General features: G+C 55.3%; 60 protein-coding genes and 1 pseudogene. 51 read left to right on the top strand and 10 right to left on the bottom strand.

What is annotated here, in order from left to right:
- The 4 genes and pseudogenes from istB to MF6396_RS25590 all read left to right on the top strand — a co-directional run.
- Positions 1–208, top strand: a pseudogene (gene istB / locus MF6396_RS25605) (IS21-like element ISPst3 family helper ATPase IstB); the annotation flags it as partial.
- 1419 nt (positions 209–1627) lie between these two features.
- Positions 1628–2002: a hypothetical protein gene (locus MF6396_RS28545; RefSeq protein WP_153046122.1), complete on the top strand. Its 375-nt coding sequence runs from the start codon at positions 1628–1630 to the stop codon at positions 2000–2002.
- A 98-nt stretch (positions 2003–2100) separates the two neighbouring features.
- Positions 2101–2565 carry a hypothetical protein gene (locus MF6396_RS28540; RefSeq protein WP_153046121.1) on the top strand — a complete coding sequence of 155 codons (465 nt, stop codon included), beginning with the start codon at positions 2101–2103 and terminating at the stop codon, positions 2563–2565.
- A gap of 82 nt (positions 2566–2647) precedes the next feature.
- Entirely contained in the window at positions 2648–3160 is a 513-nt protein-coding gene (locus MF6396_RS25590) for a hypothetical protein (protein ID WP_064493350.1), read from the top strand.
- Between the two features lie 251 nt (positions 3161–3411).
- Here MF6396_RS25590 and MF6396_RS28715 read toward each other — a convergent pair whose 3' ends face one another.
- Positions 3412–3594 carry a hypothetical protein gene (locus tag MF6396_RS28715; RefSeq protein WP_064493349.1) on the bottom strand — a complete coding sequence of 61 codons (183 nt, stop codon included), beginning with the start codon at positions 3592–3594 and terminating at the stop codon, positions 3412–3414.
- 205 nt (positions 3595–3799) lie between these two features.
- On the opposite strand from MF6396_RS28715, the gene dnaB (MF6396_RS25580) reads away from it, so the two are divergent.
- From dnaB (MF6396_RS25580) to MF6396_RS25545, 7 genes are all read left to right on the top strand, one after another.
- Positions 3800–5329 (top strand): replicative DNA helicase, encoded by a 1530-nt coding sequence (gene dnaB, locus MF6396_RS25580; protein ID WP_064493348.1) that lies wholly within the window; start codon positions 3800–3802, stop codon positions 5327–5329.
- A gap of 57 nt (positions 5330–5386) precedes the next feature.
- Positions 5387–6784, top strand: a complete 1398-nt coding sequence (gene dnaB, locus MF6396_RS25575; protein WP_064493347.1) for a replicative DNA helicase — start codon at positions 5387–5389, stop codon at positions 6782–6784.
- Between the two features lie 170 nt (positions 6785–6954).
- Complete coding sequence (locus MF6396_RS25570; protein ID WP_064493346.1) at positions 6955–7206, top strand: hypothetical protein; 252 nt, start codon at positions 6955–6957, stop codon at positions 7204–7206.
- Between the two features lie 62 nt (positions 7207–7268).
- Positions 7269–7577 (top strand): hypothetical protein, encoded by a 309-nt coding sequence (locus MF6396_RS25565; RefSeq protein WP_064492252.1) that lies wholly within the window; start codon positions 7269–7271, stop codon positions 7575–7577.
- Between the two features lie 150 nt (positions 7578–7727).
- A complete protein-coding gene (locus MF6396_RS25560; RefSeq protein ID WP_153046120.1) occupies positions 7728–7973 on the top strand; it encodes a hypothetical protein in 246 nt (81 codons plus the stop codon).
- Positions 7974–8064: 91 nt separating this feature from the next.
- Complete coding sequence (locus MF6396_RS25555) at positions 8065–8355, top strand: hypothetical protein (RefSeq protein ID WP_064492250.1); 291 nt, start codon at positions 8065–8067, stop codon at positions 8353–8355.
- Between the two features lie 699 nt (positions 8356–9054).
- Positions 9055–9327 carry a hypothetical protein gene (locus MF6396_RS25545; protein WP_078481810.1) on the top strand — a complete coding sequence of 91 codons (273 nt, stop codon included), beginning with the start codon at positions 9055–9057 and terminating at the stop codon, positions 9325–9327.
- Between the two features lie 69 nt (positions 9328–9396).
- Here the strand turns inward: MF6396_RS25545 and MF6396_RS25540 are convergent, their stop codons facing one another.
- The 4 genes from MF6396_RS25540 to MF6396_RS25525 all read right to left on the bottom strand — a co-directional run bounded on the left by MF6396_RS25540 (position 9397) and on the right by MF6396_RS25525 (position 11328).
- The gene (locus MF6396_RS25540; protein ID WP_064492247.1) at positions 9397–9939 is read right to left on the bottom strand and encodes a serine acetyltransferase; all 543 of its coding nucleotides are present in this window, start codon (positions 9937–9939) and stop codon (positions 9397–9399) included.
- 193 nt (positions 9940–10132) lie between these two features.
- On the bottom strand, positions 10133–10315 hold the full coding sequence (locus tag MF6396_RS25535) for a hypothetical protein (RefSeq protein ID WP_064492246.1): 183 nt from the start codon (positions 10313–10315) through the stop codon (positions 10133–10135).
- A 44-nt stretch (positions 10316–10359) separates the two neighbouring features.
- Positions 10360–10596 carry a hypothetical protein gene (locus MF6396_RS25530; protein ID WP_177346350.1) on the bottom strand — a complete coding sequence of 79 codons (237 nt, stop codon included), beginning with the start codon at positions 10594–10596 and terminating at the stop codon, positions 10360–10362.
- Positions 10597–10677: 81 nt separating this feature from the next.
- Positions 10678–11328 carry a hypothetical protein gene (locus MF6396_RS25525; RefSeq protein WP_064492245.1) on the bottom strand — a complete coding sequence of 217 codons (651 nt, stop codon included), beginning with the start codon at positions 11326–11328 and terminating at the stop codon, positions 10678–10680.
- A gap of 151 nt (positions 11329–11479) precedes the next feature.
- On the opposite strand from MF6396_RS25525, the gene MF6396_RS25520 reads away from it, so the two are divergent.
- The 26 genes from MF6396_RS25520 (at position 11480) to MF6396_RS25400 (ending at position 27972) form a co-directional block, all read left to right on the top strand.
- On the top strand, positions 11480–11752 hold the full coding sequence (locus MF6396_RS25520) for a hypothetical protein (protein WP_064492243.1): 273 nt from the start codon (positions 11480–11482) through the stop codon (positions 11750–11752).
- A 44-nt stretch (positions 11753–11796) separates the two neighbouring features.
- Entirely contained in the window at positions 11797–12072 is a 276-nt protein-coding gene (locus tag MF6396_RS25515) for a hypothetical protein (protein ID WP_064492242.1), read from the top strand.
- A gap of 247 nt (positions 12073–12319) precedes the next feature.
- On the top strand, positions 12320–12619 hold the full coding sequence (locus tag MF6396_RS25510) for a hypothetical protein (RefSeq protein WP_064492241.1): 300 nt from the start codon (positions 12320–12322) through the stop codon (positions 12617–12619).
- Between the two features lie 197 nt (positions 12620–12816).
- Positions 12817–13170 carry a hypothetical protein gene (locus tag MF6396_RS25505; protein WP_023383699.1) on the top strand — a complete coding sequence of 118 codons (354 nt, stop codon included), beginning with the start codon at positions 12817–12819 and terminating at the stop codon, positions 13168–13170.
- Between the two features lie 133 nt (positions 13171–13303).
- Complete coding sequence (locus MF6396_RS29100; RefSeq protein ID WP_223843661.1) at positions 13304–13441, top strand: hypothetical protein; 138 nt, start codon at positions 13304–13306, stop codon at positions 13439–13441.
- A gap of 928 nt (positions 13442–14369) precedes the next feature.
- Positions 14370–14921, top strand: coding sequence for a hypothetical protein (locus MF6396_RS25490; RefSeq protein ID WP_177346349.1), 552 nt, complete (start codon positions 14370–14372; stop codon positions 14919–14921).
- Positions 14922–14931: 10 nt separating this feature from the next.
- A complete protein-coding gene (locus tag MF6396_RS25485) occupies positions 14932–15477 on the top strand; it encodes a hypothetical protein (RefSeq protein ID WP_177346348.1) in 546 nt (181 codons plus the stop codon).
- Between the two features lie 112 nt (positions 15478–15589).
- Positions 15590–16096 (top strand): hypothetical protein, encoded by a 507-nt coding sequence (locus tag MF6396_RS25480; protein ID WP_064492240.1) that lies wholly within the window; start codon positions 15590–15592, stop codon positions 16094–16096.
- A 250-nt stretch (positions 16097–16346) separates the two neighbouring features.
- Positions 16347–16751, top strand: a complete 405-nt coding sequence (locus tag MF6396_RS25475; protein WP_064492239.1) for a TraR/DksA family transcriptional regulator — start codon at positions 16347–16349, stop codon at positions 16749–16751.
- Positions 16752–16801: 50 nt separating this feature from the next.
- Positions 16802–17122 carry an Arc family DNA-binding protein gene (locus MF6396_RS29645; RefSeq protein WP_078481808.1) on the top strand — a complete coding sequence of 107 codons (321 nt, stop codon included), beginning with the start codon at positions 16802–16804 and terminating at the stop codon, positions 17120–17122.
- Between the two features lie 149 nt (positions 17123–17271).
- Positions 17272–17922: a hypothetical protein gene (locus tag MF6396_RS25465; protein ID WP_177346347.1), complete on the top strand. Its 651-nt coding sequence runs from the start codon at positions 17272–17274 to the stop codon at positions 17920–17922.
- A gap of 111 nt (positions 17923–18033) precedes the next feature.
- Positions 18034–18954, top strand: coding sequence for a recombination-associated protein RdgC (gene rdgC, locus MF6396_RS25460; RefSeq protein ID WP_064492237.1), 921 nt, complete (start codon positions 18034–18036; stop codon positions 18952–18954).
- A gap of 166 nt (positions 18955–19120) precedes the next feature.
- Entirely contained in the window at positions 19121–20596 is a 1476-nt protein-coding gene (locus MF6396_RS25455) for a DNA cytosine methyltransferase (RefSeq protein WP_064492236.1), read from the top strand.
- Between the two features lie 154 nt (positions 20597–20750).
- The gene (locus MF6396_RS28710; RefSeq protein ID WP_155741810.1) at positions 20751–20909 is read left to right on the top strand and encodes a hypothetical protein; all 159 of its coding nucleotides are present in this window, start codon (positions 20751–20753) and stop codon (positions 20907–20909) included.
- A 102-nt stretch (positions 20910–21011) separates the two neighbouring features.
- Positions 21012–21335 (top strand): hypothetical protein, encoded by a 324-nt coding sequence (locus MF6396_RS25450; protein WP_064492293.1) that lies wholly within the window; start codon positions 21012–21014, stop codon positions 21333–21335.
- A 150-nt stretch (positions 21336–21485) separates the two neighbouring features.
- Positions 21486–21758 carry a hypothetical protein gene (locus tag MF6396_RS25445; protein WP_064492235.1) on the top strand — a complete coding sequence of 91 codons (273 nt, stop codon included), beginning with the start codon at positions 21486–21488 and terminating at the stop codon, positions 21756–21758.
- Complete coding sequence (locus tag MF6396_RS28845) at positions 21755–21913, top strand: hypothetical protein (RefSeq protein ID WP_170978770.1); 159 nt, start codon at positions 21755–21757, stop codon at positions 21911–21913. Before MF6396_RS25445 ends, MF6396_RS28845 begins: the two co-directional genes overlap by 4 nt.
- A gap of 228 nt (positions 21914–22141) precedes the next feature.
- On the top strand, positions 22142–22618 hold the full coding sequence (locus MF6396_RS25440; RefSeq protein WP_064492234.1) for a hypothetical protein: 477 nt from the start codon (positions 22142–22144) through the stop codon (positions 22616–22618).
- Positions 22619–22937: 319 nt separating this feature from the next.
- Complete coding sequence (locus tag MF6396_RS25435; protein WP_064492233.1) at positions 22938–23186, top strand: hypothetical protein; 249 nt, start codon at positions 22938–22940, stop codon at positions 23184–23186.
- Between the two features lie 149 nt (positions 23187–23335).
- Positions 23336–23575 carry a hypothetical protein gene (locus MF6396_RS25430; RefSeq protein ID WP_064492232.1) on the top strand — a complete coding sequence of 80 codons (240 nt, stop codon included), beginning with the start codon at positions 23336–23338 and terminating at the stop codon, positions 23573–23575.
- Between the two features lie 8 nt (positions 23576–23583).
- Positions 23584–24324: a hypothetical protein gene (locus MF6396_RS25425; protein ID WP_177346346.1), complete on the top strand. Its 741-nt coding sequence runs from the start codon at positions 23584–23586 to the stop codon at positions 24322–24324.
- A 2-nt stretch (positions 24325–24326) separates the two neighbouring features.
- Positions 24327–24587, top strand: a complete 261-nt coding sequence (locus MF6396_RS25420; protein WP_064492231.1) for a hypothetical protein — start codon at positions 24327–24329, stop codon at positions 24585–24587.
- Complete coding sequence (lepB, locus tag MF6396_RS25415; RefSeq protein WP_078481807.1) at positions 24584–25525, top strand: signal peptidase I; 942 nt, start codon at positions 24584–24586, stop codon at positions 25523–25525. Before MF6396_RS25420 ends, lepB begins: the two co-directional genes overlap by 4 nt.
- Positions 25526–25641: 116 nt before the next feature.
- Positions 25642–26172 (top strand): hypothetical protein, encoded by a 531-nt coding sequence (locus MF6396_RS25410; RefSeq protein WP_078481806.1) that lies wholly within the window; start codon positions 25642–25644, stop codon positions 26170–26172.
- Positions 26173–26533: 361 nt separating this feature from the next.
- Positions 26534–27328 carry a hypothetical protein gene (locus tag MF6396_RS25405; RefSeq protein ID WP_078481805.1) on the top strand — a complete coding sequence of 265 codons (795 nt, stop codon included), beginning with the start codon at positions 26534–26536 and terminating at the stop codon, positions 27326–27328.
- Positions 27329–27333: 5 nt separating this feature from the next.
- A complete protein-coding gene (locus MF6396_RS25400; protein WP_078481804.1) occupies positions 27334–27972 on the top strand; it encodes a helix-turn-helix domain-containing protein in 639 nt (212 codons plus the stop codon).
- A gap of 418 nt (positions 27973–28390) precedes the next feature.
- On the opposite strand, the gene MF6396_RS25395 is transcribed toward MF6396_RS25400, so the two are convergent.
- The 4 genes from MF6396_RS25395 to MF6396_RS25380 all read right to left on the bottom strand — a co-directional run bounded on the left by MF6396_RS25395 (position 28391) and on the right by MF6396_RS25380 (position 31490).
- Positions 28391–29377 carry a ParB/RepB/Spo0J family partition protein gene (locus tag MF6396_RS25395; protein ID WP_064492222.1) on the bottom strand — a complete coding sequence of 329 codons (987 nt, stop codon included), beginning with the start codon at positions 29375–29377 and terminating at the stop codon, positions 28391–28393.
- A 152-nt stretch (positions 29378–29529) separates the two neighbouring features.
- Positions 29530–30342, bottom strand: a complete 813-nt coding sequence (locus tag MF6396_RS25390) for a hypothetical protein (RefSeq protein WP_064492221.1) — start codon at positions 30340–30342, stop codon at positions 29530–29532.
- A 123-nt stretch (positions 30343–30465) separates the two neighbouring features.
- Positions 30466–30879, bottom strand: a complete 414-nt coding sequence (locus tag MF6396_RS25385) for a hypothetical protein (RefSeq protein ID WP_064492220.1) — start codon at positions 30877–30879, stop codon at positions 30466–30468.
- A gap of 59 nt (positions 30880–30938) precedes the next feature.
- Positions 30939–31490, bottom strand: coding sequence for a site-2 protease family protein (locus tag MF6396_RS25380; RefSeq protein WP_223843662.1), 552 nt, complete (start codon positions 31488–31490; stop codon positions 30939–30941).
- Positions 31491–31655: 165 nt separating this feature from the next.
- Here MF6396_RS25380 and MF6396_RS28535 point away from each other — a divergent pair, with 165 nt between their 5' ends.
- Together MF6396_RS28535 and MF6396_RS25375 are read left to right on the top strand one after the other, a co-directional pair.
- Positions 31656–31904, top strand: a complete 249-nt coding sequence (locus tag MF6396_RS28535) for a hypothetical protein (RefSeq protein WP_153046119.1) — start codon at positions 31656–31658, stop codon at positions 31902–31904.
- Between the two features lie 26 nt (positions 31905–31930).
- Complete coding sequence (locus tag MF6396_RS25375; RefSeq protein WP_064492219.1) at positions 31931–32587, top strand: hypothetical protein; 657 nt, start codon at positions 31931–31933, stop codon at positions 32585–32587.
- Between the two features lie 112 nt (positions 32588–32699).
- Here the strand turns inward: MF6396_RS25375 and MF6396_RS25370 are convergent, their stop codons facing one another.
- A complete protein-coding gene (locus MF6396_RS25370) occupies positions 32700–35039 on the bottom strand; it encodes an autotransporter domain-containing protein (protein WP_064492218.1) in 2340 nt (779 codons plus the stop codon).
- A gap of 217 nt (positions 35040–35256) precedes the next feature.
- On the opposite strand from MF6396_RS25370, the gene MF6396_RS25365 reads away from it, so the two are divergent.
- From MF6396_RS25365 to MF6396_RS25310, 12 genes are all read left to right on the top strand, one after another.
- Positions 35257–35646 (top strand): hypothetical protein, encoded by a 390-nt coding sequence (locus MF6396_RS25365; RefSeq protein ID WP_064492217.1) that lies wholly within the window; start codon positions 35257–35259, stop codon positions 35644–35646.
- Positions 35606–35959: a hypothetical protein gene (locus tag MF6396_RS25360; protein WP_153046118.1), complete on the top strand. Its 354-nt coding sequence runs from the start codon at positions 35606–35608 to the stop codon at positions 35957–35959. The genes MF6396_RS25365 and MF6396_RS25360 overlap by 41 nt, the downstream gene beginning before the upstream one ends.
- A 105-nt stretch (positions 35960–36064) precedes the next feature.
- The gene (locus MF6396_RS25355) at positions 36065–36919 is read left to right on the top strand and encodes a hypothetical protein (RefSeq protein WP_064492216.1); all 855 of its coding nucleotides are present in this window, start codon (positions 36065–36067) and stop codon (positions 36917–36919) included.
- Between the two features lie 115 nt (positions 36920–37034).
- Positions 37035–37730: an N-6 DNA methylase gene (locus MF6396_RS25350; protein ID WP_078481803.1), complete on the top strand. Its 696-nt coding sequence runs from the start codon at positions 37035–37037 to the stop codon at positions 37728–37730.
- Complete coding sequence (locus MF6396_RS25345) at positions 37727–38215, top strand: hypothetical protein (RefSeq protein WP_064492215.1); 489 nt, start codon at positions 37727–37729, stop codon at positions 38213–38215. Before MF6396_RS25350 ends, MF6396_RS25345 begins: the two co-directional genes overlap by 4 nt.
- Before the next feature lie 143 nt (positions 38216–38358).
- Complete coding sequence (locus MF6396_RS29095; protein WP_223843666.1) at positions 38359–38988, top strand: hypothetical protein; 630 nt, start codon at positions 38359–38361, stop codon at positions 38986–38988.
- A gap of 264 nt (positions 38989–39252) precedes the next feature.
- On the top strand, positions 39253–39834 hold the full coding sequence (locus MF6396_RS25335) for a hypothetical protein (protein ID WP_060515425.1): 582 nt from the start codon (positions 39253–39255) through the stop codon (positions 39832–39834).
- Between the two features lie 20 nt (positions 39835–39854).
- Positions 39855–40037 (top strand): hypothetical protein, encoded by a 183-nt coding sequence (locus MF6396_RS25330; protein ID WP_064492214.1) that lies wholly within the window; start codon positions 39855–39857, stop codon positions 40035–40037.
- 367 nt (positions 40038–40404) lie between these two features.
- On the top strand, positions 40405–40710 hold the full coding sequence (locus MF6396_RS25325) for a hypothetical protein (protein ID WP_064492213.1): 306 nt from the start codon (positions 40405–40407) through the stop codon (positions 40708–40710).
- Positions 40711–41094: 384 nt separating this feature from the next.
- Positions 41095–41787 carry a hypothetical protein gene (locus MF6396_RS25320; RefSeq protein ID WP_064492212.1) on the top strand — a complete coding sequence of 231 codons (693 nt, stop codon included), beginning with the start codon at positions 41095–41097 and terminating at the stop codon, positions 41785–41787.
- 35 nt (positions 41788–41822) lie between these two features.
- A complete protein-coding gene (locus tag MF6396_RS25315) occupies positions 41823–42230 on the top strand; it encodes a hypothetical protein (RefSeq protein WP_064492211.1) in 408 nt (135 codons plus the stop codon).
- A 609-nt stretch (positions 42231–42839) separates the two neighbouring features.
- A complete protein-coding gene (locus MF6396_RS25310; protein WP_064492210.1) occupies positions 42840–43349 on the top strand; it encodes a hypothetical protein in 510 nt (169 codons plus the stop codon).
- Positions 43350–43581: the final 232 nt, after the last annotated feature.

Here is a 43581-nt window from a genome sequence, read left to right as displayed (position 1 = left end):
GAGCTTCGCCGAATGGTCGAGCGTGTTCGGCGACGCCAAGATGACCACCGCCCTGCTGGATCGGCTGACCCACCACTGCCACATCGTCGAAACCGGTAACGAGTCCTATCGCCTGCAACACAGTAGCCTGGCGGCCCAGGCCAAGATCAAATCACGGGAGCGAAAGCGTAAGGGCGGCCAGGAACCGGAGGACGATGAGTCGTTCTGATTTCATGGTGACGACGGCCTGCTGCATGGCTGCATGTGGCAGGTCTTCAACAGCTGAACTGGGACAGCGAGGGAGTGGGTTCAAAAGCAGCTGCGCTGGTAGACTTATCCACAGTTGCTGGTAACAAAATCAGCAATCCGCCCTGGGTCAAATTTCAATCGGCAGGGTGGGTCAATTTTCCATCAGCGCCAACAGTCATAGATCTTATTCCAACATCCCTTCGAAATCTACAAAAAATCCAAAATGGCAACTTCCACCAAACTCCATTTCCATACTAAATTGTTCAAATTAATACTTAACACGTACGCTTAATTAACTATTAAGGTGTTCAAATATTAGTTTTAAAGTCCTCTCAATCTCTCTGCTGCTCAGATCCGCCCGCCGACCCTCTCAGCACTTCCAGCGCCCCATCAAATCACTTCGTCAAATCCCCCCATCTGCATCATTTTCCAATGAGCGGAGTAGGGCGCCCCGGCAGGAATTCCAGGCAAAAAAAAGCCCGCGAAGGCGGGCTTGATGGTGACCGACAGGGGCCATGGTTGAAGCCCGGCCGGTCATCTATTTGTGAAAGCGTGCAGCTTTTCTGTGAACCTACAGGTGGTGTAGGTCCTTAAAACAGGGTCACTACGCATACGACTGATGTGATTTTTTCGGCAAGGTTGTTCGATACTGGATGATTATCTATACGCGTTATGTGTTATTTTTCACTCCGGTAATCGAGCCATGTCCAGGAGATCCTTGGTGAGTTCAGAAAAAAACACCCGCAAGCGAGCGGTCTACTGGGGCGTAGCGTTGCTGCTATCCCTGATTGGTGGCCCCTTCGCCTACAAATTCCTTGGGGTTAGCGACCTTAGGTTTAGCTTTTCCTCTGCTACACCAGAGGAAATTCAGGCGTCTACCCGTGATTCGAAATGCGCAACTCGGCTCCTAGTGAATGCCAACCGAAGCGCACAGGAAATTCGGGTTAAAGATCTGGAGTGGGTCAAGGAGCGCTGCGCGCTAGTCGAACGTCAGGCCGAAGCTTTCAAGGGGACTGCACCATGATTTCGTCTGGCCAGCAGCCCGCCAAAAATCAAATTCGGCGCAACTATGTGGTAGGCGCAGTCTGCATCGCAGCTTTTTCGGCGAGCTCATTCGCATACACGTTGCCCGGGCTTACCGCAAAGGCGGCATCGCTTGTGGTTGGGTACTGGGCGGCACTCCCGTTTGTACACTTGGCCACAGGGCATGGGTTCGGATTCAAGAAGAAGAAGCGGGCGATAGCCTCGGGCGGTTCTAGCGTAGATGGCCAGTGCTGTGGTGCTGAAGGTGAAGATGAGCAGCCTTCCCAAGCGCAGATTGAGGTTGCACTAGGAGATGATTCGGTGTCTACCTCGCGAACTCCCTCCAGTCCAAGCAATTAGCACAGGTTGAGTCGAGATGAAAAGAAAATTCGAGAATGGTAATTCTGGCTGGAAGACTAACTGGCTCGGCATTTGTGAGCGCCCTCGGTTCTTCACCATTGTTACACTCAAAGCGCTGGTAATGTTTGTTGTTTTAACTGTTCTGAGTTTGTTGCGCTCAGCTGTGGTTTTAGTAGTGGTTGTCTTGCTAGTTTCAATTGTCGGCAAGATTTTTATTACTGCTGAGCCCGTTGATGTGCGAAGTCTTGCTGTCTTAGATGGGGTGCCAGACTATTTTACTCTGATAGTCATGATTTTGGTTTGGCACGGGATAGTGTGCGATGTATTTGCGGCACTGCGAAAATGGCGGCAAAAGCGAATTCGGAGCCGAAACGAAATTAAAATGAGCTGAATTCGGTGATTGGTACGCTGGTTTTAACCCGCCATAGTTGCAATCCAGTTTGAGTGGCTAAAGCTTCTAAATTTGTACATACTGATTCGAGATAATGCATGATTATTTTTAAAAAAACGCCTACGCTGTATGAGCAGCTAGAAACCGGTAATATCTCATTTGCGTCTGCAATAAAGCTAAGTCGATTGGCTTTTCTCGTGTCCAAGCGAAGATTCGTTGAGTATTATTTGCCATTTCTAGCTCTGGTAGCGACTGTGTTAGCTTGTAGTAAGTTTCTACACAGTGAGGGGCGACCACCTTCTCACTATGTTGGAATACCGATGATGTATTTTGCCTGGTGTTCGTTTTTTGTTGTGAAGCTTTTCTGGGCGAATAAAGGTCGTTCGTATCTGGAATGGGTGGAAGACATGTTTGGCCCGAAAACGTGCAAAGCTGTGCTGGATTTTTTTCTGGCCGGTGAGCACTATGACGTAGTCCAGGAAGCAAAAGCTCAAGGTGAATACGTATCGTCATTGTACGTAAAGTCACTCAAACATTCGTCAACGGCTCAGCGTTCCGAGTGATGATATTGGGGCCGTATTCGGTCATTATTCAGCTGTAGGCTGATTCGGCCCTTTGAGTCTCTCGCCCTGGAGTTGAGGCCACATGAACGTTCAAGAGCAACTACGTCACCACGAAGCCCTGATCATTGCCGCACCAAGGCGTGTATTGGCTGGCGATGACGACTGGAAAAAGGACATCACACTTGACGCTGGGGTTTATGTGATATGGCAGGAGAGAACCCCAATCTACGTCGGCGAAACCTCGGCACTTCGCGCAAGAATGGGTGACCTCACCGTCTTTGAACACCATACCTTTGCGCGTAGAACCTGCGATTTGTTCGGGCTTGGAGCCAAGGATAGAAAGGGCCTAATCAGCGTATATTCGAGCAACTACGAACTGTCCTTCTGTGCGGTCCCGTTTGGGCGCAAGGAAATCGAGGAGTACTTGATTTTGCGCTGGCGTTCAAGTCTGTCGAACAAAGTCGCAGCGCGGCTGCTGTCGGGGCACCAATACAACTGGGTTGTGCCTGCTGCACCAGTCTTCGATACCGGTGCCGGAAGTGCTTCGGACATCCAGGCGAAGGAGCTCGATTTCGGATTGGCGGAAGCACTTTAGATCCTCCTTCGTTCTGTATTTTTTCAGCTATAAAGGTCTCATGATGTCGCTGAAAACTTAGGATATTTAGTGCTTTACTGGTCGTCTTCTCGGCCTTTGATGCCGTTTGACATTCAGTAAATCTTTCAGGATTATAGTTACGTGTTGCTGGCTTTCGGCCGTAATCCGCGACTGCGCATGTCAGCTCAGGCGCAGTCATGGCCCCATCCTGGAGAGTTTGAATGTCGATCCCAACACCGAGTGCCCAAACTTCAGGCCAGGCCGGCAATGATGCTTGCCTGGAGGCGGCCCTGCAGGAATTCCGCGATAAGATCCAGGCCGCTACTGGTCGAGCAGTGCTCCCCCTTGAGTTGGCGGCATTTCGCGCCCAAGTCGCTAATTGCATCGCTCATCGGCAGCCGCGGCTCGTGCAGCTGGGCCTTTGCGACTTTCAAACCCGCTCCGGCCGGGCAACCTTGATCGAAGTTACGTTCTGATCCGGCCGGCCACCCAGCGCGTGGTAGTTGCGTTCTAGGCCCCCAAACAACGAACATCGTGACCGAAACCCCGCTGTCAGCGCAGGCCAGGACCTCCAATAAGGTGTTCATCGCCGCTGGCGGCCTGTTCCAACCCAGCATTTTCACCAGTAAGGCCTGAGGCTTGAACGACCATATCCATCTAGCAGCTGAATACGAACAGACCCCCAACCGGGAGCTGCCGCATTCTGTTGAAGCCGAGCAGGCCATTCTAGGCGGATTGCTGAATGACCCGGGTGCTTGGGTCCGAGTCTCTGACCTGGTCGTCGAATCTGATTTCTTCCGCGCTGACCATAGGCTCATTTTCAAGGCAATTGCCAAGCTGCTTGAAGAGGGGCGGGCGCTTGATGTCGTCACAGCCCAAGAGGCCTTGGATCGTGCAGGAGAACTCTCGAACTCCGGTGGCTTGGCCTATCTGAAAGAACTTTCCGACAATACCCCGTCCGTCGCCAACATCGCGTCCTTTGCACGCGTTGTCAGCGAGCGGTCGCAGCTTCGAAAGATCATCGGAGTCTGCGGGGAGATCGAGCAAAGCGCCAGCTCCCCAGACGGCCGCTCCGCGGAAGATCTGGTGCATGATGCCGAAGCGAAAATGCTGTCTGTGGCCGGTCAACGGCCGAAGGAGGGCGGTCCGGTTGGCATCGAAACCCTGCTCAGGAAGGCCGTCGAGAAGATCGAGACAGCCCATGAATCAGGGCTTGAGTCCCTCGGCCAATCGACTGGCTTCGTTGACCTCGACAGCAAGTTGAGCCTGTTGCGTCCAGCTGACCTGGTCATCGTGGCCGGCCGGCCATCCATGGGGAAAACCACTTTTGCCATGAACATCGTGGAAGAGGCCGTTCTGCGATCGGAAAAAGTGGTCGTGGTCTACTCCATGGAGATGCCGGGCGATGCGCTGCTTACGCGCATGCTCGCCTCCATGGGGCGCATTGATCAGTCGCGGGTTCGTTCAGGGAAACTGTTGAACGAGGATTGGACCAAGCTGACCAAGGCTGCCAACGCACTCAACAAGAACGAGCGCTTCTTCATTGACGACACTCCGGCCCTGAGTCCTTCGGAGATGCGTAGCCGCACGCGTAGGCTTCGGCGAGTTCACGGTGAGATTGGCCTGATCATGGTGGATTACCTGCAGCTGATGCAGATCCCTGGGTACGGCGGCCTCAACCGGACCAATGAGATATCGGCCATCTCCAGGTCACTAAAGGCTCTGGCTAAGGAATTTGATTGCCCTGTGATTGCACTCTCGCAGCTCAATCGATCAGTTGAACAGCGCAAAGACAAGCGGCCAGTGAACTCCGATCTCCGCGAGTCCGGCGCCATTGAGCAGGATGCTGATGTGATCATGTTCGTGTACCGGGATGAGGTGTACAACCCCGACTCCCGGTTTGCCGGCACCGCCGAGATCATCATCGGCAAGCAGCGAGAAGGCCCCACCGGTTTCGTCCGGCTTGGCTTCGAGGGGCGATACACACGCTTCGTCAATTTGGAGCCGGGTACCCACGACTTCACCGATCAAGAAATGGGGATTGAGAGAATTGATCCCAACCCGCGGCTTGGCCGTATGCCTGTCCAGAAGCTCGTAGAAGGGGCTGCGAAGAAGGTTGAGGGCAAGGGCAGGGGGCGGCGCCGAAAAGGCGCGAGGAAGCCCCCGTGAAGCTCCTGTTACCTCGCCATTCGATAGTGCCACCAACTTACGGAATCAGATGCCCATATGAACGAAGATTACGCTCCAGAGCAGCTCGACCTACAGACATCCTCGCTGAAGGTGCCACCGCACTCGATTGAGGCTGAGCAGTCCGTGCTCGGTGGTCTCATGCTCGATAACAACGCCTGGGAGCGTGTGCTCGATCAGGTCTCCGACGGTGATTTCTACCGGCATGATCATCGGCTGATTTTCCGCGCCATCGCCAAGCTGGCGGACCTAAACGAGCCTTTCGACATCGTGACGCTGCACGAGCGTCTTGACAAGGAAGGGCTGAGCAGCCAGGTCGGCGGGCTGGCCTATTTGGCGGAGCTGGCCAAGAACACTCCGTCGGTGGCCAACATCAAGGCCTACGCTGCGATCATCCGGGAGCGGGCGACCCTGCGCCAGCTGATAAGCATCAGCACGGACATCGCGGACAGTGCCTTCAACCCAGAAGGGCGGAATGCTGCGGAGATCCTCGACGAGGCTGAACGGCAGATTTTCCAGATCGCTGAAGCTCGGCCGAAAACCGGCGGCCCGGTGGGTGTCAAAGACCTGCTGACCATGGCCATCGACCGCATCGACACGCTCTTCAACTCCGACAGCGACATTACCGGTGTGTCGACCGGCTTCACCGACCTGGACGAGAAGACCAGCGGCCTGCAGGCGGCCGACCTGATCATCGTGGCCGGCCGGCCTTCGATGGGCAAGACCACCTTCGCCATGAACCTGGTGGAGAACGCTGTGCTGCGGTCCGAGAAGGCGGTGCTGGTATTCTCGCTCGAAATGCCAGGTGAGTCGCTGATCATGCGTATGCTGTCGTCGCTCGGCCGCATCGACCAGACCAAGGTGCGATCCGGCCAGCTGGACGATGACGACTGGCCGCGACTGACCTCAGCAGTGAACCTGCTCAACAACCGCAAGCTGTTCATCGACGACACCGCAGGCATCAGCCCCTCGGAAATGCGAGCACGCACACGCCGCCTGGCCCGTGAGCACGGCGAGATTGGCATGATCATGGTCGACTATCTGCAGCTGATGCAGATCCCGGGCTCTGCCGGCGACAACCGGACCAACGAGATTTCCGAGATCTCCCGTTCCCTCAAGGCCCTGGCCAAGGAATTCAACTGCCCTGTCATCGCCCTGTCGCAGCTGAACCGATCCCTGGAACAGCGGCCGAATAAACGGCCGGTGAACTCCGACTTGCGTGAATCCGGTGCGATCGAGCAGGACGCCGACGTGATCATGTTCGTGTACCGGGATGAGGTGTATCACCCTGAGACCGAACACAAGGGCGTAGCCGAGATCATCATCGGCAAGCAGCGTAACGGTCCGATCGGCTTTGTGCGGCTGGCGTTCATCGGCAAGTACACCCGCTTCGAGAACCTCGCGCCGGGCATGTACAACTTCGACGATGATGAGTGATGATGCCCTGATCAGTTAGAGCCAGCCGCTATCCCCAGCCTCGCCGTCAAACGTGGTCGCGATGATCGCGCTAGGTTGGTAGCGGGGGCGGCTCATCATGTCCTACTGCTTTCATGCTCAATGTTGAGCATCTCCTGGATACGAAGCCTACATCCTAGCGGAGATGCCACATGCACAACCTGAACGTATCTGAACTGACCTGGCCCCAACAGGTAGCTCTCGACGACTACGTCATCTACACGCAGCGCCTTCCTTGCCAAGCTGTCGCTGCTGAGCAGTGGTTGGAACGGAAGCGAAAAGATTTTATCGAGCACATTATGCACATCAACGAGCAGGCCAGTTACACCGCCTTCCTTGCCCGCCTGATCAAAGAAACTCCCTCGCCCGCCGCCCGCCGAGCTGAACTGGCATCACGCCAATGAAGCCTCGGCTGCAGGTCCTGGTCTTGATCAAAGGAAAACCCCCGTTTAAAGAAGTTCAGTATATGAACTACAGAGAGTTAGTTGGTTCGAATAAAGCGCGACTCGGCCGTCTAGAGCTTGGCACAACTGCTTACTTTACGCCAGTTGTCACTAGTGATGGAGACATCCGTCTGACCATGGACGTCAACTACGTACGCTTGAAGGAGATGAAGACTGACAAATTTGGTAGTCTTACCGTTGACTACCCTGTCACTGATGGTTACGTGTATAAATCGACTGAAATTCTCCCTAATGGTGGTAAGCGCGAATATAGATCCACCGAAAAAAATGGTGATGAGTACATTTACATCGTCACAGCTACAAGGCAATAATTCCACGCACTACTGGTTCTTCCGTCGAATATAATTCGCGGTCTCGCATCGGTCTTCTCGCGCCAGCGCCAGAGCGACTGCCACTGGCTGCAGGCCTGGCGCTGCTTAAAGTTCGCGGCCGGCCTCCCACGACATCCCTCGCGGTTGGTGTTGAGCTCTGAAACCATGGGCGAAGGTTCGGATATCTCTACTTCGGGGATCGCTGACCTGACCATCGACCCGGCAGCGCAGATGACCGATGCCGGTGGTGCTGGCCGTTGGCCATGGCCACTGGGGATCACCGAAATCGAGCTTGAGGTGGTCACAAGGGCCCTAGCAGAAGAGTTCATCTCGCTGGAAGTTGAGGAGATGGGAACGACAGAGCCAAATCACGTCGGCAGCACTGCCCAGGCATGACTTAGATCATAAACTTGTGGTTTCCCTGATAGGCACATGTGCCTAGAATACGTGTAGGCACATGTGCCTATTCTTAAGGCTCGGAGGGTTGATGAACATCGAACAACGGGATGCCAACCGGCAAGCGTTCCTTGCGCTGCTGAAAAAGCACAAGGTGAAGCAGGGCGAGAGCGCGATGCTCATCAATGCCGTGACCCAGCGGCCCTGTTCAGTTCGTGCGGTTCGATCGTGGCTCAACGATCCGACCAAGAAATCATCCAGGCCTTGCCCATCCTGGGCGGTGAAAGCCTTGGAAGATGGGATCGTGTACATGCAGCGGTTGATGGAGCGTCGAAAGCAGCAGCAAGCTGCGCAGTCCACCGCTGAAGAGACCCAGCTCTAACTAGGCACACGTGCCTAACCATCATGTAGGCACAAGTGCCTACCTACCCCCTGCCTCGTACAAATGTAGACGCCCATTATTCACGGATGAGGGCGTGTAACCCCGTGATTTTTCTGTCCATGATGTGAGGTCGCCGATATTCCCGCTTGAGCGTTTCCAACTCGCGACTGCAACGGCAGGCAAGCGTTTTGGAATTGAAGACCCTGTCAAAGCCCTGCAAGAGCAAGAACAACGAAAGACGGTGCTAACCGTGCGAGAGGCCCTTCAGACCCTTCAAACGGTCCCTGACGAGCATCTGGATCTTCCCTTGGTCTGTGAGAACGACACGTTCTACTTCGACTGTTCCAGCACTTGGGAGCTCACTACACGCGATCGCCGTACGCATAGCTGGGCCGAGAAAAATGATCCGGAGCCGGCCATTCTCATCTGATCAACAGTCCTGCCGGTTCCTCGCCGCCAACTTTAAAGCCACGCGCTATACTGATAGCCCTGCCTGCAGTGACCTGTAAGCGGGGCGGGGCACTGTCAGTGCTTACGCAAGGTAGATGAATGACTCCAAACCCGCTGCCCGGAGTTGGGCAGGCCTGCACCTTCTTCGAGTGCTGGTAATAGCGTCAGGCTGGCGATGAAATGGACAGTCATGACGCTCACGAAATACGCTCTCCCAGTTGCGATTTCGAGATGTAGAGGTCCATGAGCATGATCGATCCGCAAGCCCTGAAACAGTTCGTGCTGGATGCCATCGAGAATGATATGGCGAACCTTGGTAGCTATCGTGAGCACCCGGATCCGGAGCGAACCCGGGTTTATCACATGGGGCGTCTAATGCTTCTGCGTGATTTCCGTGTGATCACCAAAACCGAACATGATCTGCTTCAAATTGAGCTGCTACGCACCTGTGTAGAAGAAGCTGACAAACGCGATGAAGAGATTGAAGGCTCACCAATGGACGAGACCCGCAATGCGAGCTGAAGGAGCTGCCTGGCAATCGGGTGCGCTTTAGGTGTGCTCCTAAGCCAGGCAGCAGGAAGCTCGTGTCGATTACGTCATCTGGGATATGCGTTTGTTGTAGAACGTCGTGTTGTCAGGGATGTCTTTGGTTACTAAGCTCATTGCTCCAATTGTCACATTATTCCCAATATTCACATCGTCGGAAATGATGCAGCTATTGGCCCCCAAACTAACGTCATCTCCAATTATCAGCGAATAATTTGCTCGGCCCATGGTTTTGATGCCGATCGTAGTATTCTGACGAATCATGAAATTTCTACCAATCTGGGCGTACCCACTTATCACAACACCTGGTAGATGGGCAATCCTAAGGCCCGGACCAATCTGCGCGTCCAAGCCTATGTCCAGTGAATATTTTCGATTAAGGCGCTGGCCCATACCCTGAGCATAAGCTCTTCGGATTCCACCCTTGGCGTGTAGATATTGAGCCAGTCGGAACAGGAAAAGATAACGCAGCACATTATACTTACGGACGCGCTTGAGTACATTGAAAAACAGACTTGTTTTTCTACATGACCGTTTCTTGTTTGAAACTTCCATGCGCCAGCATTCGATTAATTGTTCGTAATTCAAGATAGGTACCGGATGGATAATCTGTCTCGCTTGTATGATGGAGGACTAACGCTCACGCGTAAAGGGGCTCGGTAAGACTAGGGTTTGTTGAGGCTCTACCGATAGGTAATCCCGGCCTCGCCCCAGAATGAAAAACGCCCCCAGCAAAGCCGGGGGCGGTCGCGTGCATGCTCAAAACTCAGTTGCCTGAGGCTCAGTCATACGGGGTTTCGGCCGTGGATGGCAGGCCACGCTCTGCGCGGAATTCTTGGGCCATGTTTTCACGACGCATATCCGAGAGAATGTCGAACTCGCGCTCGTACTCAGGGTTGACACTGCCAGTAACTGCGTAGGCGGCTCGGACCTTCTGTGCTTGTGCTTCGATTGCGTTAGTCATGATATTCCTGAGTGAGGTTGGAGGGTTTTAGGGAGGACTGGGGGTCAGCTGGCCGCTGGCAATCGTTCATTCAGCTCTTTGAGCTTCTGGTCGTAGTGCTCAACCAGGTCGCTGTATTCCTTCGACTGCCAGCTTTCTAGGCCGCCGGCGTTTAGGACCTGCAAGCAGTAGTCTTTCTGTCCTTGAACAGACAGGATTTCGTCTTTGATCAGTTGCTGATAATGGTTCATGGTGTGTCCGCCCGATGCGTTGTTGGCTATGTACGCGGTGATGGCGCACATGCAAAAAGAAAATCCGGGCGATAAAAACCCCAGGCGAGCCCGGGGTGTGGTGCAGCGTTTGCCTAAGTGACCCTGGAGGCGCTATTCACCATCCGCGGCCTGGTCGCGAGGGCGAAGCAGGCGCACTGCATAGGTGCCGCTTACTACGTCGTCAACTTTGGCTGAAAAACGGCTGGTGCCCGCTTCAATAGCCTCAGTCGAGCAGTCTGGTGTGAAGCTCACAGTCGTTGTGCTCAGCACATTGTTGCCCTCGCTGTAGTATTCAGCGATCAGGCGCCTGGCACCGTCATCCCCGCCTTGCAGGTAAGCGATTGCCTCTTTGATGCCGACCGCTGTTTGGTACTGCTTTTTGGCCACACCAGAGGTGCAGTTGAAGCTCAGGTCGTCGACGATCAGCCAACCTTGAGACCCCAACCGATCAGCAATGAGCGTTTTCAGCGCATCGGCGTCATCTGCAGTGGTTACAGGTGAAGTTGTAGTCGGCTCACCTGGTAGGTGTTTTGCGTCGATCCGGTGAGCCAGATCCTCGGTCACAATGAAATGGGTGGAGCCAAAGGTTCGGACGACTCCACGCCCTTCGATTGGGGACTCCATGCGATCGAGGAGGGGTCTGGTGTCGCGAATCTCCACTCCCTCTCCGGTCTGGGAGATGCGCACGATGCACGCCATCTTGACGATGGTCCGTGCAAGCTCCGGCGTCAGGCAGTTCGCTACTTTTACGAGTGTTGTCATGGTTTCTCTCCTGAGGAATTGAACATCGTGCTCAGGGATGAGTTACACGGCAGAACAAGGACGCTGGCGCTCGCCGGCACATCCGTTACACGCGTGCGTGAGCCATCTCCATGGGCAAGTTCAACCAGATTTCCCTTCTGAGGAGTGCCCCATGAGCAGCAACAAAACCGTCCCTGTCGCCGAGTACCGCCGTGCCTATGACCGTCTCCACCGCAAGGTCAATGACTACCATGCCTGCTGCAGTGCCAATGAGGTATCCCATTGGAAAGAGATGACCCAACGTGTTTTGGCTGAGGTCTCGAACATTTCGTGCTCGCGTGCGAAACCTGATGATGTCGAAAACATGGCCAAAGCGCGAGCGAGGGTCGAGGGCTACCTGGCCGCAGCCGACGAGCGAATCGAGGCCTACAAACGCGCTGCGTGACGTTTTCAACGCGAGCAAAAAGTGATTATTGGCGGATGAGCAGTATGGAATACCTTCAATACACGCCGGCGCCGTCGGCACGCAGTGCTGATGTTCGCCGCATGCGTGCAGCATTGGCGAATGCAGGCTATATGGCCAGCGAGAACGATATCGAGCGGCTCTGGGATGACTACAGCTTCGCGAGACGCTTTTACAAGGCTGGTTGGTTTGATTTGCCCCAGGACGATGAACAACTGCTGGAGATTCTGCTTGTTGGGTTCAAGGTGAAGCCTATCCCCTACGACGATGACGATTCTATCCAGTGGCCGTCGCACTGGTAGTACCTTCCGCCGGGCCTGGTCCCCTAACGCTGCACCACCCCGTTCTGCTCACGCAGTTCGGGGTTTTTTACACCTGCGCTTCCTGCTCAGGAGGGTAATGTCAGGAAGGCGCAACTCAAAGAGCCTGCGGAGATCGGCTGCTGATATCCGCAGCTTCGCCCGCGGGAGCTGCCGTCTGGGGTGGCTTATCAGGTGTTGTTGGCCATTCCTAGCTATACGGCCAACCCACTCCTTGAGGAAGAACCCAATGCAAACCATGCCCGTGACCATCGCCATACTGCGCAACATTGCACCCGTTTCAGTGGGCGCCAGCCAGTTCAACGGAAAGCCAGTGTTCAAAGCCTACTCGAAGACCGTGGACCGCTATTTTGAGCTGCGCGGTGACGCCTCAACCAGCGATCACTATGCAGCACTGGTTGCCGAGTTCGGCGACGCAATCAGCAAGCCTGCGGCAGATCATGATGTCGAGCAATGCGCCCGGTGCTTCACCGATCTTGAAGTATTCCAGGTTGGCCTTTGCGACGACTGCCAAGCACTCGGTTGCTGAACCAATAACGTTTCATCCACCCGGCCCACGAGGCCGGGTTTTTTGTGCCTTGCAGATGGTGGGCAGGTAGTTCATTGTTGATTATTGTTGTCCTATAGTTTAAAAAAGAAGCTTCCCTCAGCCCTGCGTGGATGGGCCGAAGGTGGAAGGGGTCTGGATGACCAACTGTTGCCATACATAATTTTCGAGGACTCTGCATGCCTGATCCATTCGCACATCACCTGCGGCTTAAGCGCCCATGTGCGAACTGTCCATTTCTCAAGGAGGGAGCGATCGAGCTTGCGCCTGGGCGATTGGACGGGATTATTGAAGGGCTGATGGAGGATGATCAGAGTACATTCCAGTGCCACAAGACGGTCCACTCACGAAAAGGTGGTGAATGGGATGAAGACGGCAATTACAAGGCCTCGGGCCATGAAGCCATGTGTGCTGGTGCTGCGGCTTACCTGATGAAGAATAGAAGTCCCACGGTCGCCATGCGGTTTGCTTTTGCTACGGGAGCCGCAACGCCTAGTGACTGGGATGATGTAGCAGCTTCAATAATCGATTGAATCAGGCGGCATGCCGCCGGGCCTTCACAATTTCGGGTGCAAGAATTTGGAAAACGAAGTTCAACTCCAAGATCGTCCATTGACGCCAGACGAGTTCAGGAACCATTACAAGAAGCGGGGCTGGAACGGCCGTATGCTTGCCATTCGCTGGAAGAAAACAGCTGTATGGATCAGCAAGGTGGTCAACGATCCAGACCGTGATCCGCACTGGGATGACGCGGTCCGCGGCTTGCCAAAAATTGTGATCACCAAGAAGTCAAAGGCGAAGTAGGCGCGATCGGCACCGAGGATCCGCGCAGGTCTTGGCCGTCTGGCTCGTTATACTCCTGGCAAAATGAAAGTCGAATGAGGCGTATGTAATTGCGTTCCGCATCTCCCTGAGTCATGCAACGCAAGCCTCAGGAGATTGCACATGGGAACACTCAACTCGACCCCTACTGGTCCGGAGATGCCTCTCAAATTGTGGGGAGGAGAACAAGGCCAGCGGCTGCGTCGCGCCCAGGCACGTCACGAGAGAATGGTAGCCAAGGCGATCAACGGCAACGTATCTAGCCGCCGTCTCAAACAATTGGTCATGCGCTATGACCGGATACTTCTCGCCGCCGTAAAGCTCGTGCCTAGGTAGCAATGAATAATCACTACCATCAAAAAGCCTCAGCCTAGCTGAGGTTTTTTTTGCCCGCGGAAAGGCGATCGGCGCAGCTGCAGGGAGCCGGTGAGCTGGCTTCTTCATCTGATTTGTGCGTTTACGATACTTAACGCGTACGTGTAATATCTGCAGTATCTATCCAAGAGCCCGCCCCCAGCCATGCATACACCTTCCTCTGCTCGTGCAACCCAGCTGAGTAACCAGGTGCTGCCAGAGGCTGAAGCCTGATGCTCCCCGTCGACGAACTGAAGGCGGTCAGGGCCCGTGTCACAGAGTGCCTGGGGCTGGCGGCATCTCATCTTTCCCGCGACATTCCAGAGATACCGGTCCTGTTTAACCTCACTGGTAAATCCGGTGGCATGTTCAGGTACCGCAAAGACAAGGAGACTGGCCGGTGCTACGACCTGCAGTTCCGGTTCAACCGCATTTTGGCGCGAGAGAATCTCTCAGAGTACCTCGATCAAATCTGTCCGCATGAGGTCGCCCACTATGTCACTCACCTGGTGTGGGGGCAGAGGTCGATCCGCACGGGGCCGAATGGACCCAGATTATGGTTGAGGTGTTCAAGGTCCAGGCCGACAGATGTCACCAACTGGACACATCGAGATCGGTGAAGAGGGAGTTCCTGTACCAGTGCGGGTGTGAAGGTAGAACATTCCGGTTTTCGACCAAAAGGCACAACAGCATTGTCAGGGGCACAGCCCTATACAACTGCAGTGCTTGCGGTCAGCTCCTGGCTTTCATCCGAGAGGCTGATAAGGCTGCGGCCCAGGTCATCTCTAAGCTCTTCATTAGCACCTCGGGCCCCACGATCGACAGCGCTCAAGCGGACCGGATTGCCAAGCTCATCATTGATCACCAGGTGAACCAGGTCGTCATTGACTGCTTAATCACGGGTGAGCGCCACCGCCAACTGATAAGCAAGAAATTGAATGTCCCGTTGGCCTCAGTGGCCAGGCATACGACTCCCGACACTCTGCCAGGCGGGGTGACTCACGCCATCGTCTTCGGCGATGGCAAAGACGAGCGTCAAGGGCGCGTAGCCAAGGCTTTTGAGCAGCGAGGGGTGAAGGTGCGGATGGTGCGAGCAGGTGTTGGCTGAGGTGGCGGTTATGAAAGCGCCCATTACCACTGAAGCAATTTGTGTAGAGCCCACCATGCGTCATACCGAACCTACCCAGCAACACCCTGATGCCGCAGACACTTTCCGTCTGAAAGCATTCCGAGTCGTCACCGGCGAACTGTTCGCTGCAGCCAATGCGCAGCATGCGCTCGACATGGCCAAATCGCACCTCTCACAGCCCCAGCTCAGCCTGCGCGACGTCGTCGCGGCGAACCACTGGGATTGGGTGGTAGCGGATGAGAATGGCGCTGAGCTCGCCGCCGGCGCTTCGGCTCTACTCGCCCGGGCTACCGCACCGGGCTTGCTTGGTCGTTGCAGAACAGAACATTCCTACCAGACCGTGTTCGTCGAAGATCTGAGCGGAAGAGGCTTGGAATGGGCCATGCGTGAAGCGAGCTTCAAGGCATTTGGTTTCATGATGAGCACTGAGCCTGGCTGCCCAGTCGCCACTCAGAGGGACGCCGTTCGGCGTTGGCTTGGGGATGTCGTGAGCGTCCCTGCAGATCTACACCTCCTGGACGTGCAAGCGGCGTGAGCCTTTTGCATGCCGGCGCCATGCAACCAGCGCTAGGGGCGAGGCCACACGTCATACATGTCCGTGTGGGCCATCTCCACGTACAAACTTAACGCACATGAGGAGCCGCACCATGACTAACCCAAACCAAGCAGTAGCAGTCTCCACTGAAGGCCGTGTACCAGCTGATTGGAAAGCTCCTGATTTCTATCAGCCATTGGACCTTCTGCGGGCCAAGCTGGCGTTCCAGTTCGGCGATTTCGCACATCTTGTGCTCAGTCAGTTCGAAAAAGCGAAGACAGCCTACATGGGCCGTGATATGTCGCAGGCTCAGTTCCCCCGCACTGGCGAGGAGGCGATGATCGAGCTTGAGGTTCGAGCTCAAACCCTGCAGTGGGTTGTTGAAATGGCCGGTCTGACAGGGAAAGCTGTCGACTACGCAGCCAACCGCTATCACGAGGACACCGCGTTCCTGCTGGTCTACTCGATGCCAAACGAGGGTGCGCTTCAAACATTCCGCTGTGGTGGTGGTAGCCCGGGCGCCGCTCTTGCTCAATTCGCGCAGCAGAATCCAGATCGGGTTCATCTCGTGCAGGAAATCTACGTGGACAAACGAAGCCTTCAGCCGGCAGCGGCTTAACGATTCACCCAAACCCCACCGCTTAGGCGCTGGGGTTTTTTTACGCCTGCAGGAAGCTCTGGAGACCGGGTCAAATTTATTTTTTCAGCATGCATAACACGTATGTGTAATTTGCTTGTTGTGCGTTTCGGATACTGCCAGTAATATCGGTGCGTGTGAAAATGACAGCATGGTGACATCAAGCAGCCGTTTCTCTAGACGAAACGCTGGCGCCAGGCACATTGACCCAACCAATCACGAGGCCCAATCGATGACCCCTCAGGAACTGCTGCAACAGCCCGACGACCAGTACATGAACCCTGAGCAAGTAGCGTTCTTCAAAAACCTGCTGGCGAACGAAAGTGCTACAGCCATGGGACGCATCGAGCAGCTGCGCGTCGATCTGACGGGCTTGGAGAAAGCCCCTGATGAAGTGGACGCCGCACTGATCGAACAAGAGCGCCAGTCCATCCTGGGCAGCATCGAGCGTGAAAACCAAAGTCTGCGCGATATCAAGCTGGCCATGTCTGCGATTGCAGACGGTAGTTACGGCTGGTGCGAAGACACCGGTGAGCCGATTGGTCTCCGTCGCTTGCTCTCAAATCCTCGATCGCTCCTGACTGTCGAGGCCAAGGAGAGCCGCGAGAACAAATCCCGGCACCTTCGCGCTGCGTAATCACTTTTCACCTGAGACATCGCCAGCTCGCCATACTGAGGTTAATTCCCATGCTCAAGTCCCAGCCCCGCAATACATCCCGCACAGCAGATAAGTTCGTGGTGCGCCTGCCTGACGGCATGCGAGAGAAGATCGCTGAAATCGCGAGAGACAATCACCGCAGCATGAACTCGGAAATCATTGCTCGCCTGGACTTGAGCATCGAGCAGGATGAGCATGGCGACCTGACGGTGCGCACGCTGGCGCAGGTTACCCGGCGTTGTGAGGAGCTGGAGCAGGAGCTGGCGCAGATCAAGGCCGCTCAGGGCAAAGATACAACGAAGGCCGGTCTGCAGCAGCCGCCGCGGCTGTCGATCGCCGGCGCGCAGTGAGGGAAGACCGCCATGGGGAACCTGCTTGATGTAGCTCCTGGCGCAACTGGCGCCGGCACTGCCGACATTGCGGCGTTGCTCTTGAAGGCCGCCCAGCGGTATTTCTACTTGCGTGGCCCGCCCTCCGAACCGGGAAAGCCAATACCCCAATGGTGCGTATCGGCATCGACGCGCTGCTCAGCGGCGAATCGCTCGATGCTGAGGTCGACCGGGCCATGATCGAGGCGCATGCCGCGGGGCTCAGTGTTCCACCGGGAGCTAGCGGCCATGCCGGCAGCCATCAGTTCTCAACGGCAGAAGCGGTGTTTTTGCGAAAGCTGCTCGCAGCGCCACAACCAGCGCAGGCGGCCCAACTCTTGAAGTACGCAACCGCAGTAGGGGTTCGTGACACCGCGAATCTCTTTGCCAACTACATCGCGTACATGAACTCTCCGATGCCCTGGCTGCAGCAGACGGCCATTGAAGGCCCGCTCGCGACTTTCGGCATCTCCCCATCCAACCGTTTTGAAAATGCGCCTACTGAGCGCCAGCGGGCTACTGAGGGCAGTACGCGCCGCATCTGGTCACAGGCGGTACCCGAAAGTGCCGGCCATTTTTGGAACTGGAGCGGGAAGGAGGGCATTGATGCCTCCTTGTTGGTGGTCACCTGGTCGTCGGACTTAGGCAAGTTCTGCGTAGAAGGGGCACCTGGTACATCGCGACCGATCAGTTGTGAGGAGTGGGGAGGATGGTGGGCAGGGCTCGACCGGCCTAACCCAGCTCAAGAGATCGATTGCCTCCGCTACGCGGCTGCAGGCTGATCGACAGCTCACCTTCCCGGCAGATATCACTCAGCTGCTTCAACCTCAATTACTCAAGACTGCGCTCATAGGGGCGCTGTCATCACCGACATCACCTAACAAGGCATGACCATGTGGTTTAAGAATCTGACCGTTTACCGTCTGACCCAAGATATTGAATTCGCCACGGATACTCTCCAAGCCGCCCTGGCGTCGAAGCCGGCACGGCCGTGCGGTTCGCAAGAGCTGGTCACCTATGGCTTCATCGCGCCGCTGGGCAAGGGGGAGGAAGCTCCACTCGTTCACCAGAGCGGGAATTTCTTTCTGATCAGTGCTCGGAAGGAAGAGCGCATCCTGCCGGCAAGTGTTGTCAATGATGCTGTGAAGGAGAAGGTCGAGGAGATCGAGAACGCCCAGCAGCGCAAGGTCTACAAGAAAGAGCGTGACCAGATCAAAGACGAAACGATCCAGGCCATGCTGCCGAAGGCGTTTATCCGTCGGGGTGTGATAACAGCGGCCATCGCGCCCAAGCTCGGGCTGATCATCGTCAACAATGCCAGCGCCAAACGTGCAGAGGATCTGCTCTCCACCCTCCGTGAAGTAATGGGGTCCCTCCCGGTGCGCCCGGTGACTGTGAAGATCGCCCCGAGCGCGACCCTCACTGACTGGCTCAAAACCGGCCAGGCGAGCGAAGGTTTCTACGTCCTGGACGAATGTGAACTGAATGATACCCATGAAGATGGCGGATCAGTTCGCTGCAAGCGGCAGGACCTCACCAGCGACGAAATCAAAAATCACCTGGCGACTGGCAAGGTCGCGACCAAGCTTTCGCTGGCTTGGCAGGACAAATTGTCGTTTGTCCTCGACGACAAGCTGGTGATCAGGCGCTTGAAGTTCGAAGAGTTGCTTCAGGAGCAGGCCAGCCAGGATGGAGGAGAGGATGCGCTGGCGCAGGCTGACGCTACGTTCGTGTTGATGATGATGACCTTCGCCGAATTTCTCCCAGCTCTGTACGAGGCGCTGGGTGGGGAGGAAGTGCCGGCGTCCATCTGAATCAAGCAGGACATCAAGCCTCCGCCGTGGCGGGGGCTTTTTTTGCACGTAAAAAGTATGGAGTCTTGTTCCGCATTCCAGGTGTGTACGGACAACCAGTTTGTCATTTCCCCGATCGGGCTCAGTCCCCGTCAGGGGAGCTGTGTCGACTACTTGGAGCAGCATAATGACCACCATCATCAACGCAAAAATTGGCGAATCGAAAGGCGTTTCACGTGTCTTCATGGAGGGCCGTCACCTGCTGACAGCGGGTGTTCAGATTGGCAAAAAATACTCGATCAAGTCTGACAAGGTTGCCCGACGTCTAGAACTAATTGAGGTTCAATCCGGCTTTGCCGGAAAGTGCATCAGCGTTTCAAAACGAGAGCGTAATGGGATTGTTCATCCAGTAATCGATCTGCGATCTGAGCAAATTCGTGAAGTCTTTGAAGATGATCATAAGGTCCGGGTTGCGATTCGTCGTGGCCGGATTGTGATCACTGCACTGCAGATTCAAACCAAGATCCGCGAGCGCCTCAAGCGCATGAAGGATAAGTTGGAGCGAGGTGCAAAGCTCGCAGTTGCGAGCATCTTTCACGGCGGGGGTATCGCGGATAAAGCAGTTCACTCGGGGTTGATGCGTTCGGGTGTTGGGTCATTCATTCAAGTTGGTGTTGAGATTGAGGGTGAGTATCTTGACTGCTCAATGCGCAATAATAGCGAGCTATGGACTGAAGACTCAATTGCAATTGAATCTGACGTTCGTGATGTATGGTTGGGAGATAATACCCCTCAGTGTGATGTACTCATCGCCGGAGTGCCCTGCCTGGGAGCGAGTAGAGCGGGCCGCAGCCGGTTGAAGCTTGAGCATGCCGAATGCCATGACGGTGCTGGCGCATTATTCGTGGACTATCTGAATTGGTTGCGGCACGTAAATCCATGCGTTGCAATCCTTGAAAATGTTGGGGAGTACGCGAATACAGCATCAATGGCCGTGATACGCAGCGTGTTTAGCCACCTAGGGTATAAAGTTCATGAGGCTATTCTTGATGGCTGGGACTTTGGAACGCTAGAGCGTCGTAAGCGTTTGGTTGTAGTAGCGATGACCCCGGGCATTGGCGATAGTTTCTCATTCGAAAATCTTAAGCAAAACAGAGTTCGTGAATCGTGTATCAACGACATTCTGGATGAGGTTCCGTTCGATGATCCATCCTGGAAGGACTATGAGTATCTTGCAAAGAAGGAAGCGCGTGATATTGCACATGGCAAGGGGTTCATGCGTCAACTTTTGACAGGTGAAGAAGATGGTTGCGGGGTTCTCAGTCGCGGCTACAAGCGCGGCCGTTCAACTGAGCCATACCTGCTTCATCCAGAGAATCCGGCGCTGAGCAGGTTGTTCACCAAGGCCGAGCATGAAAGACTAAAAGGAATGCCAGCCGGAATTACCGATGGTGTTTCGGAAACTACAGGCCATCAGATTTGCGGCCAAAGCGTCAGCTTTCCGAAATTTGTCTCAGTGGGCGAGGAAGTGGGTAGGTCTCTGATGGCATCACGCAATAATATAGTCAACTTCCCCATTCGGTCTACTCATGCCAGCAAGGATGAGTCGGCAGGTGCGGATTTAGACAAATTCCAAACTGGATCATTGGCTTTGCTGATCTGATTGGTTGATTTTTCGCTTCAAACGCAACATATACCCGGTTCGCTTATGCGAATCGGGTTTTTCTTTGCTCGCTGAAATTGTTTCAGACGCTTGATGGCGCTCAGCTAATTTGCTATACATGAGTCACTAGTTATCCCAGAGAGGGGGCAAGCACATGAAAGCGATCACTTTCGCTTCTGAATTTATGAGTGCGGCTAAGCAGGCACCTCGCATCTATTTTGCGCCTGTGATTGGTGCCTATAAGGCCATCAAGGCTGAAATGGCTAAGGCTGGCGGCGGCGACCGCTCAGCCAAAACCACCGCCAAGCACTGACCTTCACAAAGAACCCGCCGATCGAGCGGGTTTTTTGTGCCTGTGGTTTACTGGTTTCTGTGAAGCATCCCCTTGGAGCAAGTTAACTTTCAGGGGGCCATCATGCTTCTCGCAATCAACGATCCTGCTGTTCAATCCGCTTTGATAAATGCATTTGCTGCTGTCACCAGTACCGTCCTGGCTGCGTCCTCGGCCGCTCTGATCGGAAAGAAATTTTCGGACCGAAAAAAACTGGAGCAGTCCTTGGAGCTGTGTCAGAAGGACGTCGAATTCTTACTCCAGGTGGAGGCAGAGCACGTCGAGCTCCACAAGGAGCGGGGTGACAAATCCAACAAGCTGAAGGTCCGTGAGCGAGTGAGGGATCTCGGCTTCTCGTTCTCAGGCAAATTCACACCAGGTCGGCTGCGGCAGGCCCGGCAGAGCTGATCGAGATATTTCACCCAGCCAGGTTATGCCTGGCTTTTTTTGTGCCTGTCGATTACACACCCGCGTTACGCATCTCCAGGGGCTAGGTCTACCGCAAGAAGGCCTATGGGATTTCTCAACGACCGCCCCAGGTCCTTTCAGGAGTAACAGATGTCGAAAACGCACAACAAAAAACCTTGGTGGAACCCGATCGCACACTTCGCAGCTCATGGCTTCGTCGGTACTGTCATCTTTTTCATCATCATGGTGCCAGCAGTTCTGCTCAACCATTTGGTCCACTACCTTGCTGACTTTGGTATTAGCAAGTTCACGCTGGATATATTGACGCTACTTGAACAAGCCCTTGTTTTGGCTGACGCAAGTCTCTTCTTTATATTTATCTGCATTGGCGCATATCGCGCAGTCAAGGAGTTTGCTGAATGAATCAAACATTTGGGTCTGAGTTCGCTAATGCTGCAAGGCAAGCACCACGTATCTTCTTCGCACCTTTGATGGGAGCTGTAGCTGCCATCAAAAGTGAGTTCAGACGCGTAAAGTACGGTGCAAACCAAACCAGCAAGCCGCTGCAATCCAAATAAACGCTCAGCAGAGCTACCTATAAAGTAACGCTAAATCCGACCCACCATCCTAGATGGTGGGTCTTTTTTTTGGTTCTGATTTTCGGTGCCGCCGTGTCCTCCCAGGCGCTGCTTGCGGGCAATGAGCGGCAATAGGCTGGCAGATTTGCATCGACTCTATAGCCGTATGCGTACGCGTTATGTATTTTTGTGCCTGGTAATTTCTTCGAACCGATAGGAGCGTTCAATTTGGCCAACACACTCGAATTCGAGGTCGGCGCCGGCTACGAGGTGGCCAACCCACCCAAGCTTGCTGTCGGTGACGATCAGTCCCACCAGCTCTCTCGTTATTTCACTGTGCTGGCCACCGACGAGCACGGGGTGTCGGTGTATGACGGGTGGTACGGTGAGGGTTTTTCGAGCTTGCATCTCCCACATGATGTCCTTGCGCAACTTGACGTGACGAGGCTGCCGTCCCGAGGTGAGGCCGGAGCTGCGGACTTGGCCAACGCTATCGCTACCTCGGCCGCCGCCGCCATCGAGCGCCGTGACCAGGTGAAGGAGCACGGTGCTGCTGAGCAAAGCGTGCACGCCTCGCAACGATTCTTCGTGCAGTTCTTCTCCGGCCAGATCAGGGGGCTCGCCTCCAAAGGGCTGATAAACCCAGACCTTGCAGTTCAGATGATCAGCCTGTCGACCGGGGTGGAGCTTGCTGTCGGTGAATAGTCGAGGGCGATTCTTCTCTCTGCGCATCGCTATAGCTGCCGTTGCCACTATCTGCGCTGTTGCTGCTGTCGGCCTGATCCTGTTCAAACCTTGGGCCCAGCGTGGCTTCGAGATGGCAGCAGCTAAGCCGGTGGGTCGGTACTGCCTGATCAAGCCAGGTGAGCACCGGACCCATTGCGAGGGCGAGGATACCGGCCCCAGGGACCCAGTATTAGCAGCCATCAAAATCATGTCTCAACAAGGGGGGCGGCCGTGATGCCACCTCTCGCCAGTAAATCGTACTACCTGTTCTGTATCCAACCCAACCTGAGGAACCGCTATGACAATCACTACCGACATGCTCGCTCGTATCGCCGTTGTGGTGCTGGCCGTGATCATTTCGATCGCTATCAAGCGCCGCAAAGCTCTTTTCACTGTGAAAAACGCCTCTGGCCCTGAGCAGGTCCAGGCCATTCAGGGCTTTGCTGATCGCTCGCTGCGCGATGTCAATCTCCTGATCTGGCTGTGCTCGGCCCTCTGCGCAGCCGCACTGGCAGTGTGTTTCTACTCGATCTTCATCCCGCTGTAAGCCAATCCTTGTTGATGGCCAAGGCCTCGGTTCATATCTGTGAACTGAGGCTTTTTTTTGTGGCGGCATCATGACATCGAATGGCTAGCAGTATATCGATTCCTCTAGTATTATGTGTACGTGTTATCAATCAAATCTAGGAGCTTGAGATGCAGCAAATCCAATTCTGGGCCATGCGGACATTGAACATTGTTGGCCAAGTGCCGGCAGCCTTGGCACTCGCGGCATTCGTGTTTGTGTGGGCAAAGATTGGCCACATCACCCCCACACTCGCTTTCGTGCTGATCGCGGTCCTGGTGATGGCAGCGCTTTTCGTACAGCTGATGAAAATGGCCGATCGTAAAAAAACCAAGGCTGAGCAGGCTCGTGCTGGCACCGGTCTGCGCTGAACTGCAGCATGCCTGCCAGCCTGACGCAAATCACTCGGTGCCGTCCGTATGTGCGAAGCCTGATAGATACCGGCTTCTACAGCGAGATTCCGATGCATCACGGGGTGGTTGAGCGCGTGGAGCTCGCAGGTGGCTATACCGTGGAGCTGAGCCTTTCAGGGGATGTATTTGATGGCCCTGCGGTGTGTGAAGGGCGACTGGTTACAGCCTGGCTCCTATCGAAGTCAGAGGCTGTACCGGTCGCTATCCTGGACGGGGTTTTGTTGTCCAGTGGAGAGGGGAAGCGATACTCCTTGGCTGATGCTTGCGATCTGGTCAGCGAGGCCGTCCAGGCGCTGGTTCAGGAGCTGGTCAGGACCTGCCATCAGGACTTCGCCGCTGTGCTGGAAGCTGGCAGCGTCTTTGTTATAACCCGGCTGGAAGTTCGCGATAAATTCAGGTCGTCAGAACTGAGTCAGTCTATCGTCGACGCTTCATGCACCTGGCTTCGTTCGAAATGCCGGTTGGCGCTTCTTACCCTGCAGCCGTTTCCTCTCCAATACGAAAATACTGCACCCGTTCTAGGCAGCCGGCATTACGAGACATACTGGCGAGCCCTTAGTGCGGACGTGGAGAAGCTTTCTTCATATTACAGCTATCACTTTGATTGTATCGCTGCGTCACTTGAGTCAACTCTGTTGATCAAGCCGCTGAGCGGATACAAATGCGCGCTAAGCCGGGCAGGGTGGTCGTTCATAGCCGCGGAGTAAATATGCTCGCTACACAGAAGCAGCCTAAAGGCGTGAAGTACAATATCCAACTCCTCATGAACGGATGGGTGGTTGCAGCGCTCTTGTGGACGGTTGGATCCTTAATTGAATTCCTCCTGGAGAAGTTCGAAGTCATCCCTGCCTACAGCTACGGCTTCTGGGTCAAGGTGGTTGGCTGGGCAGTGGGCGGTATCTTTTTTGCTCTGTTCATAAGCCGCCTGGCTATCTATCGTTACCATAAAAAGATGGGCAAACACTTATGAGCCTGTTCTTGATCGGAGTTGGCTTGACGGTAGCGGCTCCGGCGCTCTGTCGTAAAAAGTATCAGGCCCATGGACCAGCCTGGATCTACTCCCTAGGGTGCGCCGCCGCGGTGCTTGGCCCATACATTTTGCTTTGCACATTCTTGGACATGGCGACCTTGCTCGCGACTGCAGCAGCCCTTGGTCTGCCGTTCTGGATCTATGAACGGTATCGGGGAGCTAAAGGCCGGCCTCACTACACACAAGGCGTTTTGGCCTTTCTGGTGGAGTTGACGCCTGTTGCCGTGTTCCTGCTCCTATTCCGATCCTTTGTCGCCGAACCATACCTTGTGCCGTCGTCATCGATGCGTCCCTCGCTTGGCGTGGGGAGTGTCGTTGTAGTCGATAAGTTCACCTATGGGATGAGATTACCATTCGTTCCAAAGCCAATAACGCAAGGGCGCGCACCGAAATTTGGCGATGTCTTGGTTTTCCGATTCCCACTCGATCCGTCTAAGCCTTACATCAAGCGTGTGGTAGGAGTCCCCGGTGATCACATCACTTATCAAGCGGGTGTACTCGCCATTAATAATGTGCCAGCGGTCCACGGGATCGAGAAACCATATGAGTACGAAGATGAAGGTAGCGGAAAGCTCAAGCAGGCCGTATATACACTGGAAACAGTTCACGGCTTACAAATCGGCACGATTAAAGACCCTGGCAGCAACGACTTTGGTGTAAGCACAGACTTTCCTGACATCCCCGGCTGCGATCGAAACTTGTCAGGCTTGGCATGTACGGTTCCCGCGGGTTCTTATTTCGTACTAGGTGACAATCGTTCCAATAGTCTGGACAGCCGTTACTGGGGGTTTGTCACAGACAAGGAAATCATAGGTCGTGCCGTTCTTGATCTTGATTTCACTAACGGCAGATTGGAATTAAGCCGTGTAACTCGCTGATTCGCTATCAAGGAGCAAGCTGTCATGGAGCATAGCAAGAATACAACCCCGTGTTTCTCATTACCTGTTTGTAAGGCAACGCAAGGCCTTGCACCCACCTTTCAGGAGAGAAACGCATGAACTTCCATGACACAGCAATCAAATACGCCACGCTCGCAGCAGCTGCAGTTGATTCCCGCGGTAACCTGCTGCACCAGGTCGGATCATATCCATCAGGAACGGTACGTGACGCTGAGCTCGCTGAGCTTGAGCAAGCGTATCGATCAACAGTCATTGCCGAGTTGGTGAGCTCCAGTGAACTGAAGGCCACGGCCCACGTCGTGTTATCCCAGGACGACGACGAGTCTGGTGCGGATGCAGAGGTGATCGGCATCTGCTTTGACTCCGTTTCCGCAGAAGGTCTTGCCGACGAAGCTGCATCCGAAATGGCTAAACGCATCAACCAGTTGCTGTCCAACGACATGGGCGCCGATTTTGAACCTGTTTCGGTCACGCAGACTGGCCAGGAGCGCATCATCTCCAATTCCAATGTCGGTATTCTGGGTGCTATTCGCATCAAGACTGCTTCGGTAAGCATCGAGGGGAACGGATGTGGACTGCATACCGTTACCTCGCCAATCATCCCACTTGGGGTGGCCAGTTTGTAAACCAGCTGTATGCCCGGGCCAAGTGTAGGTTCACAAAATAGATGACATACCAGGCCCCGTTTTGATCGGCGCCTGGTCATTTTTTTTGTGAAGCGGGGCGGCGTTTCACAGAAAAGTTGCACGACTACCCATCGGCCACAGCTGTTGACCATCCTTGCAAGAGCCTGGGTGCCCATGCGCTTCCGCTGCCGGCCGTATCAGCAGTACTCCAGCTGCATCCCGAAAATAGGTCATCCGTAGGGGAAACCCTGGCAGCTCATTCTTTCAGCGTGACAATTAAATCCAAGGCGATACTATGCGTGTACGCGTACGCGTTATGTATCAAATAAGCCTATTGATGCTGTAAGCGTTGGAGCCCGATATGACTGCGAAACGACCATTGCTTTTGTCTCTGTCAGGGGTGCTCTCACTGTCCCTGGTCTCAGCTGACTCGTTCAGTTTCAATCTTGTGCCAGACCCGCCTTCGAGCGAACTGCCTACGTACCTAGCTGCATCCGCGGGGGCCCTTTTCCTCCTCGGCGCTTGGTACTGGTTCAACCGGTCCAGAACCACAGCCCAAGTGGCAGAACGACGGATCCAGCGCCAGCTTCAGGCGCTTGAGAAACTGGAGACCCAGGTTGGCCGAGCGGAACAAGTACTGTCCTTGAAGTGTGAATTCATGACGCACCAGGTGCGCACCGAGCTTCAAGATGCCCTGTACGCCATCACTACAGACACCATTCGGAACATCGGTGGGCTGCGCCGGCGGGAACTCATGACCGACAAACAGTTCCGCAAATTGATGGCGCGGTCTGATGAGTTTTTCAGCAGCCTGGAGAAAGCGCAGGCCAGTGTGGTCACGCTCAATCTGGAGGAGGATGTGCCACTGCTCATGCCAGAACGGGGCAATCCTCTACCAAAGCCGGTACCTCAAAAGCGTCCTGATGCCCCCCTGACACTCCAAGCTCCTACGGCAACTGCGGCAGCGAGTATCCCGATTCCGGTGAAGCCGCGGCCGAAGGGAGCCAATGCTGACGCAGGGGAGTCGGATGGGGTGCCGGCGCTGGCGGTTACGTCAGCTCTCGTTCTGGGTGGTGGTCTGCTCTCCAGCAATGGGCTGTTCCTGGGTGGTGATGATGCCCAAGAGTCAGGTCAGAACGACTCCCTGGATGATTGAGGCTTATGGAGACCTCCAATTCCGCGCCTGGCATCGAAGTATCGTCTGCCAGGCGCATCGCTGACTCAAGCATGCAGGGTATTACCCGGGACAATCGCCCATCGAAGCCTTCTGATGCCGGCTGGCGTGTTCGACTGATGAAGGATGGGAAGTTTGTCGCCGATCGCCATTTTCGCGACCTGGCCTACCACGGCCGTTCCCGGGCAAAGCGCGCAGCGCAATGCTACCGCGACGACATGGCCTTTGAGAACCAGATCCAGTTCACCCAAACCGTGCACACTGATCTTGCCCTCCAGCGCCATGCAGCAGGCCTGACTCAGGCAGCTATAGCCTCGATGCTGTCCGTGTCACCCGGGCTGGTATCGAAATGGGAGAAGGGGGCCGATATGCCGGCTGCAGCTCGATCGCTCTTCGAGGCTGCAGTGCAAGGTGAGCTTGTCGGCGACGCACCTAGCCTGGCCGGTGCAGACATCAGGCGCATCAGGGCCGAGGTCCTAGGCTGGACACAAACACAACTGGCCGATGCGCTGGGATGGGCGTACGCCGCAGTAGGCTATTGGGAAAGAGGGCAGCGGCGGATACCAGGTTGGGTCCAGGTGTACATGAAGGCGATCGATGAGGGCCGTATCAGTGGCAAGCAGTAATGACGATGGTAGCAGTTCAACAATTGACGGTGCGATCAGCCGGTGGCAGCAGGTGATGCCCTTGCACCTTCGCCTCCCGATCGTCTTTTCAGATGGTACTCAATTGGCCCGCTTCGCAGTCGACTGCAGCCATTGCCGGCGTAGTTTGAACGGAGAGTTGGTGAGGGGGGAGGTCACACCTCAGCCGGGCGATCGATTCGAGCTAGCTGGGCTTGCTGCCTGTGAGGCATGCGCGTCGTTCACTCGATTCACGATCATGTGCACGGGCTCAACCGGTTCGGTGCAGCTTGAGTGGTCAGCTGCCGGGGAATTGAAGCGGCACGAGGTGCACACAGCCTGGTGGACGAAGTTGAAGGCCATTTTCCGGTAGGCAAAAAAAGCCCCTACATCGAGTGTAGGGGCAGCCTGGAAGGCATGGTTATTCCTCAATAGTTTTGAGGTTGAGCTCTTGCTCGGCGGACGGGTTCACGTTCAGTTTTTCCTCTTCCTCTTCCGCAAGGCGGAATTGTTCGAGAATGTCTTCAAGCCGCTTTTGGTTCTCCGGAGAAAGCTGGCTGAAGCCTTTATCCTGGCGGATGTCCTGGATAGCCGTTCTCATCGTTGGAGCAGCGTTGGTGACTGCCTTCTTGATGACCTTGCCTGGAACAAACCGTGGCATGAGTTTTTCGGTTCTGCCGCCTGCAGCAGCTGAGCGAGCAAGGCCTTGCTCGATCACTTGCAGAGCTTTGGGGCCATGCTCTTGAAGGATCTGAACAGCCAACGTGAACGAGACCACTTCGTCCCGGACATAGTTCCGAATCTCCACAGGACCGTTGATCATCAAGAGGTAATCAGAAACCTGGGCGGGCCAGAGATTCAGTTTCCTGGCGATCGCGGAATGGTCATCGGGATGGAAGCGGGTCATGCGTTTGCAAACAACTGCTGTCGCATATGGGCTAAGCGGTGAACCATTATTGCTGATCACAAGGTCTGCAGTCATGTCCTCTTCGGAACAATCATCTGCAGCAATGATGCAAGGGACGGTTGGGATGCTTTCACCTTCGGCGATCAATTCCATCGTAGCTTCAAGACGCTGATGGCCACGCTTCAGACAAATTGACTGCTCTCCATTTTCATCGCGACGGATGATGACCGAGAGAGCCGAGTCTTTCTTGAATCCATTGTCCTTGATGGATTCCTTCAGTTTTTGAACGTTGGCCAAGTAGGCAGCATTTCGCTCCCTGACGTTGTACCCCGGGATGACCTGGATAGTACCTGGCGCTATGTTCCAGAGGTCACCTGCGGTGAACCGCTTCTTGCCATCACCCTTTTCCATCGCTTTTTTGATGTTGCCAGTGGTGATGATCATGCGGAAATCCAGATCCATCTGGTGTTCGGTGCTGCTGTTTTCGACGGTTGCGGTCATGGCGGTGCCCTCCTGAAGGGTCAGAAATCGTTGAACTTGCTAAGAGTGATGACTGACACCTGCGCATAACCCAGATTTGCCGACACCAGCCATTCGGACAGGGTTTCTATCTGTCCGGCGCGGCAATATTACATAACGCGTACGCATACGCGCTAGGTATTCTTATGTGTATTTCGGCCTTCGACTAACCAGATCGTTGAGCGCTGCCCGGCATCGAGGTGCCCCGTGGCAGTAACTCCGTCGACGAGGGATAGCTTGATACCAACAGAACTGCGGACGGTTGCCTCCAGATGGTCAAGACTCAATTCTGCTTGGTAGGGGGACATGGCCACCTCGATTGCACCCGTCACCATCAGCAACTCGCAACCAGCACTGCGGGTGTTTGCTCCGACGCGGGTAATGGTCAGGTCACGGATGCCACCATCGGTAATCGCGAGGCCCAGAGCTTTAGGACCTTGCTCGATGACGCACAGAGCCGCAGTGACCAGGCCTCCCAGTTCAGCGGTTGACCGGCTAGCGTCGACCGAAATGATTTTCCGGAATGTAGCGGTGAACCCTGGCCAGGTGTCAGGAGGGGACATCTTCCCGTGTTTTGATGACCAGACTGGATGATGGCTGACCAAGACCCTTGTCACGTCATGGTCGAGGCTGTCCGCAAACGACCAGTGCTGGTCGGCGCCCTCACGAACCTTCGCAATTTGCCACTGGGAGCGGAACGCCCACAGCTCAAGGGAGGACGATTCGTCGATCTTGTAAAAATCACATTTGCTTCGAGCGTGGGTCAGTGCTGGCGCCATCACAGCGTCACCATGCCATTCGAACTGGTCGAGGTTTTTCAACCTCTGATTCCCGTGCCAATACGAAAGCTCGACAGTGACCTGGGAGAACCACTTAACCTCTGAGGTGCTGGCGGCCGGCAGGTGGGCGGGGGAAGAAATGCCTTGCTGGGGCTGGCTCGTGAGCATGGTTGGTCCCTCATGGTTTTGACGCGTGAATAATACATGAACACATACGCCACCTGTATCGAAATGCCATCATTGCGTTCGTTCGACGAAAAAAAACCGCCTCGAAAGGCGGTTTGGGTGTGTTCAGTTCGTAGCAGCGGGTGCTGCAGGCGGCGGCAAGAGCTCCTCAACGGGGGCGCCGGCCAGAGCAGCTTTCACCATGCTGATGATGACATCAGCCGTGGTTTCCGGCTCAGTCAGACTGATGCAGGTGCTGTATGAGAAGAGTAAACGGCTGCCAATCTTGGCGAAGCCAGTTTCATCGGCGTCTTTGTCGTGGTCGAATTTTCCACAGCCATCACCGACCTTTAGTTCCACGGCAACGAGGTTTGCACAGTAGGCGGGGTCACAGATGCCACGAACATTGAAGCGGATGCAGAAGGCTTCAGCGAAAGCGCGAATCTTCGGCGGTACCTGGTAGTCCTTGAAGGCCTCTTCGAAGAACCCCGGTTGCAGAGCAGGACGTTGAGCGGTTGCGTTGAGGGAAGTGGTGGTCATTAATCATCTCCTGGTGGGTTGAACTTGCACCAGGAGATGAAAATCAGCGCTTTGTATTTTTACAGAGCAAGGGTTATCGCTACGATCGTGGCAAGCCCAATACCCAACAGCAGCTTCCTGTTCTTGTCATCGAAGTAGATCCCGCGGCGGTTCAAGAAATGCTCGACGATCGTGAAGCCGTCCATGGGCGGCAGGGGGATGATATTAGTCGCTGCCAGGAGGATCGAGCCCTGGGCCGCGACAAGCGTCGGCCAGTTCGGCGAGACGTAGTGAATCCCGAAGAACAGCAGGCCGGTCGCCAGGGAGATGAGGGGGCCACCTGCAGCGATGATCGCCCGGCGGTCTGAGGGCGCCTTTTCGTAGTCGGTGCTGACCACATACGCCCAAAGCGGAATCAGACCAATTTCATGAATAATCCCAGATTTTCGGAACGAGAAAAGCTTGTATCCGCCAATAATGAGTTTGTCAGGCTTAATACCAAACCGCTGCATTGGTATTAGATGCCCGGCTTCGTGGATCAAGAGCAAGAACACCAGCATCAGCCAAATGACGAAAAAGGCGATGGCGAACATACCGATGGTTACCAGTGCGTCAGGCAGCATGGTTTTCATTCCTAGAACATGATGCAGTAATTCTTTAGCAAAGCTTCAAAACCTTCAAGTCAATATCCGGATATTTGTACCGGCCAGTGTACTGCACAGTACAACTCCAGCCACATGGCAATACAGGTCCGTGTTCTTCATTACAGGTGGTTATGAAACTACTCTGGTGAACGTATGAATACCTGTTTTCAGCTTGCGGCTTACGCTCGATCTCAATGGGCGCTAGCCGTACTACTCATGAAATCGCCGGAAACCACTCAACTAGCAGCCAATACATTTCAAGATGCAAAGGATGCTGCCTGGGGTTATGGCTGGGGGGCGTCTGAAACCCCTCATGCACTTCTGACTGATATCCCGGAACTCTTGAACGCTTTCAATGAAGGCAAAACTGCGCTTCAGCAAGATATGAAACTCGCTGGCTAATACCAATTATTAAAGGAAGATTGATCATGAGCAGCACTGAAGTAAAAGCTAATCAACCCGCACTTGAAATGTTCGCAGTCACTCTGAACTGGGGGCAGCAGGATGAGGGCACCTATTCCGAATATGTGTTGGCAACAAGTCAAAATGAAGCTTGCTTCAAGGTGGCGGAATCCATGGCGGAGCAACGTGAGTATGTTGATGATCTGGAAACTCCCGAGGAAAAGCGAGAGTGGATTTCTGGCCGAGCCTGGGACATCGCAGATTGCCACTTTGTCGAGGACAGCTTGGCTTCTGATCTGGCAGCACTGTACGGCGACGTTCTTTTCCCGGATGGCGTTAAACGCTCGATCGATATGACGGCATTGCGAGCGTTGATCGTTGAGCATCGTCACCGCTTGGTACCGCCAACTGAGGTCACACCGGTTGAGCAGTTGGCGTTCCACTCTGTTGAGTCGGGCTTCTGCCGGGTCTACTACAAACGGCCGAAGGGCACTTTGTGCTGCTTCCAGCTCGATACACGTAACACCTTCAAGCTCTACCATTGTTCACGTGATGGTGAGCCAGAGCATGAAATCAGTCACGAGAGGAAGGCGGTAATCACCTTGCCTGAAGACAATGGCTGCTCTCTGGTAACCAGCTTCCGCGCTTGGTGGCAGCAACAGAACAGGCAGTCTGCTGCCTAACACCAATGATCCCCGGCCACTCTGCGGAGTGGCTTTTTTTTGCCTGACGATAACCGCCCTCAAACGAAAACGCCCCACAACTGAGCGGGGCGCTTGGTGAATCAGTTTCCGATTAGAAACCGACCGACAGGGACAGCGTTGCGACGTCTGAGGCAACGGCTTTGTCGCTACCGAAGCGGTGGCCGTAGGTGATACCCACGCGGGAGGCCTTGAACGGGCCGGCAACCTGCAGCCCTACGCCCACTTCGTTCCAGCGCTCAGTGGTGTCCTGCTTCATGTCGAAGCGAGATACCCCCATCACATCACCGGTCAGATCGTCTTGCGAGTTGTTCAGGCGGCTAACGTGCTTGATGTTCGCCGAGACGATGGCCTTGTTGGCCAGGTTCATGCTGGCATTCAGGCCCGCGGTACCGTAGATGTTTTCTTCGGTACGCTTATCGAAGTGCGCCGGGAACGAGCCGCTGGTCTCTGTGTAGCTGCCCAGCTTGGTGTTGAGGTAGTCCAAGCCCAAGAAAGGCATTACCGCGATGTTGTCCTGCAGGATGAATACGTAGCCGACTTGGCCCGATACAGCACGTTGGCTGACATCGGCCTTGCCTTTCGACTCGACGTCGCCGGCACCGGTTTTGTAGGAGCGCTTGATGGTCGCATCGCCCTCGGAAACAGCCACGGCGCCACGGGCGAATACACCATTGCGCAGACGGTTACCGTACTCGACGAAAGCACCGATCGTGTTGGTATCGCCCTCGACACGGTCATCGTTGATCTTGAGCGACGTGCTTGGGCCTTGGTAGCCGATACCGGCAACAAGGTCAGGGGTCAGTCGGTATGCAGCGGTAACACCGCCGTATACGTTGTCACCCTGGACAGTGCCGGAGTGGTGAGTCATCTGGCTGCTGACGCTGACACAGATGCCGCTGGTGTCGAATGTCGAGCAGGTTAGTTGGTCCTGGACGAACCCTTGCAGTTGGTTCTGCATGGCTTGTGCGTAAAGGGTCGCATTCTGCAGAGAGTCACCGAGGTCCAGCAAACCGATCACACCAGTCGGTGGAGTGGTCACGTCAGCGCCACCCGCGCCAGTGTCATTACCCACGGTGCCACCAGTACCAGTTTCAGTGCCCCCGGTACCACCGGTACCCGCGCCTGCTTCGGTGCCACCGGCGCCGGTACCCGCGCCATCGCTGCCGCCTGTGGAAGTGTCCCCTGCATTGGAGGACCCACCGGTGCTTGGGGGTGTTGGGTCAGTAACAGGCGGGGTGACGACGGGAGGGGTTACCTCAGGGGTAGTCTCTTCCGGTGGAGTGGTCACCACTGGTGGAGTAGGTACCACAGGCTCGGAGATTGGACCATAGGAACGCGCTACGAACGGCTGCCAACGACTATTCAGGAAGCCCAGGCCGAAGACGGTGTTGCCATCAGCGGACACCGAGGTGGCGGTGTTCAGGGTGTTGTTGGCCAGCAGTGTGTAAGACGGGTCGTTGTGCTGCAGCCACTCAACCAGCGATTGCATGCCAGTCTCTGCGGTCCAGCGGAACCCGGAGAGGACGCTGCCAGTGGTATCCGCGACACCGACGACCACGGCGCCGTTTGCAGATACACCTTCAGCTTTGGACAATGTCCCGTCGGCGAGCAGGCCCAGGCCCTGCATTCCAGACAGTTCGGACCAAATCATTGCTTCGCTGAGTGCGAGCGATGAGTCACTGGCGCCAACAATATAGGTGCCATCAGCACTGGTTGCCGTGGCAATAGATTGAGTCCCGCCGTCCAGGGTTCCGAGACTCTCAGCGCTTCCCCCCTCGACCCAGCGAGTTGCGACATCACCGTTGCCGGCGCCGTTCTGGGAGTAGCCCACGACAACCGAGCCATCTGCACTCATGCCCAGTGCGTAGCTGTAGGTACCGTCGTTCAGGTAGCCCAGCTGGGTCACAGCGCCAGCCAGGTTCCAGGTCACGGCCGATCGGTTGCCGGTCAGACCGTCCTCAGCCGAACCCGCGATGACGCTTCCATCAGCCGATACAGCGCGGGCTTCAGCTTCCGCGCCACCGTTCAGGAAGTCCAGCTTATGAATGCCAGTGCTGTTCCAGTACACGGCGGTTTCGCTGTCCGTGACGTTGTCGACAGAGCTACCGACGATGACATCAGCTTCATTCGACGCAGCGTAGGCAGCGGCGTTGGTGCCGAGACTGGCCAGCAGTTGCTTGCCGCCCAGCAACGTCCACTTGAAGGCCTCGGTGGTGTCGGTGCTCGGGTTGTACTGAGCGCCAACCAGGGTGGAACCATCACCCGAGCCACCGATGTGCGGATCGTAGGTGGTATCGGAGGAGCCCAGCGTTGGCGCGTAGACATCAATGCCGGCGTAAGCGGCATGCGCAGTGCCTGCGTTCATGGCCAGTGCGATGGAGGCGACAAGCAGAGAGAGGCGTGGCTTGAAGGGGGTTGCATTGGTGTGCATGGGCTGTTTCGTCCTGACCTTGTTAGGTGATATCAATTGGATGGCCGAATAATACTGTCAGTATTCAATCCAAAGCAAACGGAATCTTATGCGTACGTGTTAATTATCGGTGCGCTTTTCTCCAGCGGTGATCGAGCAGTTGGTTTGCGTGCCTGTGTTGTGCATCTCCGGTGACCAGGTCTTCGCAAGAGGCCGTCATTCCCTGAGGAGAATCGTCATGCTGCAAATCCCAAAAGCGCTGCTCGAAAAACGCATTACCAAAGAAACCCTTCACCGCTCGGGCAAGCGATTGCTCAAAGAGATCGCCGGCCGCCTGAAGCTTCCAGAAACGAGCTACGAAATTCGTTCGTGCAAAGGTGGAAACGCAGTCATGGGGGAGGTGATCCTGCACAGCGATCATCTCTATTTGATGGTTCATCTAGGTTCAGGTGGAGTGCTCAAAGTGCTCTACCGATCCTGTGAGGGCCGAAAGGATTATTCGGGCGGTTTGAACTGTTATGTATCAGTCTTGGAGTTGGCCAGCACCACAGCGGCTGAGCGATTCATCTCGAAGCTGGACACCCTAAATGAGCTGGGCAAGCGCCAGCACGGCCACCAGGCCGCTTGAGCGAGAGGTTCGTATGTCTTCAGTTTTGAAGGAATTCCCGGAAGCCTTTGCCACACGCATCAACAAGATCCTGGAAATGCCGGATCCGGTTCCTGGGAATCGCGAGAATGGGTTTTTCGCTGGATATGGTTGCCGCTGGTGCCATTTTTCTAACGCTTGGCACACGGTTTTGCCGTTTGAGATGCAGCCGGTAGCTGAAACTGTGGCGAGCATGTTCCGCAACGCTGGTCTGCAGGACGTGACAATCACGCTTGAAGGCGGCGTGACACAGGCTGAAGGAGGCAAGGGTTACCAGGTCTCTGCTCGAATCTAAACCGCTGTACCGCCGCTCCCTATGGGGCGGCTTTTTTTCGCCTGTCGTTACAGCTGTCTGTGCTTCATCTCAGACCAAGATGACTACCCAAAGAGGCGCAGCACCATGGACGTAATTGCAAGCAACGTAGCTGATACCCAAGAAATGGTCATGACCGAGGTCCTGCCGAATGGCGAGACGCTCAAGCGACCGTATTCACCGTCGGAGATGGCTTTCATGTTCAACGACGTGGAAATTCGCAACCCCTACTTTTCGCCGTGCGGGACAACAGTTGTAGACCCCGTACAGGCGTATGGCTTCGAGGTTTATCACACCGGAGGAGGTTGTATGGCTTTGCGGAAAGAGTTCTGCAACGGTCAATACCTGCTTCTATCGATTGAGGTGTCCATCGCTGAACCAGAGGAGTGGGACGAGTGCACATTGGGCCTGTATGACGTCGATGGCGATGAGAAAGCCTACTGTGATCTCCGTGATGTTCCATATGCACAAGTCGACCTGACCGGGCATCTTGATTCCCCAGTGCGCTTGTTGTGCCCGTGCTGTGGTGCTCGTACCACCGGTCGGCAGTGGGGCAATCAAGATGCTGGTCACGGTCTGTGCAGTGATTGCATCGAGAAGGTGCTGGTCAAGATGACGGCAGAAGAGTTTTCCAAACGCTACGGGCACCATGGAGTTCACTTCGGTCTGTCGCAGTGCGCTCCCTCTGTTCAGTTGCTCGACGAGCTCGCTCAAAAGAAACTGTTGGCGCAAGAAGAGCCGTATCAGCAGGCAGTGGACTCGAACGCTCTCAAGGACCGGTACCGTTCATGGGCGCTGGACAACATCGCCAATGATGATCTGCAGGTCAATGAAGATGCCCAGGTAACGCTGTGTGAAGATGGTGCATTTGTCGCAACCTGGACATGGGTGCCGCGAGATTCCATTCCGGACGTTGCTGGTCCGGTAGAGTCCGCTGACTAACGCTACGCAACCGCTCCCTCACCGGAGCGGTTTTTTTATGCCCGGGCGCCGGCCGGCGTTGTAGGTCGCTGTGATGCATCCCAATGCATACGACCAACCTCTCTGGAGATTGCCCATGGCAAGCAAACTAGCACGCGCGGTACCACCCACCATCAAGCCACTGGCAGAAGCATTGTGTGATGGCCACCGGTATCCGCCGGCGGAGATGTTTCGATTTTTCCTCGGGGCTGTGATGGAGCTTTGGGGGTTTCAGCCCTGGTATCCCATACCTGATGATGTCCGCGGTAAAATAGGACGAGCCATTACGCTGTACGATCAGGCGGTGGCCCATGAAGAGCCGTTCAAGGACATTTTAGGCCCACTCTACGAAGAGCTGGCCAGCCATGGCGGCAAGCAAATGCTGGGGCAATTCTTCACACCCTGGTCGCTCGCAAGCATGATGGTCAGGATGAGCGATAGCGACATCGACGCGCCTCGCGCCGGTGATCTCAAGGCTTACTCAGATCCGGCTTGTGGCAGTGGAGTTATGCTGTTGGCAAAAGCAAACTACCTGCTCGAAACGAAAGGTCCTGGGGAGCTCCAGCAATGGCTTTTTCACGCATGCGATATCGATGGCATTTGCGCTCGCATGGTTGCGATTCAGTTGGCCGCGAATTGTGCCATTCATAAGGTCGAAATAGGGGAGATCATAGTGCTCCAGGGGGACACGCTGTCCGTCTCAGACACCAAGCAGCAGATCTTGCGCGCCACCTCTCCGACGCTAATGCGTTCACGTCAAAATTCAATTCCAAAACTTGAGGTCGCCTCATGAAACGCTGGTACATGTTCGCCGCGGCTTTAGCCTTCCAGGTGCTGCCGCATGCGGCAAGTGCTTCGGAGGCTTCAGATGCTGTTCAGTCGGTTGCTTCCTCAAAAATGTCCACCGTAGCTCGCATCAACGGCGCCACACGGCCGGTCATCTACGTTGGAAATTTTGAAGGCTGCGACTCAGTCTCGATTCAAAATGCCCCCGGGCGCTTTGAGCACTTCCGTGTATGCGGTAACCAGGTCAGTGCTCGCAACACAGTGTCACCCAGTTGGACCGGGGACGGTGGCGCCGGGGATGTTCTCCGCGCAGTGGTCGATAATGCGGTTCTATTCGGTGCTGCATCGCAAGTGGACCTCAATGGTTACCTGATCGCAGCACGTGCTCTGGGACCTTCCCAGCGCTCGTGCGCCAATGTGGAGGTCATCTTGAGTTACGAAGGTGACCTGGTCGACAGGGCATTGAAGAGCATCTGCTCTCACCGCCGTTAACCCCATCAAACCCCGTCCTTGAGACGGGGTTTTCTTTTGGGCGTCATTCAAGCGGCCGAAGATATGGGCTTCAGTCCGTAGCGCCGATTCATGTTGGCTGTGACGCATCTCGCTTTACTAGACCAACACCTGAGGGTACCGCTATGCATTCGTCCGTAACCACCAAGAGCTACACCGTCGAAACCCGTGCCACCAATGGCGCAGAAGGCACACCGGATTATGCTTCCTTCAACATCGATTTGGCTGCAGCACAGGGCATCATGAACCTGGCTCGCCTAGTCAGAGAGAATGGGCTGCACAAGGTCGAAACGTTCGACAGCACTGCGTCATTCCATCAGTACGCCCCGGGCACGGAGGAGGCGGAGGAAATTGAAGCTGAAAACGATGTGCTACTGAAGGCCTGCTGCCTGAATGTGGACTCGACCAGCTTCTGGTTTTCGGGATTCGTCAGAAACACCGACGTCGAGGTTGTTAGCGCACGCCAGCCGATCGCCGAACTGGAAAGCCACTTCCGCTTGGCTGGAGGCACCGAAGAGGTTGAAGTTGATGGGGAACGACAGTATCTCGTTACTTGGAGTGCTGATGTTGAGGTTGAGGGGGATCACCATGCGGCAGCCCAGGCTGTCGCGGACCGGTATTTCCGCAGCCACATTGCCGCCGGTGAGCAGGACAGCGCGTGCACCTTCGTGGTGACCGCAAAATCCGATCAAAAGCCAGTAGAGATCGATCTCTCGGCTTGCCACTCCGATGACGAAGTCACGGAGTCGGCATGACTGCTGTACTTCAGCCTTTAGCGCCAGCATGATGCTCGCGTCAAACGCTGCACATGACCCGGTCAATAGACCGGGTTTTTTCGCCCGGGCCCCAGCGCATTTGTCCCAGGCCCTCCGTATCCTAACGCTACACCCAACCCGGCCACGTGCCGGGTTTTTTTATGGTGCCCCGGGCGCTGTGCCCGATCCGACAAAATTGGTGAGTTTCGCGGTTCATGTGACTCATCCCCTTGGACTTGATCAACGTTCTAAGGGGACACACTCATGCTCGCAACACTTGAACTGACTGATGGAATGATGGTGATGGTCCAGGCTGGTCGCCAGGGGCTGACCGGCATCCGGTGGTCGACCCCATTCGTTGACCGCCTGAACATCGAAACAGACCGTGAGGGTGCCACCTCTGGGCTTTCACTGAAGCACACCAGCTTCGCTGAGTTCGATCCGCGCTATCACCGTGATGGGCGGAATCAGTTTGTCGCGCAGGATCACGCGCTCCGGATCGTGAGCGGCAGACTTGAAGAACACCAGCAACGCTTCGACACCACGGTCGACAAGCTCGTAGCTGCGGGCACTTTGAAACGTAGTGAACTCCCTGCATTTGGGAATCTGCTCACGGCGATGACCGCCCTGGCAGCCTCAGAAGAGGTCTGCTTCGATCGGTTTATCGACTTTCACAGATACCGTCGGTTCTCCGACTTCCTGTGTGATTGGCAGGCGGAGAAAGCGAAAGCTGCTGGTGAGAGAGCATTGGAGCTCGCCCACCAAAAGCCGGCCCTCGAAATCGCATTCAGCACCCTTGTTGAGTTCGGGATTTTTGGTGAGACGAAACCAGCTGGTCGACTGTGACCGCGAAGGGGGATCAAAAAATGTCGCCTTACCAAGAGCAGAAGGTTGCTGAACTGAAACGCTTGGGCTGGTCTGAAGTCGGAAAACGCCATCTGCCAGGCCCCGGCCGGACACCAGCGAAGCAGGTGTATGAGCTGTCATGTCTGCAGGGAAAACTTCAGGTCTTCGTCTACCCGGCGGAACTGATCTACCAGACCGCTTAACGCTATACCCACGCCCGACCTAGTCGGGCTTTTTTTGCCCGCGGCCAAGCTGCTTGCGTGGTGATCGATGTGCGCCATCTCCACGCACTAGGTCAAAAATCACAGGAGCAACCCCAATGATCACCGCAAGAACGCAGCAGTCATCCCGACCGAAAGCACATGCCCTGTTCAAGTTGAATTTCTGTCTTCGTATGGCAAAGGAGAACTCGTTCTTCGCTCGTACCGAACCGCACCGCTATCGGCCCGAATACCGCCGTATGAGGAGGGAGTCGATGCAGGATGCCCGTTATTGGCGTGCCCTGTGTAGCCGCTTAGATACCTGTTCAAAAGCTTGATCGCTATCACAGACAATGCCCAGGGGGCCAACATGCTGCAAACCCTTACTGCTGCCCACGGGGCTTCGGTGATCCCAACAGGATTCCACCTAGCACGTGTCGTAGGTGTGAAACCGAAGTTCAAATCTGACCCTGACATGCGTGAGATCGTGTTCTACCAATGCTTCCTCTCCGAATGTCATGGAGCCAACGGTCTTGAGCCTTGCGAGTACCTGGCAGAGCGAAATCGTTACCTGTTGAGTGCAGCGAAATACATGGTCAATACCGGCCTTTCCACGAGCCCAGTGATCCAAGAGCTGGTGAGGTCCGAGACCGAGGTCAAGTACCTGCCGGCTTAGGCTGGATCATCTCCAAACGCAGCACAGACCCGACCCTAGTGGTCGGGTTTTTCTTTAGTGAACGGGTGGGCCAGGTCAGGTTGCTCACTAGATTGCAATTCGGATATTATTTTGAGGTTCGACCGTTTCAGTACGCGCATGCCAGATGAGCCTCTCATCTCATTTGGCCTAAGAAAGCCGCCCATTCTCAGGCGGCTTTTTTTGTGCCTGCGATTTAGCCTTGTTCGGCCATATTTCTAGGGGTTGCGAAGCCCACACCGACGTTCTAGGGTTGCAGTGATGAAGCGAGGCCGAACCTGGCAGAGGAATGCATAGCCGCAGATCTGGCGGTGCAGAACCCCATCCACCACAAGCTTTGCAATCAACTGTTTCAGAGGACGAACGATGTTTGATGCAGCCCACTATCACGTGCAAGCCACAGAGCTGTTGACCGCCTTCGGCGTCCACCAAAGTGCACTGAGCACGTGGTCGCTGAGTGATGTGGGAACGGCCAGTCACGGCTATATCCACCACTCGCAGAAGCCCGCAGCCCTCGCAGCATATGCCGCGGTCAACCCTACCTTCGCAGCCGGGCGCTTTCCTGGATATACGTTGGTGGACCTGGTCGACAAGATCCCGAGCCTGGACTATGCGGAATATGCTGCCCTGGCGATCGTATGCGGGGCTGAGCTGCCTTCGTTCAAGGGTTCCGAGGAGCGAGCACGCATTTTCGGCGAGGCCGTCTGGGCTATCGTAGAGAAGTACCAGCTGCATGGATGCTTTGAGCGCCACAACAAGCCGTTCCAGACTATAGGCGATCATTACAGTCTCCGGCCCAAGGGGTGTGATTGGGCGAGGGACCATGCTGAGCTTCCGGAAAAGCTTACCGCCATGCGTAAGGCATATCGGTCCATGACTCCGCTTCAGCAGGTGATGACATTGACGGTGATGCACCTATACAACCAGGGCAAAGACAAGCTATTCCTCACCGGCGGCTGCCCAACGAAAATTCTCGCTGCCGAGGCCCTGACCATCCTGCGCGATAACTCGGCTCTTGCTGACTGGGGCCACCTCGTGTCCCACTACGCCGGCTGGTAATCATCGACCTCACCCACCTTCCAGGATCTCTACAGATGACTGAATCTCCTTTCGCCACCCACCGGGCAGTGTTGGTCGACAGCGACTATGCGGCCGCAGGCTTTCTTCAGTCGTTCGCGATGGCCATGTACGCCGGCGCTGCCTTCCCTATGGATGCCCATGGCCTGCGTAACCTGGATGATCAGCACATGCAGATCTTTCAAGACATGGCGGCTTCCTACCGCCGGCATGGCGAAGCTGATCCCGATTTTGTAGACGTGTGCAAGGCGATCAAAGCCAAGCGCGCAGCTCACGCTCTCAGGGTCAAGGGAATGCTCGATGAGCTTTTGGATAGCGATCCGGACCAGTACGAGGGCGGTCGACATGAGCATGCTAGAACCGTGAGTGTCTACGAGCGTGAGCATCAGCTGAACATCGAACGTCGCTGGTACGTACCTTCGTAAATCGTACCCGGCCAGCCTTCCTGGGCTGCACCGAGACGGAAACAGAAAGGCCACCTCTGCTTACGCTCGGGTGGCCTTTTTACATCTCAACACTGGACGGGCGTTTAGACCGCATCACAGTGGTCACGCATCAACCCCCACACGGCCGATAAAAGCCGGTAGATGGTCAGTACGTGGCTCAGAATATTCAGCATACGCTTCATAATCGTTGACCTCCGTTTCAGGAAGGCCAATCTTCCAACGCCTAACCGGCACTTCAGCGCTTTCAGAACGCACGTGGTGCATTCCAGAAGAGGCCCAGGTGGCCCAACGAATGCAGCAAACCGGCACGGTCTAAACACCGTGTCGAAGGGGGTATCTCATCCTCGGAACATCGAGATTCTCGGGTTACCGAGCAGAGGACATAACCACCCAAGGGCCTCTCGAAATGCAGGTCCACATGCAAGCCGGCGCATCATACCTGTGCCCAGTTCAGAAAGCCTGAAAAAAATTCAAACTATCCTGAAAATGATAAAGCCGCCCCGCCTGCCGCCTTCCACACCCGTGTGACGCATTCCTGCGGTACCAGGTCTTCGCAACACCTGGCTTACCTTTCAGGAGAGTCATGCAATGCAAACACAAACCGTAAATGCCGTCACTCAGCTGGACACCAGTGATGATTTCAACCAGTCGAAGCTGCCGATCGACCGTGAGTCGATTCGCTCGCGACGTCTCTTGCGCCTGATCGAGCTGGTGGAAGTCCTTCGCGTCCCCGACAACGATCGCACCATCTGGCAGATGCTGCTCGATGCCGGCGCTAACCCCGACTTCATCCTGTTGCGTGACTGCGACGATGAATCTCGGCTCGCCCGCCGCCCTGCGCTGCAGGTGAATGTGAACACGAGCAAGCTGCATGGCTTTCTGGTGATTACCCACAACTCCGACGATACCGGCTACAAAATCCTGCTCCAGGACAAGGGCCACTCGGTACCAGTCAAAACGGTCGACAACGTCATCGTGCGTAAACTTGCCGCCACACTCGTTGAGCTGATCGATGACGGCGCCAAGCGTGTCGAAATCCCTTCCCAGGGCCTCTCTACGAATGCTGTCATCGCCGGGGACTACCTGCTCAGTTCTTGAACGTTTCACCTGACCCACCGTTCGCGGTGGGTTTTTTATTGGGCGCTGCAAAGCATTCCCTCAGACCAAGTTGAGGGTATACAGATGACCACCACCGTACAGTTCCGGCATTTTTCAAGGTAGTTGTCGCGTCAACCGTCTAACTATGCCGCCATTTTCTCGTTCTGTTGCTCTCGATCCGGGTTCAACAACACGGTGCCGATCGGTTCCCAGTTACGCGTCCGGCCTGACC

Origin of the sequence: Pseudomonas sp. MF6396 (assembly GCF_002018915.1) — a bacterium.
Taxonomy (GTDB): Bacteria; Pseudomonadota; Gammaproteobacteria; order Pseudomonadales; family Pseudomonadaceae; genus Aquipseudomonas; species Aquipseudomonas palmensis.
Note: the sequence above shows the minus strand (reverse complement) of the source record. Positions and strands in the feature narration are given on the sequence as shown.

Bases quoted from the DNA above. Each gene is read 5' to 3' on its own strand.
- MF6396_RS28545 (WP_153046122.1), top strand. From the start codon at position 1,628: ATGAAAAGAAAATTCGAGAATGGTAATTCTGGCTGGAAGACTAACTGG.
- MF6396_RS28540 (WP_153046121.1), top strand. From the start codon at position 2,101: ATGATTATTTTTAAAAAAACGCCTACGCTGTATGAGCAGCTAGAAACC.
- MF6396_RS25590 (WP_064493350.1), top strand. From the start codon at position 2,648: ATGAACGTTCAAGAGCAACTACGTCACCACGAAGCCCTGATCATTGCC.
- dnaB (WP_064493347.1), top strand. From the start codon at position 5,387: ATGAACGAAGATTACGCTCCAGAGCAGCTCGACCTACAGACATCCTCG.
- MF6396_RS25570 (WP_064493346.1), top strand. From the start codon at position 6,955: ATGCACAACCTGAACGTATCTGAACTGACCTGGCCCCAACAGGTAGCT.
- MF6396_RS25565 (WP_064492252.1), top strand. From the start codon at position 7,269: ATGAACTACAGAGAGTTAGTTGGTTCGAATAAAGCGCGACTCGGCCGT.
- MF6396_RS25555 (WP_064492250.1), top strand. From the start codon at position 8,065: ATGAACATCGAACAACGGGATGCCAACCGGCAAGCGTTCCTTGCGCTG.
- MF6396_RS25545 (WP_078481810.1), top strand. From the start codon at position 9,055: ATGATCGATCCGCAAGCCCTGAAACAGTTCGTGCTGGATGCCATCGAG.
- MF6396_RS25535 (WP_064492246.1), bottom strand. From the start codon at position 10,315: ATGACTAACGCAATCGAAGCACAAGCACAGAAGGTCCGAGCCGCCTAC.
- MF6396_RS25530 (WP_177346350.1), bottom strand. From the start codon at position 10,596: ATGTGCGCCATCACCGCGTACATAGCCAACAACGCATCGGGCGGACAC.
- MF6396_RS25525 (WP_064492245.1), bottom strand. From the start codon at position 11,328: ATGACAACACTCGTAAAAGTAGCGAACTGCCTGACGCCGGAGCTTGCA.
- MF6396_RS25520 (WP_064492243.1), top strand. From the start codon at position 11,480: ATGAGCAGCAACAAAACCGTCCCTGTCGCCGAGTACCGCCGTGCCTAT.
- MF6396_RS25515 (WP_064492242.1), top strand. From the start codon at position 11,797: ATGGAATACCTTCAATACACGCCGGCGCCGTCGGCACGCAGTGCTGAT.
- MF6396_RS25510 (WP_064492241.1), top strand. From the start codon at position 12,320: ATGCAAACCATGCCCGTGACCATCGCCATACTGCGCAACATTGCACCC.
- MF6396_RS25505 (WP_023383699.1), top strand. From the start codon at position 12,817: ATGCCTGATCCATTCGCACATCACCTGCGGCTTAAGCGCCCATGTGCG.
- MF6396_RS29100 (WP_223843661.1), top strand. From the start codon at position 13,304: ATGCTTGCCATTCGCTGGAAGAAAACAGCTGTATGGATCAGCAAGGTG.
- MF6396_RS25490 (WP_177346349.1), top strand. From the start codon at position 14,370: ATGGTTGAGGTGTTCAAGGTCCAGGCCGACAGATGTCACCAACTGGAC.
- MF6396_RS25485 (WP_177346348.1), top strand. From the start codon at position 14,932: ATGAAAGCGCCCATTACCACTGAAGCAATTTGTGTAGAGCCCACCATG.
- MF6396_RS25480 (WP_064492240.1), top strand. From the start codon at position 15,590: ATGACTAACCCAAACCAAGCAGTAGCAGTCTCCACTGAAGGCCGTGTA.
- MF6396_RS25475 (WP_064492239.1), top strand. From the start codon at position 16,347: ATGACCCCTCAGGAACTGCTGCAACAGCCCGACGACCAGTACATGAAC.
- MF6396_RS29645 (WP_078481808.1), top strand. From the start codon at position 16,802: ATGCTCAAGTCCCAGCCCCGCAATACATCCCGCACAGCAGATAAGTTC.
- MF6396_RS25465 (WP_177346347.1), top strand. From the start codon at position 17,272: ATGGTGCGTATCGGCATCGACGCGCTGCTCAGCGGCGAATCGCTCGAT.
- rdgC (WP_064492237.1), top strand. From the start codon at position 18,034: ATGTGGTTTAAGAATCTGACCGTTTACCGTCTGACCCAAGATATTGAA.
- MF6396_RS25455 (WP_064492236.1), top strand. From the start codon at position 19,121: ATGACCACCATCATCAACGCAAAAATTGGCGAATCGAAAGGCGTTTCA.
- MF6396_RS28710 (WP_155741810.1), top strand. From the start codon at position 20,751: ATGAAAGCGATCACTTTCGCTTCTGAATTTATGAGTGCGGCTAAGCAG.
- MF6396_RS25450 (WP_064492293.1), top strand. From the start codon at position 21,012: ATGCTTCTCGCAATCAACGATCCTGCTGTTCAATCCGCTTTGATAAAT.
- MF6396_RS25445 (WP_064492235.1), top strand. From the start codon at position 21,486: ATGTCGAAAACGCACAACAAAAAACCTTGGTGGAACCCGATCGCACAC.
- MF6396_RS28845 (WP_170978770.1), top strand. From the start codon at position 21,755: ATGAATCAAACATTTGGGTCTGAGTTCGCTAATGCTGCAAGGCAAGCA.
- MF6396_RS25435 (WP_064492233.1), top strand. From the start codon at position 22,938: ATGACAATCACTACCGACATGCTCGCTCGTATCGCCGTTGTGGTGCTG.
- MF6396_RS25430 (WP_064492232.1), top strand. From the start codon at position 23,336: ATGCAGCAAATCCAATTCTGGGCCATGCGGACATTGAACATTGTTGGC.
- MF6396_RS25425 (WP_177346346.1), top strand. From the start codon at position 23,584: ATGCCTGCCAGCCTGACGCAAATCACTCGGTGCCGTCCGTATGTGCGA.
- MF6396_RS25420 (WP_064492231.1), top strand. From the start codon at position 24,327: ATGCTCGCTACACAGAAGCAGCCTAAAGGCGTGAAGTACAATATCCAA.
- lepB (WP_078481807.1), top strand. From the start codon at position 24,584: ATGAGCCTGTTCTTGATCGGAGTTGGCTTGACGGTAGCGGCTCCGGCG.
- MF6396_RS25410 (WP_078481806.1), top strand. From the start codon at position 25,642: ATGAACTTCCATGACACAGCAATCAAATACGCCACGCTCGCAGCAGCT.
- MF6396_RS25405 (WP_078481805.1), top strand. From the start codon at position 26,534: ATGACTGCGAAACGACCATTGCTTTTGTCTCTGTCAGGGGTGCTCTCA.
- MF6396_RS25400 (WP_078481804.1), top strand. From the start codon at position 27,334: ATGGAGACCTCCAATTCCGCGCCTGGCATCGAAGTATCGTCTGCCAGG.
- MF6396_RS25395 (WP_064492222.1), bottom strand. From the start codon at position 29,377: ATGACCGCAACCGTCGAAAACAGCAGCACCGAACACCAGATGGATCTG.
- MF6396_RS25390 (WP_064492221.1), bottom strand. From the start codon at position 30,342: ATGCTCACGAGCCAGCCCCAGCAAGGCATTTCTTCCCCCGCCCACCTG.
- MF6396_RS25385 (WP_064492220.1), bottom strand. From the start codon at position 30,879: ATGACCACCACTTCCCTCAACGCAACCGCTCAACGTCCTGCTCTGCAA.
- MF6396_RS25380 (WP_223843662.1), bottom strand. From the start codon at position 31,490: ATGAAAACCATGCTGCCTGACGCACTGGTAACCATCGGTATGTTCGCC.
- MF6396_RS28535 (WP_153046119.1), top strand. From the start codon at position 31,656: ATGAATACCTGTTTTCAGCTTGCGGCTTACGCTCGATCTCAATGGGCG.
- MF6396_RS25375 (WP_064492219.1), top strand. From the start codon at position 31,931: ATGAGCAGCACTGAAGTAAAAGCTAATCAACCCGCACTTGAAATGTTC.
- MF6396_RS25370 (WP_064492218.1), bottom strand. From the start codon at position 35,039: ATGCACACCAATGCAACCCCCTTCAAGCCACGCCTCTCTCTGCTTGTC.
- MF6396_RS25365 (WP_064492217.1), top strand. From the start codon at position 35,257: ATGCTGCAAATCCCAAAAGCGCTGCTCGAAAAACGCATTACCAAAGAA.
- MF6396_RS25360 (WP_153046118.1), top strand. From the start codon at position 35,606: ATGAGCTGGGCAAGCGCCAGCACGGCCACCAGGCCGCTTGAGCGAGAG.
- MF6396_RS25355 (WP_064492216.1), top strand. From the start codon at position 36,065: ATGGACGTAATTGCAAGCAACGTAGCTGATACCCAAGAAATGGTCATG.
- MF6396_RS25350 (WP_078481803.1), top strand. From the start codon at position 37,035: ATGGCAAGCAAACTAGCACGCGCGGTACCACCCACCATCAAGCCACTG.
- MF6396_RS25345 (WP_064492215.1), top strand. From the start codon at position 37,727: ATGAAACGCTGGTACATGTTCGCCGCGGCTTTAGCCTTCCAGGTGCTG.
- MF6396_RS29095 (WP_223843666.1), top strand. From the start codon at position 38,359: ATGCATTCGTCCGTAACCACCAAGAGCTACACCGTCGAAACCCGTGCC.
- MF6396_RS25335 (WP_060515425.1), top strand. From the start codon at position 39,253: ATGCTCGCAACACTTGAACTGACTGATGGAATGATGGTGATGGTCCAG.
- MF6396_RS25330 (WP_064492214.1), top strand. From the start codon at position 39,855: ATGTCGCCTTACCAAGAGCAGAAGGTTGCTGAACTGAAACGCTTGGGC.
- MF6396_RS25325 (WP_064492213.1), top strand. From the start codon at position 40,405: ATGCTGCAAACCCTTACTGCTGCCCACGGGGCTTCGGTGATCCCAACA.
- MF6396_RS25320 (WP_064492212.1), top strand. From the start codon at position 41,095: ATGTTTGATGCAGCCCACTATCACGTGCAAGCCACAGAGCTGTTGACC.
- MF6396_RS25315 (WP_064492211.1), top strand. From the start codon at position 41,823: ATGACTGAATCTCCTTTCGCCACCCACCGGGCAGTGTTGGTCGACAGC.
- MF6396_RS25310 (WP_064492210.1), top strand. From the start codon at position 42,840: ATGCAAACACAAACCGTAAATGCCGTCACTCAGCTGGACACCAGTGAT.